The sequence below is a fragment of the Oscillatoria sp. HE19RPO genome (assembly GCF_024220515.1).
In the GTDB taxonomy this organism is placed as follows: Bacteria; Cyanobacteriota; Cyanobacteriia; order Cyanobacteriales; family Laspinemataceae; genus Laspinema.
Genome location: NZ_JAMXOT010000036.1, coordinates 1 through 57,671, shown reverse-complemented (window position 1 = coordinate 57,671; position 57,671 = coordinate 1). Strand labels below are relative to the sequence as shown.

General features: G+C 48.7%; 34 protein-coding genes (1 of these 34 running past the window's edge). 13 read left to right on the top strand and 21 right to left on the bottom strand.

Going from position 1 to position 57,671, the window contains the following annotated elements; translation table 11 throughout:
- The 8 genes from NG833_RS04150 to NG833_RS04115 all read right to left on the bottom strand — a co-directional run.
- Nucleotides 1-3,909: the 5' portion of a non-ribosomal peptide synthetase gene (locus NG833_RS04150; protein WP_254564071.1), read on the bottom strand. 3,786 nt of this gene lie to the left of the window's left edge; the window shows 3,909 of its 7,695 coding nt (coding positions 1-3,909); its start codon is at nt 3,907-3,909; the stop codon falls past the left edge of the window.
- On the bottom strand, nt 3,906-7,316 hold the full coding sequence (locus NG833_RS04145) for an amino acid adenylation domain-containing protein (RefSeq protein ID WP_254564070.1): 3,411 nt from the start codon (nt 7,314-7,316) through the stop codon (nt 3,906-3,908). The genes NG833_RS04150 and NG833_RS04145 overlap by 4 nt, the downstream gene beginning before the upstream one ends.
- 171 nt (nt 7,317-7,487) lie before the next feature.
- The gene (locus NG833_RS04140; RefSeq protein WP_254564069.1) at nt 7,488-7,724 is read right to left on the bottom strand and encodes a hypothetical protein; all 237 of its coding nucleotides are present in this window, start codon (nt 7,722-7,724) and stop codon (nt 7,488-7,490) included.
- A 246-nt stretch (nt 7,725-7,970) separates the two neighbouring features.
- Complete coding sequence (locus NG833_RS04135; RefSeq protein WP_254564068.1) at nt 7,971-9,011, bottom strand: hypothetical protein; 1,041 nt, start codon at nt 9,009-9,011, stop codon at nt 7,971-7,973.
- A 360-nt stretch (nt 9,012-9,371) separates the two neighbouring features.
- Nucleotides 9,372-10,508 carry an RNA polymerase sigma factor gene (locus NG833_RS04130; protein WP_254564067.1) on the bottom strand — a complete coding sequence of 379 codons (1,137 nt, stop codon included), beginning with the start codon at nt 10,506-10,508 and terminating at the stop codon, nt 9,372-9,374.
- Between the two features lie 89 nt (nt 10,509-10,597).
- Nucleotides 10,598-12,817: a transporter substrate-binding domain-containing protein gene (locus NG833_RS04125; protein ID WP_254564066.1), complete on the bottom strand. Its 2,220-nt coding sequence runs from the start codon at nt 12,815-12,817 to the stop codon at nt 10,598-10,600.
- A gap of 626 nt (nt 12,818-13,443) precedes the next feature.
- Nucleotides 13,444-14,814 carry an RNA polymerase sigma factor gene (locus tag NG833_RS04120; protein ID WP_254564065.1) on the bottom strand — a complete coding sequence of 457 codons (1,371 nt, stop codon included), beginning with the start codon at nt 14,812-14,814 and terminating at the stop codon, nt 13,444-13,446.
- A gap of 286 nt (nt 14,815-15,100) precedes the next feature.
- A complete protein-coding gene (locus NG833_RS04115; protein WP_254564064.1) occupies nt 15,101-16,273 on the bottom strand; it encodes a transposase in 1,173 nt (390 codons plus the stop codon).
- A gap of 643 nt (nt 16,274-16,916) precedes the next feature.
- On the opposite strand from NG833_RS04115, the gene NG833_RS04110 reads away from it, so the two are divergent.
- The 5 genes from NG833_RS04110 to NG833_RS04090 all read left to right on the top strand — a co-directional run bounded on the left by NG833_RS04110 (nt 16,917) and on the right by NG833_RS04090 (nt 22,839).
- A complete protein-coding gene (locus NG833_RS04110) occupies nt 16,917-18,446 on the top strand; it encodes a YifB family Mg chelatase-like AAA ATPase (protein ID WP_254564063.1) in 1,530 nt (509 codons plus the stop codon).
- A 39-nt stretch (nt 18,447-18,485) separates the two neighbouring features.
- A complete protein-coding gene (locus NG833_RS04105; RefSeq protein WP_254564062.1) occupies nt 18,486-18,896 on the top strand; it encodes a DUF3887 domain-containing protein in 411 nt (136 codons plus the stop codon).
- A 533-nt stretch (nt 18,897-19,429) separates the two neighbouring features.
- Nucleotides 19,430-19,618: a hypothetical protein gene (locus tag NG833_RS04100; protein WP_254564061.1), complete on the top strand. Its 189-nt coding sequence runs from the start codon at nt 19,430-19,432 to the stop codon at nt 19,616-19,618.
- A 613-nt stretch (nt 19,619-20,231) separates the two neighbouring features.
- Nucleotides 20,232-21,527, top strand: coding sequence for an adenylosuccinate lyase (purB, locus tag NG833_RS04095; RefSeq protein ID WP_254564060.1), 1,296 nt, complete (start codon nt 20,232-20,234; stop codon nt 21,525-21,527).
- 238 nt (nt 21,528-21,765) lie between these two features.
- The gene (locus NG833_RS04090; RefSeq protein WP_254564059.1) at nt 21,766-22,839 is read left to right on the top strand and encodes an endo-1,4-beta-xylanase; all 1,074 of its coding nucleotides are present in this window, start codon (nt 21,766-21,768) and stop codon (nt 22,837-22,839) included.
- Nucleotides 22,840-23,198: 359 nt separating this feature from the next.
- Here NG833_RS04090 and NG833_RS04085 read toward each other — a convergent pair whose 3' ends face one another.
- The gene (locus NG833_RS04085) at nt 23,199-26,015 is read right to left on the bottom strand and encodes a hypothetical protein (protein WP_254564058.1); all 2,817 of its coding nucleotides are present in this window, start codon (nt 26,013-26,015) and stop codon (nt 23,199-23,201) included.
- A 367-nt stretch (nt 26,016-26,382) separates the two neighbouring features.
- On the opposite strand from NG833_RS04085, the gene NG833_RS04080 reads away from it, so the two are divergent.
- Nucleotides 26,383-27,111 carry a M15 family metallopeptidase gene (locus NG833_RS04080; RefSeq protein ID WP_254564057.1) on the top strand — a complete coding sequence of 243 codons (729 nt, stop codon included), beginning with the start codon at nt 26,383-26,385 and terminating at the stop codon, nt 27,109-27,111.
- An 8-nt stretch (nt 27,112-27,119) separates the two neighbouring features.
- On the opposite strand, the gene NG833_RS04075 is transcribed toward NG833_RS04080, so the two are convergent.
- From NG833_RS04075 to infC, 5 genes are all read right to left on the bottom strand, one after another.
- Nucleotides 27,120-27,911, bottom strand: coding sequence for an SH3 domain-containing protein (locus NG833_RS04075; protein ID WP_254564056.1), 792 nt, complete (start codon nt 27,909-27,911; stop codon nt 27,120-27,122).
- Between the two features lie 164 nt (nt 27,912-28,075).
- Nucleotides 28,076-28,564, bottom strand: coding sequence for a Crp/Fnr family transcriptional regulator (locus NG833_RS04070; protein WP_254564055.1), 489 nt, complete (start codon nt 28,562-28,564; stop codon nt 28,076-28,078).
- Nucleotides 28,565-28,662: 98 nt separating this feature from the next.
- Complete coding sequence (locus NG833_RS04065) at nt 28,663-31,707, bottom strand: MFS transporter (RefSeq protein WP_254564054.1); 3,045 nt, start codon at nt 31,705-31,707, stop codon at nt 28,663-28,665.
- 608 nt (nt 31,708-32,315) lie between these two features.
- On the bottom strand, nt 32,316-32,537 hold the full coding sequence (locus NG833_RS04060) for a hypothetical protein (RefSeq protein ID WP_254564053.1): 222 nt from the start codon (nt 32,535-32,537) through the stop codon (nt 32,316-32,318).
- A 47-nt stretch (nt 32,538-32,584) separates the two neighbouring features.
- Entirely contained in the window at nt 32,585-33,118 is a 534-nt protein-coding gene (infC, locus tag NG833_RS04055) for a translation initiation factor IF-3 (RefSeq protein ID WP_254564052.1), read from the bottom strand.
- Nucleotides 33,119-33,585: 467 nt separating this feature from the next.
- Here infC and NG833_RS04050 point away from each other — a divergent pair, with 467 nt between their 5' ends.
- The 4 genes from NG833_RS04050 (at nt 33,586) to NG833_RS04035 (ending at nt 39,471) form a co-directional block, all read left to right on the top strand.
- The gene (locus tag NG833_RS04050; RefSeq protein WP_254564051.1) at nt 33,586-33,816 is read left to right on the top strand and encodes a hypothetical protein; all 231 of its coding nucleotides are present in this window, start codon (nt 33,586-33,588) and stop codon (nt 33,814-33,816) included.
- Nucleotides 33,817-34,436: 620 nt separating this feature from the next.
- Nucleotides 34,437-35,660, top strand: a complete 1,224-nt coding sequence (locus NG833_RS04045; protein WP_254564050.1) for a DUF3747 domain-containing protein — start codon at nt 34,437-34,439, stop codon at nt 35,658-35,660.
- Between the two features lie 489 nt (nt 35,661-36,149).
- On the top strand, nt 36,150-36,941 hold the full coding sequence (locus NG833_RS04040; protein WP_254564049.1) for a hypothetical protein: 792 nt from the start codon (nt 36,150-36,152) through the stop codon (nt 36,939-36,941).
- A gap of 67 nt (nt 36,942-37,008) precedes the next feature.
- Nucleotides 37,009-39,471: a GH116 family glycosyl hydrolase gene (locus NG833_RS04035; RefSeq protein ID WP_254564048.1), complete on the top strand. Its 2,463-nt coding sequence runs from the start codon at nt 37,009-37,011 to the stop codon at nt 39,469-39,471.
- Nucleotides 39,472-39,851: 380 nt separating this feature from the next.
- Here the strand turns inward: NG833_RS04035 and NG833_RS04030 are convergent, their stop codons facing one another.
- The 6 genes from NG833_RS04030 to NG833_RS04005 all read right to left on the bottom strand — a co-directional run bounded on the left by NG833_RS04030 (nt 39,852) and on the right by NG833_RS04005 (nt 55,698).
- Entirely contained in the window at nt 39,852-49,520 is a 9,669-nt protein-coding gene (locus NG833_RS04030) for an SBBP repeat-containing protein (protein WP_254564047.1), read from the bottom strand.
- Between the two features lie 899 nt (nt 49,521-50,419).
- On the bottom strand, nt 50,420-51,595 hold the full coding sequence (locus NG833_RS04025; protein WP_254564046.1) for an ABC transporter ATP-binding protein: 1,176 nt from the start codon (nt 51,593-51,595) through the stop codon (nt 50,420-50,422).
- Nucleotides 51,596-51,811: 216 nt separating this feature from the next.
- Complete coding sequence (locus NG833_RS04020) at nt 51,812-52,738, bottom strand: carbohydrate ABC transporter permease (protein WP_254564045.1); 927 nt, start codon at nt 52,736-52,738, stop codon at nt 51,812-51,814.
- A gap of 68 nt (nt 52,739-52,806) precedes the next feature.
- A complete protein-coding gene (locus NG833_RS04015) occupies nt 52,807-53,715 on the bottom strand; it encodes a carbohydrate ABC transporter permease (RefSeq protein ID WP_254564044.1) in 909 nt (302 codons plus the stop codon).
- A 101-nt stretch (nt 53,716-53,816) separates the two neighbouring features.
- A complete protein-coding gene (locus NG833_RS04010; protein WP_254564043.1) occupies nt 53,817-55,103 on the bottom strand; it encodes a sugar ABC transporter substrate-binding protein in 1,287 nt (428 codons plus the stop codon).
- Nucleotides 55,104-55,449: 346 nt separating this feature from the next.
- Nucleotides 55,450-55,698 carry a peptidoglycan-binding protein gene (locus NG833_RS04005; RefSeq protein ID WP_254564042.1) on the bottom strand — a complete coding sequence of 83 codons (249 nt, stop codon included), beginning with the start codon at nt 55,696-55,698 and terminating at the stop codon, nt 55,450-55,452.
- A gap of 509 nt (nt 55,699-56,207) precedes the next feature.
- Between NG833_RS04005 and NG833_RS04000 the strand changes: the two genes are divergently transcribed.
- The 3 genes from NG833_RS04000 (at nt 56,208) to NG833_RS03990 (ending at nt 56,991) form a co-directional block, all read left to right on the top strand.
- The gene (locus NG833_RS04000) at nt 56,208-56,600 is read left to right on the top strand and encodes a DUF1622 domain-containing protein (protein ID WP_254564041.1); all 393 of its coding nucleotides are present in this window, start codon (nt 56,208-56,210) and stop codon (nt 56,598-56,600) included.
- Between the two features lie 81 nt (nt 56,601-56,681).
- Nucleotides 56,682-56,858 carry a hypothetical protein gene (locus NG833_RS03995; RefSeq protein ID WP_254564040.1) on the top strand — a complete coding sequence of 59 codons (177 nt, stop codon included), beginning with the start codon at nt 56,682-56,684 and terminating at the stop codon, nt 56,856-56,858.
- Nucleotides 56,842-56,991: a hypothetical protein gene (locus NG833_RS03990; protein WP_254564039.1), complete on the top strand. Its 150-nt coding sequence runs from the start codon at nt 56,842-56,844 to the stop codon at nt 56,989-56,991. The genes NG833_RS03995 and NG833_RS03990 overlap by 17 nt, the downstream gene beginning before the upstream one ends.
- Before the next feature lie 105 nt (nt 56,992-57,096).
- Here the strand turns inward: NG833_RS03990 and NG833_RS03985 are convergent.
- On the bottom strand, nt 57,097-57,671 hold a 575-nt coding region (locus NG833_RS03985; protein ID WP_254564038.1), incomplete at its 5' end, for a S1 RNA-binding domain-containing protein.

Genomic DNA, 57,671 nt, shown 5'->3' with positions numbered 1-57,671 from the left:
CTGCCGCTGCCAAACCGCAAAATCGGCATACTGTACTGGCAATGAGGGCAAATTTACAGGTTTTCCAGTGCAAAAGCCTTTGTAAAGTTCTCTTAGTTCTTTCAGTAATATGCCCAATGACCACCCATCAGAAATAATGTGGTGCATGGTAAATAGCAAGACGTATTCGGTTTGGTCTAGCTGTAGCAAAGTGACTCGAAATAAAGGCTCTCGTTCCAGGTTAAAAGGCCGATTTGCTTCAACCGTAGCCAATTGTTGCGCTTCGATTTTTCGCTCGTTTTCAGGCAGGTGCAACAGATTTACAGATTGCACCTGAAAATTGAAAGTTGAGGTAATAACTTGGACGGGTTGACCTTCTACCGCTACGAAGTTGGTGCGTAAGGCTTCATGTCGCTGAATAATTTCGTTGATACTGCTTTCTAAAGCCGCAATATTAAGCTGACCGCTCAGATGTAACGCCAGGGGGATGTTGTAAAAGGAACTGTTGGGCTGTAGCTGGTCGAGAAACCACAACCTTGCTTGAGCGAAGGATAATGGGATGGATTCTGACCTTGAAATTGGTACAAGAGGCAGAGGTTCTACCGATTGCCCGTTTTTAAGCGAATTCTCAACTCGCTCGGCTAATCCAGCAAGAGTGGGTGCCTCAAACAAGGTGCGGAGGGGTAATTCAACCGTCAAGGTATCCCGCACTCTGGAAATTACTTGAGTAGCTAATAAGGAATGTCCGCCCAGTTCAAAGAAATTGTCGTGAATGCCCACTGAGTCAATTGAGAGGATGTTACTCCAAATACTGGCTAACATTTCCTCAATTGGAGTGCTAGGGGCAACAAACGACTCTTCCAGTTCGTTCCGCTTTTCGGGGGCGGGTAGGGCGCGGCGGTCTACTTTCCCATTGGGAGTCAGGGGTAGTGACTCCAGCACAACAAAAGCACTGGGCATCATGTAATCGGGCAGTTGTGGCTTGAGGAAGCCGCGTAGTTCCCCAACAGTGGGTGCAGAATCTTGAACGGGGACAATGTAGGCCACTAAGCTTTTTTGGCCGGGAATATCTTCTCGAAGCACAACTGCCGCAGAGAGCAAGCTAGGATGCTGACTCAATGCTGCCTCGATTTCGCCGAGTTCGATGCGGAAACCGCGAACCTTCACTTGGTCATCTATTCGACCGAGATATTCGATGTTGCCGTCGCTCAGGTAGCGGGCTAAGTCCCCTGTTTTATAGAGGCGCGAATCGGGTTCATTGCTAAAGGGGTTGGGAATAAATTTCTCATCAGTCAACTCGGGACGGTTCAGATAACCTTTGGCGAGTCCCACACCCGCAATGTGGAGTTCTCCGGGAACACCGATGGGAACGGGTTGGTTGTGAGGGTCGAGAATATAGATTTGGGTGTTGGCGATCGGACGCCCGATAGGAGGTTTCCGACTGCCGTCACTGCAAAGGGCAACGGTGGCACAGACGGTGGCTTCTGTTGGCCCATAAGCATTGAAAAACTGACGCCCTAGTGCCCAACGTGCTACGAGGTCTGCACTACAGGCTTCTCCTGCGACGATAATTGTCTGCAATGCTGGAAACTCTTCGGGAGGCAGTACCGCCAGAACTGACGGGGGCAGAGTGGCAGTCGTGATGGCATAGTCTCGCAACAGCTCAATCAAAGCAGGCCCCGGCATTAAAGACTCCCGCAAAGCCAATACCAGTGTTGCTCCCGATATCAAAGCCATAACAACTTCCCAAATCGAAGCATCAAAGCTGAGAGAGGCAAACTGAAGAATTCGACTGTCGGAGTGTACGTCGAATAGCTGAATCTGTGCCGTGACTAGATTGCACAGCCCTTGGTGTGCCAATAACACGCCTTTAGGTTTTCCTGTAGAGCCTGAAGTGTAGATAACGTAAGCCAGGTTATCCGGCGTTACTGTGCTGCTGGCGTTCTCTGAACTGTGGAAAGCAATTTTTTCTATGTCCCCATCCACACAGACAACACGCGCCGAGGAAGGAGGAAGCAATTCAACCAGTTGCGTCTGGGTAAGCAAAACCGACACAGAAGAGTCTTCTAGCATGAAACCTAAACGTTCTTGTGGATAAGTTGGGTCTAGCGGAACGTAGACACCACCCGCTTTGAGGACGCCCAGAATTCCCACAACCATGTCAAAGGATCGCTCTACACAGATGCCCACCAAAACTTCTGGCCCTACACCCAAGTTTTGCAGGTAGTGTGCCAACTGATTCGCTTTTGCATTCAACTCTCGATAGGTGAGTTGCTCCCCTTCAAACACTAAAGCAACAGCATCGGGGGATTGTTCCACTTGCGCTTCAAACAACTGATGGATGCACTTATCCTGGGGATATTCAGCCCAAGTGTTGTTCCACTCCACGTGGATCTGCTGGCGTTCTGTTTCTGTCAGCAGGGGCAATTCTGAAATCTTTTGTTTGGAATTGACGACAATACCTTCGAGCAAGGTCTGGAAATGTCTGCTCATCCGAGCGATGGTAGACTCATCAAACAAGTCGGTATTGTATTCCCATTCTCCAATTAACCCACAGGCTGTTTTCTCCACACATAAAGCTAAATCAGTCCGCGCTATTCCAGTTTCTACTGCTAATGGACTTACCCTTAAGCCTTCTATTTGAATTTCGGGTAATTCATCGAGGATTACCAACATCACCTGTACCAGTGGCGTGTAGATCACAGAGCGTTCTGGCTGCAATATCTCTACTAATTTTTCAAACGGTAGGTCTCGATGAGCGTATGCTCCCAGGGTTACTTTCCGAACTTTAGAGAGTAAGTCCTCAAAGCTGGGGTTTCCTGAGAAACAAGTGCGTAGCACTAGCGTGTTGACAAAAAATCCAATTAACCCCTCAAATTCGGGGCGATCGCGATTCGCAATGGGCAAACCGACTACAACATCATTTTGCCCAGTATAACGGTAAAGTAATGTTTGGAACGCCGATAAGAGCGTCATAAAAATAGTCACTTTTTGCCGCCGACTTAAATCGATTATAGCCTCACTGAGCGGCTTGGAAATGACAAATTTATAATGTTTTCCTCGAAAAGTTTGTGTAGTTCCTCGTGCTCGGTCAGTGGGCAGTTCTAATAGGGGAGGTGCATCTAATAGTTGTTTTTTCCAATAGGTTTGTAGGGAATCTAATACCTCACCCGTCAAGTATTGCCTCTGCCAAACCGCAAATTCGGGATACTGAGCCGGAAGTGGAGGTAGTTCTTGGGATAAGTCATTGTAGAAAGCTGCTAACTCCCGCCACATAACACCTAATGACCAACCATCCCAGACAATGTGATGAGTTCTCAGCAAAAATATATGTTCTGTGTCGGTTAGCTTAAATACAGTCCCTTGAATTAAGGGGTCGCTAACTAAGTTAAAGGGTTTTTGGGCTTGTTCCGTTGCTAATCGTTGGACTTCGTTTTCTCTGTCACAAGCAGGCAGATTGCTTAAGTCTATGACTGGCACTGTCAAAGTCAATCTTTCAGCAATGACCTGAACAGGCTGCCCGTTAACCGTCGCAAAGTTGGTTCGTAAAGCTGCATGGCGAGCCACGATCTTGTTCAGGCTTTGCTCTAGTGCAACGATGTTCAGTACACCCAAAAATCGCAGAGCAAAGAGTTCGTTGTAAGAAACGTTATTTGGATCTAACTCACTCAGAAACCACAGTTGTTCTTGAGGAAAAGATAGAGGTATCTCCCGTTGTTCTGAGGTTGTTACAATTGTTTTTTCAGTATCGTTCGCGCTTGTATTGCTCTGGGACAGCAACGAGATAATTTTTGCTTTATGCAATACCAGCAAGTCCCGCTCTTCTGGTGTCATTACGCCTTTGGGAGCGCGAAAACGCAAGGTATCACCCTCTAACCACAATTTGATACCGCGTTGGGCAAGTTCAGCTAAAAATTGGTTCAGATTCATAGAGCGCCCTCCTCCATTTCATAGGAACGCAGTACACCACGTCTGCGGACATCCAGTGTCGCGCAATGAAAAGAACCCATGAAAGGATAGTAACTTTCAAACTCGCAGGGAATGGGTTTGAAACCCCAGTCTTTTAAGGCTGCAATCATAGATTCCTGTGATTTTTCGACAACTACTCGCTCTTCATCAAGACTGAGTACATTCATATTCACCCACTGACTGATTACTTTCGTGTCATAAAGTGTCATCGGTGTTCGGTTGGGTTTCGGTGCGAGCAAGATATCCCAAGATTTGAAGTAATCAGGCAGATTATCCACATCTATAAACAGGGGATTGACTAACACCTTCCCTGGCGCGAGAGGAACTAGAGTGGTGTCAATATGCAAGGCTTGTGGGCAGAGCGACTGAACCTCGTGAACTCGATATTCATCGCCCAGGTGACGCCGCACCCATTCAATCCCCAGGCTATTAGTGACATGACTCTTCTGGACAAAAATATCCCGTCCAAAGCGCACGAAGTCTGCCGCATCAAACGTCGGCTCGAACTCAGTGATGACATAGCGCATTTCCTCACCATTAGCGGGAGTTTTGTAATCTGGGTCATACTGTGCATCAAGTAGCTGTGGTTTAGGGGCAGCGACCCACTTGGCTCCTCCCTTTAGGTACTCTTTGAGTAGGGAGCGATAAGCCCACGACTCGAAATAACGACTGCGATCGGCCATTGGAGCTTCTATAATTTCATTGCCAATAACTAAGAAAACGTCGCGAGGATTGGCTGAACAAAAGCCATTCATTACTTCCCAATCCGGTGTACGGAAAGAGGCAGAGTAATCAACAACATCGGGGCGACGAACAATAACTCCTTCGGATTGAAGAATATGAGCAAATTCCTCGACGCACTTGCTAGCAGCTTGAACAAGCCACTCTGGATAGGGAAGCGGCTGTTTCTCTGTCCGCTTGCTCAGGCTTTCCATTTGTTTCTCTTGACCGGGAAGCACCGTAGCGCGATGGATGGTATGCCAGGATGGAATCATTGCTCCATCGACAATGCCAACAATCACTTCTTCCAGTGGGTCCCATTCATTGTAAGAACACACTGGACATTCATTGCTAACGGTGTTTATTTGCTCAAATGACTTGGGGGAGGCGAATTCAGAGAAGGTAGTTTTTTCCTGATGCGATCGATCCGTCGAACCCGGTTCTCTCCGTAATATCTCTAGCTGTTGAGACATTAATTGAAGCTGCTGCGAGATAATCTTTTCTACGCTTGTCTGAGGCTCCACATTTTCATTGGGTCTGTTCATCGATTTATTTGTCGGAACTGCTAGTGGTACTTGTAAAGGTTGAGCTAAGTTTTGGCTCGGTTTTACAGGCTTTACATTAGCCATTAAACCGGCAATGGTCTTTGTTGAATCAATCTTCTGATATCTTTTTGGCTCTTCTTCCAAGCGAAAAGTCTGCTCGATGTATGTGGTTAAAGCGTCTATAGTTTCCAGCTCTTCAAAAAACTGTTGAGCTTCCACCTGAACTCCAAAAGTATTTTGAATGCTTCGCATAGCTTCCAAAATAAGTAGCGAATCAATGCCCAGGTCTAAAAAAGTGGCAGATACATCTATTTCATCGACCTCTATGCGTAGCAAATTCGCCACCAAAGAAAGTAGTCTTGGGCCAATGCTATCCGGATGCGGGGGTTTCAATTCTGTCATTTCCTGTTTATTAGTTCCGGCAGTAATGTTTATATTAGATAACTCTACCTCTGATTGGTCCAGCTCCATCCTTTTAGGATATTCATGTAGCGCTCGTCGATCTACCTTACCATTAGGTGTTAATGGCAAGGCATCTAACATAACAAACACTCCTGGAACCATGTAATCGGGCAGCTTCTCTTTGAGAAAAGCGCGCAGGTCGCTGCGAGAAATTGGCTTGGAATTTTGCGAGACAATATAGGCCGCTAAATATTGGTGCTCTGAAACATCTTGCTGCACCACGACCACAGTTTCTACAATTGCTGGGTGTTGAGACAAGACTGCCTCTATTTCGCCCAATTCGATGCGAAAACCGCGAATCTTTACCTGATTATCTATACGCCCCAAAAATTCGATATTGCCGTCTGGAAGATAGCGGGCTAAGTCCCCTGTTTTATATAAGCGAGAACTAGATTCGTCGCTAAAGGGATTAGGGATGAACTTTTGTTCAGTTAAATCGGGGCGGTTGAGGTAGCCTCGTGCCAACCCCGCACCAGCAATATGCAATTCTCCAGGAACACCGATGGAAACGAGTTGGAGATGGTGATCGAGAATATAGATTTTGGTGTTAAAGATCGCCCGACCAATATGAGGGAACCTATTATCTGTACCATCGCAGACAACTAACCCAGAAGTCGTGACTACAGTATTTTCAGTTGGGCCGTAGTTATTGACTACCTTGAAGGGAATTGAAGTTGATGGATAATGATGAAGTTGATCTCCACCTGTTAGCAGAATTCGCAAAGCTACGTCAGAGGGCCATTGCAGAAACAACAGCTTTTCTGCTATGGGGGTAGGGACAAAAGTAATTGTAATCTCTTTTGTCAACAGCCAGTCGCGCAGTTTTTCTGGAGACAGAAGAATCGCTGGCTCGATTAAATAAAGACTCGCTCCCGACGCTAAATAAGGCCATATTTCCCATACCGAAGCATCAAATGCAGTTCCGGCCAGCTGAGTAGCCCGGTCTGATGATTTTACCTCAAAGGCGTGTTGATGCCAGAAAACTAGATTTAGCAAACTAGAGTGGGAAATCAGAACCCCTTTGGGCTTTCCGGTTGAACCAGAAGTGTAAATGACATAAGCCAAGTTCTCTGGTCTCACCCCTGTGAGGGGAGAAAGTTCACTCTCCTTAGAGATTTCTTTCCAATCAGCATCTAAGCAAACAACACGTGCCGAGTGTGGGGCAAGCGTCTCTACGAGCTTTGACTGAGTAAGCAGCACTGGTGCAGAAGAATCTTCCAGCATGAAGGCTAGCCGTTCCAAAGGATAAGCTGGGTCTAGCGGAATGTAGGCACCACCAGCTTTGAGGATGCCAAGTAGTCCGACTATCATTCTGATGGAGCGCTCGACACACATCCCCACCAAAACTTCTGGCCCTACACCCAACCCTTGCAGGTAATGTGCCAATTGGTTTGCCTTAGCGTTTAATTGTTGATACGTCAGTTGCTCCTCTTCAAAAACTACCGCCACAGCGTCAGGTGTCCGCTCTACCTGTTCCTCAAATAGCTGGTGGATGCAGCGATCGTGGGGATATTCTGTTGTGGTGTTATTCCATTCGTGTAATATTTTATGCCGTTCGGCTTCTGTTAAAGGCTGGGGGTCATAAAATTTATCTTTAGGATTAATATCCGAATTTTCATACTTTATAATTTCGTCACTCATAAATTTTTTATGTACGAGTATAGTCAGGAAGTTTATTGACTGATATTTTTTCAGCGAAAACCCACAATCATTAATTAATAGGGACACAAGTATCAAGAGAGCATGGGATTTGATTCGAGTGTCATATTTTCGCTGTTGCGAATCTTTTCAAAATAGTTACCTTCCCTAGTATTATAAATAATGATTTCGGAGAATCCGAGGGTGAGCCACAATCTTTTGCGATGCCCGTTGCCAAGCTGTAATGTCTATAGGTGAACAAATTAGAGCTGTATCAAAAATTTTGTAAGCCATACTTTGGGAGGCCATCTGACAGAGAAACCATACCGATTGCTGACTCAAGCTGAGGGGATGAAAGGATGCTGGTGTTTCTGGCGTCATGGGGGCGATAGTATCATTCAAAATAAGCATATTTTGTTTGCCAGGTATTCTGGGGTTGTAGGTAAGTTTATAAATGTTAGTTTTTGAGTGTTTTTAATTTAGATTGGCGCATTTAGTGTCCGAGCTTTGTCTAAAAGCTCGGACTAAATGTTTGAGGTAAAAGGTTCCAACGCAGGGACGCTTTCAAAGTCTCTTCACTTTCAAGAAAGGTGGAGGTGCGGAGCGACTATCGCTCTCTCTTCCAACACTTTTTAGGTTATAAACTGTTTCCAAAATTTAATTTTTGCTTTGCCATATAGGGTTTTTACTGGTGTCGTAGATGACTAAGTTGCCATCATTCTTAAGAAATAACTTGCTTCCTTTGTATTGAGAGCCATAAACGCCAGACGACCAAATTGGCTTGGCGTGGTCTGTATAAACTACAAAGTTGCCATCATCCTGCATATAGGTTCTCCAGGCATAAGTTCCTTGTGTGTTGGAAGCCCATATGGCCTTTCCATTGGAAGAATCATAAACTACTAAGTTTCCATCTCCCTGATAAATAAGCTGATAGCTCTCGTTTTCGGAAAACAATCGATCTCCCGGTAATAAAAAGTCACCTTCTTGTAAGAAGTATCTGACTTTTCCTGCTAGTGCAAAAAATTCAAACTCTCCTTCCATACATCTTTTATACACAGCAATAGCTTCATTGATATCAAGTGCGTGCGCATTTTTATCAACAAAATCTTCCAGAGTAAGGGCACTTTTATCGCTTAAATTATCTTGAATCCAAAAACTGTATAAATTTGCCGCACCCACTAGGCGATTTTGTAATTGATTTGCCAGCCACGTCCACAGACGTACACATGGAATGTTAGACACTATAAAATAGGCACTTGAGTGACTTTTTAGAATCTCCGATTTGTAGTTGATGTATTTTTGAAGTTCGGGGGACAATTTTATGCTATTAGGATCTTCTATACACCAGTTGTCAAATAAATTTTTCGTATATCGCTCATAGCTTTTTTGACGTTCTTCTGCAAATTCTTTGATGTTTGCGTCCGTTGCAGTTTCAGCCAATATTCTATACTGTTCTGTTGTTTGATAACAGTAAATAGCATCTTGTACTGTATAAAAACCGTAATGGTTGGGATCGAGATCGCCATATTTAATACCTTGAATATGACAAGTTTGCAAGGTTTTTTCCGCAATTGGCTTGGCCGATTCCCACATAAGAGTAGATAAACGCTTGCCGTCTACTTTGAGAAACTCCGTAGTTCCTCCCGCTATTTCAGGAACGAATTGTCGAGGAGAGCGAAAAGACAATTTTTGTAGCATATCATTTCATCCTTTTGCAAAAAGAAATCGGTTTGGTATTCTTGTCCTACTCTATAAGACGATTTATGGCATAAAAAATTGAATTTATTAATATTACAAAATTAAAGATAATACCAAGCCCTAACCTACTTCCTAAACAACGAGGCTTCCTAGTTCATCGACAGCAATCCAGAGGGGGCTGGTAATTCATGGCAGGCTCTGTGTCAATTTATTGAAAATTATACAACTTCTCAGCAGTGCTTCAGGTCGGTTAACAATCAGCAATCTATCAGCGCGTGCGTGGCTAAAGTGTTTGTAACTATTTACGGCCAACCCTAGAATTGCCACCCTTGTTTTGATATGTTTAATGATTCTAAGAGGCTAAGTTATAGCCTGATTCCCGCTCACAGTTAAAAGTCCAATTGTAGAGTGCAACAAATGAATTGAATTGAGGAAAACAATACAAAGGAAGAGAGCAAGACTGTAGCACTTTTTCTCCCGCAACTTTCCCCACCCGCACCCATTGTCGCCCCATATCACTCGCACCCATTGTCGCCCCCACACCACTGGCTCCCTTTCACCCCTTACCTCTAACACCACTTTTCCTAGACCATGAAACAGTTGTGAACCTCGAAAACGTTGCAGCCACAGGGCGACTGCCCCTAATATCTGCTTCCCGATCGCATTAAATCCGTCCAACCTCCCCTCAGAACTCACCACCACAAAATCCGGCTCAGGCTGCTGCTCGGATACCACTACCTCCGGCGATGCCTCAACCACAACACTCTCCACTTCCGCCACTGCAACTGAAAGTACCGGCTCATCCACGATCGCTTCAACTCCCACATTCTCCAGGGGAGTTTCCTCAACTACCGGCTCTATTGCCACTGGTGCGACTGACACTTCTGTGCTTATCTTTTCCTCCTCGATAAAATAACCCCGCAATTCCTCACGCAGAATTTTCCGCGCCTCGGATATGCGCTTGCAGGTATTCGGGTAGGAAATTCCTTGCTTTTCGACTATCTCTTGATGAGACAGTTCTTCATAAAAATGTAGATGATATGTCTCGCGCATTTTGGTCGGTAACTCATCAATAGCGGCGCGAATGACCCGGTTTTTCTCTTCCTCTTCCAAGGCGCTTTCAGGCGTGTCGTCAACCGTAAGCCATCCTAAATTCTCTTGCTCCGCATACACTTCTATATCCTCAACTTGGTTGGCACAAGGGCGACGTTTTAAATCGATCCAGAAATTCCGAGTCAGTCTGGTGACCCAAGATTTGAAGTTTTCGATTGTTTCCGCGTACTTGTGTGCTTTTTTAAACGCTTTGAGCATCGCCTGACTCAGCAAATCTTCCGCTTCGGTTAAGTTGCCGTTTGTCCACTTGAGGCAGCACCGCAACAGGTAGTCTTGGTACGGTTGGAAGAGTTCCCAGAAGGCACGGGTGTCGCCTGCGGCAAGACGGTGTAAAAGTTGTTGTTCTTCGGCTCGGTTGGCAATGGGGTTAGTAGTGGCTTGCACGATGATTTCACCTAGTCAATGGATTGAAAGCTAAGATGCACTGTTTGTTGTTGTCGGGGCGATTTGTACATCACCCCGCTTCAAGCTAATTAAGCAAAGGGAATGGAGAACAGATTACCCCCCTCGGTATAAGGAGCCGCAGTAGCCTCATCAAAAGGAATCCCTGGAAAGTTTCGGTTAGTAATTTCAATCACGTTCCCGACGGCAGAAATCGCATTTAGGGCGAAATCGTTGGATAAACCCAAACTTTCTCCGATATTTCCTTCCCCTCCCAAAAAGCGGCGGATGACTGGATCTGAACTATTGACGGATTCAGCCACATTTTCTGAAGTCAAACCTAGTTCTAACGCTTCATAAACCGCATAAGTCACGCCAGAAACCACATCTTTCCACTGGGATTGATTCTCATCCACCACCATTGCTAAAGGTTCCTCACCCAAGACTTCTGGAAACGGCTGATGCTGGTCTCGTTGCTCTGGGGGTAAGGTCAGAATACTGGAGATAATTAGCCCCCCATCTCCGGTAATGGCATCCAGTTCGCCATTGATATACTGCTGGAAGATGGTCTGGAAATTATCCAAAGCTACGACTTCCGCATTAATGCCTGCTGCACTCAACTTTTCTCGCAATCGGGTCTCAGAAGTCGTCCCTGCAGTAACGCCAATTCGACCTCCAGCAAGCTGTTCCAAAGTGGTAATCCCACTGGCAGTTGGAGTGATTACAAATTGAGCGTCGTAAGAATTAATCGGGGCAAAATCTACGCCCAAAAGTGCATCCCGTCTCAGGTTGTGGGTGGCATTCCGACTGGTAACATCGACAATGCCATTAGCAACATCGCTAAAGCGCTGGGCACCGGATGTCTGAATCACGAATTCTACAGCGTTGGGGTCGCCAAATAGAGAAGCTGCCAATGCTCGACCAAAATCCACATCAAACCCGGTTAAGTTGCCGTTTTCATCAGCAAAACCCAGTCCTTGAGCGTCATTTCTCACCCCGACGCGCACGAACCCTCGGTCTAGGACTTCCTGCAAAACGTTCCGGTCATTGTTATCAATTAAGGGAACAGTCACTCTGTCACTACCGCTAAACGGGGGATAATAAACCAGTCCCCCTGGCTCAACAAACATCAGTTCGTTGAGATTGCGGGGTAGCGCGGTTTCATCGAAGTTGCGATTGTAAATCTCTTCGTAGTTGCCGATTTGTTGGATAATTTTCAGAGCGAAATCATTGGAGACTCCCAGGGATGCTCCTAAATTTCCTTCCACTCCCAAAAAGCGTTTGATGTCGCTATTTCCATCCAGAAATTCATTGACATTCTGGGAGTTGATGCCGAAAAATTCCGCTTGAATGGGAGCGTTGACGGCCCAGCGCACTACATCGGCCCATTCGGACTCATTTTCTGGGACGATGAGTCCTAACGGTTCTTTCCCCAGATTCTCTTCCAGGATGACATGATTCCCCGGATTGGATAGGGTGGGAATTCGATTGCTGAGAACTCCGCGATTGATGGAAACTGCACCCAAGCGCCCTGCATCATAGGCGGCAAATAGGGCATCTTGAGAGGGGTAAATTTGAAAATTGAGGGTAATTCCAGCACGACTGGCGGCATCTTGTAAGTTTTGCCGGGACCTTGTTCCTTCTAATACCCCGATAGTGATTCCTTGCAACTGCTCAAAGGAATTAATCCCACTGTTCCCCCGCACCATTACCCCTTGAGTATCGAAGAAAACTGTGGGGGAATAGTCCACTCCTAATGTGGCATCGCGCAGGACGCTATGAGTTGGCAAGGTGGCAGCGATATCTACGGCACCATTGGCAACACGAGTAAATTCTTGTCCAGGGGCTACTACTACATACTGAACCGCTTCTGGGTCCCCGAATAAGGCAGTGGCGATCGCCCGACTAAAATCAACCCCCATCCCGCTAAAAGAACCATCGGCTTCCCGTTGGCTAAACCCGATCGCATCCTCGTTAACTGCAACCCTTACAAATCCGCGATTAATAATCTCTTGCAACTGAGAACCGGGGCGAGTATCACTGGCAACAGATGCTCGACCTTCCGCCGCACCAAACCGGGCATAATGCTCCAATCCGCTGGAGAATCCCCCATTAGTAATGGCATTGGCAACATCCGGGTTATAGTCCCGATAAAAGTTCTCTGAAAACTTAATTTGCGGCGTTCTGCCTTCCTTAAATCCAAATGTTGTCCAATGATGTAACCCACTGTTAAATGAGCCATTCGCCACAGCGCGGGCCACATCAGCGTTTTGTTGGAGATAGGTGTTTTCGTTAAAGTTAGGCAGAGCCATAATTTCCAGTGAATTAGAGATTTTTGTAGTCAATTGGCGGAGGTGCAGAAAGATGCACCTGTCAGGTAAAAACTTGGTTCCTTTCAGAGCTTAACCCTGGGGTCACTGTTCTACCCTTCGTTTAGATAGACGTTTTAGGTAGGCTAACTGTGAGCAAATTTTTGTAAATACATGAAGGATAGGAAATGAGTAAATTCTCTCAGGACTTACGGAAATTTTGAGAATCTATCTTAAATGTAGAGGCGATTCGCGAATCGCCTCTACATTTTGGGGTTAATCGTAGAGATTGTGTAAGTCATAGCTATGCAGCTAGGTTGAATATTTGCCATATTTTTTATTTTTAGGCAGGGCAAATTTTGCGATGTTTTATCCTGTAAAAATCGCAGTTATGGTGTTCCAACAAATAAATCATCCAAATCCCGATGGTTAAGCACCTAACAAGACTGGATGACGCCGCGCAGGCGGGCTTTGTCCGTGTAGCCCCAGGCTTGAGCCTGCGGGTTTTTTGAAGGTTTTATTTTTTGGATTTCCCTTATAAGGCTTCCGGCAATTATGCGGAGCAGATAGTTAAATCCCTGGGAGCAAAATGTACGGGAATAACGATGGGGAACGCTATAATTCCCGGTTTAATCCCGATAAAAATGGCAATAGCCGCCACTATCCATCCAGACTTGCCACAACAGTTCAAACCGTTTTTGGAAGGAGTTTAGGAGAGAGCGAGTTAAGGTGTGATAATTTATCGCGGGCTGACTCACCGGACTTACGCCGAGGTTGAAAATCGACCCTAAATGGAGAGGCGATTCGCGAATCGCCCCTACATTTAGGACGAGTATGGTTGTGAAACTGAATCCAATGGGTAAAACTGGGTGGGAGCATCTCAAGAACGAACAGTTCACCCCCCTCCCCTTAGCAAGGGGAGGGGGGCAGGGGGGTGGGGTCAGCTCCGGGGGCCAAAATGAGAGGCTCCCAACTGGGTTGGGCTCACTTTTGCTCAGATGCCGATACTGTAGTCCTCCTCCCTTTGTGGAATTAGGGCCAGTCGCATCGGGTAAAACTAAGGAACAGGACTTACCCATCAATCCTAAATCTGTCGGGTTGATTCGCGAATCAACCCTCCATTTAAACCCGGTTTCTGTAGGGTTGATTCGTGAATCAACCTTACATTTAGGCTGGGCTCTTAAATCAGGGGTAAGTTTTAAGGAAATTTGGGGAACTGCCCCTTGCCCTGGGGTGACCGATAAGGGTGGACTGGAGATATTGTCCCCTGCCTCAACTTCTGCTAAAATCGGCTGATGTTGCTCCGTGGGCCCATTTACGGGTGGAGGGGGCTGGTGAACCGGGGGTGCGGGTTCGGATTGAATGGGGGTGGGCGGCGTCTTTTGCGGCGTTGGACTTCGGTTGAGACTGCCGAGACTGGGATTTTCTTCCCCGCCTAGATAATCCTTCCACTGCTGACGCAAAATTTTCCGGGCATCGGAAATCCGTTTGCGGGCAGTTGAGTAAGAAATCTGTAGCGGTTCGAGGATGGCGGGATAGGATTCGTCGTTCTGATAGTAGAGAACAAAGGTTTCGCGTAACTTGGGGGGTAGGCCCTCTATGGAATTTTCAAAAAAATTTTCCAGTTCACGATGCATAGCATCGTGAACTGGATTTTCTCCTTGATTAGCCCATTCCCCTTCCGGGGCGATCGCCTCGATATCCTGAACCTCTATTTTCTTTCTCTGGCGAAGGCGATCGAGGCACAGATTTTTCGTAAGTTGTTTGACCCAGGCCCTGAAGTTCTTAATGGCCGTTGTACAGGTTGTTACCTGTTGCCACGCTTTGAGCATTGCCTGAGAAAGCAAGTCCTCTGCCTCCGTGGGGTTCCGCATATACTGGAGGCAGTCGCGATAAAGCTCATCTTGATAACAAATCCATTGCTGCCAAAACGCTGAATCCTGCTGTATATCAGGATTCGGGCTGCTTGAGTGGGTAAGTCTCTCAACCGCTGAAGTCATAGATTTTCTTGGGTACTCTAGTGGGAGGTATGAATCTGGGATTGATGCCTCTAAAACCAGGAGTGGTGGTTAAACTCCCTGATGTCTGCAATCTCGGTGGTTCAGAAACTCTCGTTGCTTAGGACCTATACTTCTATCCCAAGGGTTTTTTGGCCTTGGTGAACCAAATATTATAGGGTTGTCCTCTACCTGGAGATAGATTTATCCTATCTTGTCAGCGAGAGAAATGGCAAATGCCCAGGGGTGAACTACCGAACGGTGAATCAGAGATTACACCGTCGGCTTCCTACCCAACAGACCGCGAGACAGTAGATTTCTTGCGTCCTCTACGATCTCGACTTACACCTGGGCGATAGGCGATCTCCCCAGTTCCTGAGGATAAAATACGCAGTCCTTCATCTCTGATGTTCTTGGCAGCATTGATATCTCTGTCATGTTTCGTTTGACATTTTTCGCACTGCCAGAACCTAACATCAAGGGTCAGGCTTATTACTTGATTTAGGCAAACATTGCAGGTTTTGGAGCTAGGGAAGAATCGGTCTACTTCGAGGTAGACTTTCCCTTCTTGCTCTGCTTTGTATTTTAGCATGGTGCAAAACTGACCCCATCCCACTTGGCTGATTGCTTTGGCGAGACAGTGGTTTTTCACCATGTTCCTAACTGCTAAATTCTCTACCACTATGACTTGGTTTTCGTCTACCATCCTGCGTGATAGTTTGTGGTGAAAATCTTCCCTGCATCTAGTTATTTTGTTATGTACCCCAGCTACCTGCTTACGGGTTTTGTTACGGTTGTTAGAGTCCTTTTGTCTTCTGGACAACCGCTTTTGCTTGGCTCTTAGATTTTTCTCGTGTTTAGCTAACCAGCGAGGGTTGTCAAATTTAGACCCATCAGAGGTAATAGCAAAATGAGTTAATCCTAAATCAATACCTACCGCTTTACCTTCAGTCGTTTTTTCTGGGAGATCTTTCCCATCATCGACTAGGACCGAGGCGAAGTATTGGCCTTTGGCGTTCATGGATACCGTAACTGTTCTAATTGACCCTTCAATCGGTCTATGTAGTCTGGCATGAACAAGCCCCATTTTAGGGAACTTGATGCCATCTTCTACGATAGAGACATTCTGAGGATAACTAATAGATTGATTACGGTGTTTTGATTTGAAGCGAGGATAAGCCGCCCTCCCTTCAAAAAAGTTGATGAAAGCCTTGGACAAATTTAGGGCAACAACCTGTAAGCACTGGGAATAAGGTTCTTTCATCCATTCATACTCTTTCTTGAGATTAGTTATCTCTTTCTGTATGGCAAAGCGACCCAGACCCTTCCCTGTGGCTTTGTAGGTTTCGTTGGTCAGGTTGAGAGCGTAGTTCCACGCGAATCTACAGCAACCAAAACTTTGAGCAAGGTGTTGTCTTTGCTCGGTGGTTGGATAAATTCTGTACTTGGTCGCTCTCAACATTACCGTGAAAACAATTTGCGATAAGATTATAGCATGACAATCCGTGGGATTGTCAATCTTCAGGGGTCGATCCCCTGAAGATTGACTTGAGGGGTCCATGTATCCCGACGCTCAATCGAAGATTAGAGTGCGGGACTTATCGCCCCTCAAACTCCCCAGAAGTTAAAGTTTTTGTAAAGACCTTGCCTTCCGGTCCCCTCCCCTTGGCAAGGGGAGGGTTAGGGTGGGGTCCTCTTGACGTGGCACAAGCCACGTCACGCACTCTCTGAGGCTTAAGTACCTGTATGGAGGCTGGTCCAACCTCTTTGATTGGGAGGGGCGATCTCGCGTGCGCGTGGACCCTCCGCCCATCCATTCATGGGGAGGGGCGGTAAGCGGAGCTATCCCGTAGGGAATCGCCACCCGTAGGACCCCACCCTAACCCTCCCCTTGGCAAGGGGAGGGGACCGGAGGTGTAGTTCAGAGAAAGAGGACCCCACCCTAACCCTCCCCTTGCCAAGGGGAGGGGACCGGAGGTGTAGTTAATAGAAAGGTGAATCACTATGAATGTAAAAAACCTTCCTTGTAACGATTATTCCCCCCCCTATTCCTTTTTTAACCCGCCTTTCCTATAATGCTTCCAGCAGTCATCAGGAAATTAGCCGTGCTTGCTACAGTTTGGAGTGCATCGTTAGTTGGGATTAATGCGGTCAAGGTCGGAGTCGAAATCGATGTCTCGGGGGGAATGCCGGGAATTGTTGTGGTGGGATTGCCCGATACCGCCGTGCAAGAATCCAAGGAACGGGTGAAAGCGGCCCTCAAAAATTCCAGCTATGCCTTCCCCTTGCGGCGGATTGTGATTAATTTGACTCCGGCGGATTTACGCAAGGAGGGTCCCTGTTTTGACTTACCGATCGCCATCGGAATTCTCGCCGCCTCAGAACAAGTCAGCGCCCAACTCCTAGGAGATTTTCTCTTTTTGGGTGAACTCTCCCTCGATGGCACTTTACGTCCCGTTGCCGGAGTCCTCCCCATTGCTGCTGCTGCCCAAGAAATGGGCATTACTGCCTTAGTTGTCCCGGAAGGCAATGTCGGGGAAGCGGCAGTGGTGAAAGGGTTACAAGTTTATGGATGTGGGCATTTGTGCGATGCGATCGCCTTACTGAACAACCCCAGTCAGTATAAACCCACCCAACTTGATGGCAATGTTCCCTTTGCACCCCATCCCTTCGGGGGTTTAGACTTGCAAGATGTCAAGGGTCAAGCTCATGGACGCCGCGCCTTAGAAATTGCCGCTGCCGGAGGACATAATTTAATCTTTGTCGGTCCCCCAGGTAGCGGAAAAACCATGCTGGCTAAACGGTTACCCGGTATTTTACCCCCTCTGAGTTTTGAAGAAGCTTTAGAAGTCACCCAAATTTATTCCGTAGTGGGGTTACTGAAAAATCGTGGCGCGTTAATTGGCGATCGCCCGTTTCGCAGTCCCCATCACTCCGCCTCCGGTCCTTCTCTCGTCGGCGGTGGCAGCTATCCCAAACCGGGTGAAATTTCCCTCGCTCATCGGGGTATTTTGTTCCTCGATGAACTCACAGAGTTTAAACGCGATGTGCTAGAGTATCTGCGCCAACCCTTAGAAGATGGGCGGGTCACTATTTCTCGCACAAAACAAAGTGTGGAATTCCCCGCCCAATTTACCTTAGTTGCCAGTACCAATCCTTGTCCCTGTGGCTACTTTGGCGACCAGATTCAACCCTGTACCTGTTCCCCCCGTCACCGAGAACAATATTGGGCGAAACTTTCAGGACCGCTGATGGATCGGATTGATTTGCAAGTGGCAGTGAATCGCTTAAAACCGGAAGAAATTACTCGGCAAACCACGGGAGAGCCATCGGAACCTGTGAGAAAGCGGGTTCAGGTAGCCCGCGATCGTGCCCGGGAACGATTTAAAGCCGAACCGAACATTCGCTGCAATGCGGAAATGCAAACCGCCCAACTCCGCAAATGGTGTCCCCTGGATGACGCCACCCGCACTCTCCTGGAAGGGGCCATCCGTAAACTGGGACTCTCGGCAAGGGCCACCGATCGCATTTTAAAGGTCGCCCGCACCATTGGGGACCTAGCTGGGGATGACCAAATCAATCTCTCCCATGTGGCAGAAGCCATTCAATATAGAACAATTGATAGAATGCAGTAAATAGCATTTTTTATTAGCTATTTTCAGGAGCTAACTCTCATGAAAACGATTCTTTCTCTGGTTTTACTAGCCACCGTTGCGGTTGTTGATAGTTTACCGGCTCAAGCTCAAAGTTTCCAACCCCGCCAGGGGGTGGAAGTGATTGCTCAGGGGACGCCAATGGTCTCCCAAGCGCAAGAATTTGTCTCCTTACTTGCCGATGGAGAGTTTAACCAGGCATTGCAGAAATACGATGCCACTGCCCGGGAAAATATTACTCCCGAAACCCTAGAAACAACCTGGCAAGATTTAGTGGAAAAATCGGGGGATTTTCAAGAAGTTGTTTCCAGTGAAACAGTCCAGGGTGAGGATCAAGAAGTTGTCCTCTTAACAACTCGGTTTGAACAGGATACCGTGGTCTTGTTCGTTGTTTTTGATGGAGAGCAACAAATCAACAGTTTTACCTATTAATCCAGGCGCGCTCCTAAGCTGTTGCTGGCGTTAGGGTGTTCCAACAAATAAATCATCCAAATCCCGATGGTTAAGCACCTAACAAGACTGTATGACGCCGCGCAGGCGGGCTTTGTCCGTGTAGCCCCAGGCTTTCTAAGCGGAACGCTCCGCGAACAGCCTGCGGGTTTTTTGGGGATTTTATTTTTTGGAGTTCCCTTAAAGGGTGCAGGATGTCGTGAATACAGTGGCCCATGCTTCCTCAATTCACGGAGCGATCGCTTGACTAGGGTGCATCCCTCATTTTTAGGCGTTGCCTTCGTAAAATCGGAGGAGTAAGCCGTTCCCCAGAGGTGCTTTTAAAAGGGAATGCGCTGATTCCTCAATTAAGGCAAAAACCTCGGGAAATGGCTGGATAAAAATACCCGTAGAACTACGGAGAAAGACGAGCTTTTCTCCCTAGACTTTATAAAACATTAGGTTAAATTTTTCAAAAAATAGTGATAAAATAAAAACAGAAGAATTCAGTGGCTTTTAGAGTAAAGCCAACGGCTATGAGTCGAGTAACAATGCGGTTGCGTTCTGACTTTCATCGCCTAGGGGACAGTTTGATGAAAATCACCCTCTTTCGCTTCGTGGCGAACGGATGGCTGGCTTTCGTCAATGTGTCTCGGGACTTTTATCTGGCGCGGATGATTCTGTTGGGGGATCATCACGTCGCCTCTCCCCACCGAAATCACTAGGATGCCGGTACAGTAGAGGTTAGAAACCCGGTTTCTTAACAAAAATTTGGTTAATTAGCAACAGATTCGGTTAAGAAACCGGGTTTCTTGTCCTAGGATGACTAATACTGTACCGACACCCTAGGCCCTAACCCAGGGAGTCTGACATTCTGAATGGAAAGATGGGGGTCAAGGGCCAGGGAATGGAAGTCCCTTACCCCAGTTCAAAAATATAAACCGGCAAGGGGACAGCCGGGTTCGGTCCGTCAGCCTTTGCGATCGCAGCCCGGGATAGAATGGGCTGGAGGGCTCATACCAAATCAGGTTGTTAAAAGTCGATTTCCTCTTCAGCCCGCGCAGGCGGGCTATAGCCCAAGGGGCATGGCTTCGCTAACGTCTGGTGAGCCTCCACCCTTTAGGGTGCGGGTTTTTGCAGACCTGTGACAACCGGATTCCGTATCAGAAAGCCCGAGGCGATCGCCAAGGCTGCTGTTTTCCCCGAATTGTCATAAATCGTAATGATTTTGGGGTCGAAAATCAGGTAATAAACTGGGCCAAAAAAGATTGAGCGAACTACGGACAGAATATGCAGACAGAGGGGGTAAAATGAGACAGTTGTGTTCTGTGCCAGACCTTGATCGAGCGCTATACCTTGCCCGAAATGGGCGAACTGTGGACTGAGACCTATAAATTTAAAACCTGGCTCGAAGTCGAGCTAGCGGTTTGTGACGCGCAAGCCGAACTGGGTTATATACCCGCCTCGGCAGTGGAAGAGATTAAAGCCAAGGCTAATTTTGACCCCAAACGCATCCTCGAAATTGAGGCGGAAGTTCGCCATGACGTGATTGCCTTTTTGACCAATGTGAATGAGTACGTCGGGGAAGCTGGACGGTACATTCATTTGGGATTAACCAGTTCCGATGTGTTAGACACGGCTTTAGCATTGCAGATGGTGGCGAGTCTGGATTTGTTGCTGTCGGAATTGGAAACGGCGATCGCAGCGATTCGCTATCAAGCGCAGCAACACCGGGATACGGTGCAAGTCGGGCGATCGCATGGGATTCATGCCGAACCGATTACCTTTGGGTTTAAACTGGCTGGATGGTTAGCGGAAATGTTGCGCCATCGCGATCGCCTGGTGCGGGTGCGATCGTCCATTGCCGTGGGGAAAATCTCCGGTGCCGTGGGAACCTACGCCAACATCGAACCCCGCATTGAAGAGATTGCCTGTCAGAAACTCGGACTCGAACCCGATACCGCCTCCACTCAGGTGATCTCGCGCGATCGCCATGCTGAGTTTGTGCAACATCTAGCGCTCCTAGCGGCTTCTATCGAACGCTTTGCCGTCGAAATTCGCAACCTCCAGCGCACCGATGTTCTGGAAGTAGAGGAATTCTTCTCCAAAGGACAAAAAGGCTCGTCGGCTATGCCTCATAAGCGTAACCCGATTCGCTCCGAACGCTTAACCGGGATGGCGAGAATCGTGCGGGGTCATGCCGGAACTGCTTTGGAAAATGTGGCACTGTGGCATGAACGGGATATTTCCCATAGTTCTGTCGAACGAGTGATTCTGCCTGATGCTTGCATTTTAACTCACTTTATGTTAAGGGAAATTTCAGAATTGGTGAAAAATCTCCAAGTCTATCCCGAGAACATGAAGCGGAATATGAACGTTTACGGCGGCGTAATTTTCAGTCAGCGGGTGATGCTGGCCTTAGTGGAAAAAGGCATGAATCGGGAAGCGGCTTATAAAGTCGTGCAGTCCTGCGCGCATCAAGCCTGGAATCAACCCAACGGGGACTTTCATGGGGCGATCGTCAAAGATGCCACCGTCACCGAGAAACTGTCACCGCAGGAAATCGAAGACTGTTTCGACCCGAAATACCAACTCAGACACTTGGATACGGTTTACCAACGCTTAAACATTTAAAACCTGCTAAAAAGAAGCGTAGGGATGAAGGATGAATTGAAGGGTCAAGGGTTCGATTCATCCTTCTGATACGGAATCCGGTTTTTAAAGGTCTATAAAAACCCGCACCCTCAAGGGTGGGGCTATACGGACGAAGCCCGCCTGCGCGGGCTAAAGAGAAAATCCACTTGAGACAACCGGATTTGGTATCATCCTTGATGGCTTGATCCTGTCTCCTTCATTTTTATAGAGGTCGCGCATGAAACTTCGTTCTTTCATCGCATATATTCTGGTGATGCTGGCGATCGTCTTGGCGATCGCCACCACAAGTACGGCGACAAATCCACAACCCCCCCGCACCGATTCGCCAGCAGAGTCTCTGCGATTGCTGGCAGCAAAACGGGACTTTTTAATTGGAACTGCCGTTCAACCGGGCCCCTTACAAAATGAAGTTCCCTATCGAGAGGTACTAGCGCGGGAATTTAACATTCTGATGCCTGAGAATCATACAAAATTTTGGCGATTGCATCCAGAACGGGACCGCTATAATTTTACTCAAGTTGATGCGATCGTTCAGTTTGCTCACGAACATGATATTAAAGTGATCGGTCATGCACTGGCATGGTTTCACGCCGTTCCCCGGTGGGTCGTTGAAGGAAATTTTTCCCGAGATGAACTGATGGAAATCCTTCACGATCACATTCAGACCGTAGTCAGTCATTATCGCGGTCAAATTTATGCTTGGGATGTGGTGAATGAACCCGTAGAAGCCGATGGGAGCTTAAGAGAAACCATCTGGTCTAAAACCATTGGACCAGAATATATTGACCTAGCGCTCCGGTGGACTCGTGAAGCGGATCCAGATACTTTATTATATATTAACGACTATGCGGAAGGACTTAATTCTAAGTCTGATTCGTTTTATAACTTAGCCAAAGAATTACGGGAAAGAGGAACACCCCTCGATGCCGTAGGTTTCCAAACCCACTTGGGATTTTTATCGGCAAAAAACGCCGAAGAAGTCGCTGAAAATATGAAGCGGTATGCCGAATTGGGGTTAGAGGTGATGATTACGGAAATGGATATTCCGATTGATCAGTTTAGCGGCACCCGGGAGGAACAATTAGAGGCACAAGCTAAAATGTACCGGGATTTCCTAAAGGTCTGTTTAGAGGCTTCAAACTGCAACACTTTAATGATGTGGGGATTCACCGATCGCCATACCTGGTTGACTGGGTTTACAGGAGGTAAAGCTCCCTTAATTTTTGACGAGTCCTATCATCCGAAAGCGGCCTATTCGGCCATGTGGGAAGAGTTAAAAGCCACAGAATAGATTCCGAAGAACTCCCCTCAAACAGTCCTAATCGGTTTGCCAAAACCCAACCCTTCAAGGAAGATGGCTGCGGTAGATCTTCCGGGGGGTTTAGAGGATTGCCAAATATAAATCATCCAACTGTTCAACTGAGATGTGTAGGGGCGCAATGCTTGCGCCCCAGGCAGGGCGCAAGCATTGCGCCCCTACATTCACGGGACTACTCCGTTGAGGCGTCACTACGAACGAACGTTTTGGAGATTTGATTTTTTGGAGTTCCCGGAGGGGTTGGCTAGAGATTGAGGTGGGTAGGTCCCCCGGAACCGACCCGATCGCAACCGAGCAATATCAGCGGCTGAAAAGCGAGGTGGGAATTGCTCTTAAACCAAGCTGGGGTCCGTTGCAGCGGTTTCTCGGAGTAACAACTGCCGCCACTGGCGGATAATCTGCTGAAGAATCACCCGTTCCGGCGTGACGAAGGAGGCGATCGCCTCGGACTCCAGAGTATCCAGGGCTACCGTGGCTCTAGCTAGGATGGCCCATCGTTTTACCGGGTCCGGCTGTTCAGAATGGCTAGAGATTAAGGAGCCTATTTCTCCCAGACGAGCGATCGCATTCAGAACCTCCGGTCGAATCACCCCAGCGACTGGCATCCGCGAGTTTGCTTCCCCCTCATAAAAAGCAGCCAGTTCCGATTCTTGGAGAGTCTGTAAGGCAATCCGGAGGTTAGAAAGGTTATCCAAGGATGACAGTGCAGCCAAGATTGTCAAGGATTCGAGAATTTCTACACCCCCCGGATACTCTCGAAGATTGAGGAGGTTTTGCTTGTAGGGAGTCCAATCCCACCCCGACTGATTCACAGACTCGCAATTGAGCAACTGGTACAGCAAGGCCGAGAACCGAGTTAAGGGGGTTTGACGATGCGATCGCCGCAGCCAAGTCAGCACCCCAATGCCATCCTCAGCGAATTGATTCAACCAATCACTCCCACATTTCACCGATTGCAAACCCAATTCCCCCAGTAAGACTTGTCGGCGTTCCGGAATTCCTCGCCAATCTTCAGCACTCACTGGGGACCAGAGATAAGCCCTTAAATTCGGGTCGCGGGCGATCGCATACAGCAGATGTAGGGGGTTTGGGGTGGAATGTAAATATCGAGATAAAGCACTCAAGGCAACGGAACGCTGAAAGGGGTTGCGGCAGACTTCTGCGACTTGGTGTAACCCAGTCTTTTCATCCCGTTGCAACTGCTGGAGTAGAGATTTGCGAGTATTCGGCAGCGGCAACACGACCAACTCATCCCAAAAAACTGGATGTCTCTCACCCCGTCGGTTAGGTTTGAATGCAGCAATTAACTCAATTGGGTAAAACAAGAGGCGTAAGGACCCGATCGTCACCAGCAAATTAAAGTAAATCCCAATTTCAAACCCTCGGGAAACTCCCGCCACAAACCGGATTCGGGAGGCAATGTCTTTATCTTTGATGATATTTGCCTCGAATGCAGCCAAGGCCACCGCGATCGTGAAAATCAACGCAATTCCCGCTAAGGCAGCCACCCCTGGGCGTCCAGCTAAAGCAAAGGCCACAAACCAAATTGTCCCCAGAAAAATTGCAAACCCGACGGTGAGCACCGTCGGATCAATGGCGATCGCTCCGAAGGCCTGTTCATAAGGGGGATTGATGCTCATCAAATCATTTAATATAAACAGACTCGTGAACGCGAAACCCCCAAATAGCGCCAGTACCAAGGCCGCTAACACACTACCGGCCAGTCCAAAGATTATAAAACTACAGGTGAGAAGCAGTGCCGTTGCCAATACAATCCAGATCCACAGGAAAACCACTCCAACTGCAAACCCGAGGGTCGTCCAAAAGAGGGTGCGTTGGACTGCTTTGAGGGGAATTTCTTCACCCGAGGTGAGATTCCAGACTTTTGGGAGGCGATCGCCTGCACCGGAGATCACTCGTTGTCCATCGGGGGTCACCGCCACGGATCTCACCCACTCTTGATGTCCAGCGAGGGTATGTACCAAAGTCCCTTGTTGGAGGTTCCAGACTTTAAGGGTATGGTCCGAAGAGGCCGACACCACTTGCTGTCCGTCCGGGGTAACTGCTAATCCATTAATCCACCCCTGATGTCCGGTTAATTCATACTGGAGAGTTCCCTCATTCAGGTTCCAAACCTTGAGGGTTCCATCCATACCGCCAGAAACCACCTGTTGTCCGTCAGGGGTAACTGCAATGGTATTGACCCCTCCAGGATGTGCGGTCAAATTCTGCACTTGCGTACCCGATGACCGGGCCCACACTTTAACTGAACCATCCAGACTAGCCGAAATCACCTGTTCTCCATTCGGGGTGACGGTGACTGCATTAACCCGGGCGGTATGACCGCTTAAGGTTTGCAGGAGAGTTCCCTGTGCCAGATTCCAAATTTTCACGGTTCCATCTGTCGATCCAGAAATGGCCTGGGTTCCATCTGGGGTGAGGGTTACACTGTTTACAGGTCCCCTATGGCCTTCCAGAGTATGCAGTTTTTTTCCGGACTGGATATCCCAGACGATGAGGGTATTGTCTGCTGAGGCAGAAATGGCTAATTTTTGGTCTGGGGTAACTGCGAGGTCTTCAATCCAGCGCCGGTGGTTTTGGAGAGTCTGGAGGCGATCGCCCCCTTGGATGTCCCAAATATTAACCGTGCGGTCTGCGCCACCTGAAATAACCCGGTCTCCTGAGAGTAACGCCAAGGCATTAATTCCGCCGGTATTACCCGGTAGGGTTTGCAACAATGCACCTCTATCCAAATCCCACACTTTTAAGCTGCTGTTTCCAGTAAAGTCTCTCCCTGAAGCAGAAATCGCTTGAGTATTGGAAAGGGCCAGGACAGAATTAATGGATCCGGTATGACCTTGTTGCACCGCAATCGTATAGAGCAAAAATGTGAATGCCAGGAGGAACAAACATTTCACCACCGAGGCAGTCGCCATCAGATACAGGTTTCGATATCCCGGAACTTTAAAACTCCCCCGGAATTTACTCCATCCGCTTTGTCGATACAAATCCGGGGCAGCTTTGTACAAATAGCTTCGGAGTACACTGGGACGAAAAAACACCCAGTAGGCCAACAGACCATAATGATAAGGATTTAAAGGATTGAGGAATTCGGGTGTTTCACCCCGCTCTTGTGGGAAAATGGCCATGATGATTTTACCGTAGGGGTCAGTTTTAGGCAGAAACTGTCAAGCTATTTATCGGTCTTTTCACAGTATTCCTTTTCCGCTCCTCCTCGGGATCCGGATTTGGTTAAATTTTATGAAGCCACTATCATTTTCATCCCTTGCCCCATCTGGCAGTGTATTGATTTTTTGAAGGAAAATAGAGCCCTTACTGAAGGCTTGCTTGATTTGATGACTTCATGAAACATCCTTCTGAGCTTTATAAAATTACCGCTTATGATTTATAGTCAAGAGGGTTTCAACCTTAAATTAAGGAAAATAAACTAGAAATTTGAATTAACTAAATCCTTATATTCATTAATTGACATTCAACAAAACTGAACGAAAACCCATGAAAATTAATTACATCCTGTTATTTTCGGTGGTTTTAGGGTTAGTCCTCACCATTGGATTCTGGCAACCAGCGGAATCCGTTCGGATTTTAGAGGAATTTAAGGCGGGAGAAGAGGTATTGCAGAGTCCATCAATTGTCGGGGAGAGAACTCCAGATACAGAGCAGTTTGAGGGAGAGAAGTTGGTAGATATCCAAGATATTAATCCCGATATTACCCTTGATATTCGCTATGCCACAGCTAATAATTTTTTGAAGGTCAAACTCTACTCCGTCCCTCGATGTCTTCTGCGAACTAGCGTCGCTCAAAAGTTATCCCGAGTTCAAGAGCAATTGCAACCTCGGGGACTGGGGTTGAAAGTTTTTGATTGTTACAGACCCTTATCGGTAACGAGGAAAATGTGGGAAGCGTTGCCCGATCCTCGTTATGTTGCTAATCCAGCAAGGGGGTCGCGACACAATCGCGGTGCAGCGGTAGATTTAACCCTAATTGATGCAAGGGGTAATGAATTAGAAATGCCTACGGACTTTGATGATTTTACCGATCGCGCCGCCCGAGATTACCCAGGAACCGATGTCAGCAACCAAGCCCGCCAAAATAGCCAATTACTCGAATCGGTGATGACTCAACAGGGCTTTATTCCCCTCATTACCGAATGGTGGCATTTTGATGCAGAAAACTGGCAAGATTATCCCTTGTTGGACATTTCTTTAGAGGCGATCGAGTAGTTTCAGGATTACTTGACTTCAACTAAAAAGTCATAGCTAAACCCTCGGAAATTTGAGTCTAAAACCAGGAGATAGTCCCCGGTTGTGGGGAGAGTCCCACTCCAGTTGTCCAGACCCGTATAGTGACCCCCCCCGGTGAGTTCAGTTTGCCGATTGGGGTCATTGGGGATAAAGACAAACGGCAACGCGCCTTCGGAAACCGAGAGGGTCAAGGTTTGACCGGCAGATGCCTTGAGCAGATATTCATGACTTCCTCCGCCAATAATCCGCCCTTTGACTCGCGCAGAGGTGCCATTGGGGGGGAAATTAATCCGTTCAGTGATTTCAGAACAAGAACTTTCGGTGATACTTTTGGCAATCCAACCGTCTACCGGACTATTGATTTTAAACCAGCCATTTTGTTCTTCTGTAACACTGAGAAAAGTGCCATTACTCAGTGTCCCTAAAAGATTCGTGGCGGTTACTTCTGGACTGGAACGAACGTTAGCTGGGGGGTTGGGATCGGAGACAATGGCAGTGGTAATTTTGCAATTGTCTTGGGAGGGGGTAATCATGATGGGTTCTGGAGTTGGGGTTGGGGAAGGTTGGGGAGATGGAGGAGATTGGGGAGATTGGGGAGATTGGGAAGGTTGGGGAGATGGGGGAGATTGGGGAGATTGGGTGGGGGTTTGAGTGACTGGAGGGGGAGATGGGGGAGATGGGGGTGATTGGGATGATTGGGATGCGAAATAGGCACCTCCGAGTGCGGCGGCGATCGCTCCTGCCGCCAAAGCAATGATAAACGGTATTTTCCCTTGCATAACCTCTATGGCATCTTAGCCAAAATAGAACCACTTACCCAGTCTAAACGGTTCAAGGGTTGGGGCCTTTATAGATAGAGATTGATATGAACCCGGGGAGAATGGCCCATTCTTCCATCAGAAACGAGTGCATCCGGAGGGTTCGCTCTTTCCCCTGGACCCTACTATCCTGGCACATTCGTTCCCGCACTGCGTAAGTCACTTCCCGACTGCTGTGATTGTGCCGCCGTTTGAGCGTTGACCCGATTCAGTTCGCGGATCCGACGAGAGAGCAGACGGATGATATTGATGGCAATTCCGGGAGTTTCATCAATGGCATCGTAGAGTTGCTGCTGAGTCAACACCAGACACTCGCAGGGTTCCAGAGTCGTGACAGAAGCTGAACGGGGTTCAGCATCGAACAAAGACATTTCGCCAAAACAGGTTCCCTGTTCTAGTTTAGCCAGGTCTCGATTGCCAATGTGAACGCGGACCTTACCAGAAACGACGATATAGAGCGATCGCCCCTCCTGACCTTCGGTGAAGATGGTATGCTTTGCCGGGAAAGATAGCTCATCCATCACGGAAGCCAGACGCACGAGAAAGTCATCCCGAAGTTCCTTAAAAATCGGAACGGCCCTGACAAATAATAATCGGTCAACACTGGTGAGCATTACGACAGTAAACCGTAAAAAATAAAGCCTAAAAAGTAATCAGGAGTAAAAAGGCAAAAACAAAAATTTTCCTTTTATCTTTTTACTTTTACCGTACTTTAGGTCGCTTCCAACCCGGGGAGGCCCGGATAATTGGGAAAACCCTGGGGTCCTCCGGCAGTGGATGAGGCGGCACGCGGTGAATCCGCAATGCCCAATTCCGCCATCATTTCCTTGACTTGAGAGGCAACGAGGCGATCGCGATCGTTTTTCATCCGGGGCAACAGTTCGGCGAGGGCGCGAGGAGAGGCCACTTTCAGGTAGGCTAACACAGCTTCGCGCACAAAACTTTTCGGATGGTTCAAACAAGCTAACGTTTGTTCCGCACTCAGGCTCCAGCGAGAAGCCCGAGCCAGGTGAAAACAGCAAGCCAGGGGCCACTCCGAGATAAAGTGACGTAAGTCCACCAACCGTCGGAGGCGATCGCTCGCAGATAGGGGTTCGATCGCAATCAATTCCGAGAGACTCTGGAGTTTTTCCTCATCGGCACGGCGATCGAGAATACTCAACAAAATCCGCTTACTCGGAATATCCAGAGTATTATCCAAAATTTCCAACCCCCGCGCCATATTTGTCCGCACACCGGACTTTAAATTAAAAGCCGCCGCTTGAATCGACCCCAGGGGATAGAGAAACTTCATCAGCAAAAACAAGCGGTCCACCGAATCGGAAATCACATCCCGCAAAGCGCGGCGCAGGAGATTCGCTTCTCGTCCGACGGTTTCTTCTGGATTGAGTCCGATGAGAGCCTGATAAATCTGACCCATCAACATCAATTCTTGGTCGATTAACATTTCCACCCCACTGCGGCCAATTCGATCTAAAACCCCTTCAATGCCGCCTTCCTTGGGGATTTTTAACAGAATACGCAGGATGTTCCGTCGGGTGGTGCCCCAACTGGTGACCAGATGATTCACCAATACATTCAGGGATTCTAGGGTGCCAATCTGACCGATCGCCGTCCAAGCGTGCATCCGGACTAAATCGGGCTTATGAATATCTTCAGCCAGGGCCACGAGGCGATCGAGAATTTCATTCTCCAAGCGCACCAAAGCTCGCATCGCCGATTCCCGGGTTGATTTATAGTAAAGTCCCCGCAACAGGGAGGGATAATACTCTTCTAAATGAGTCGATGCAATCACCTCCAACAGGGCGCAACGGACTCGCAAAGACTCATCCTGGAGTAGATTGGGGATAAACAGTCGTAACCCTTGCAAATAATCCGCTTCTCCCAGGGCGCGACAACCCATGACCCGTTCCCGTTCCTGTTTGTGGGTCAACATATGACGCAGGGCGTTGGTGGCTTCGGCTTTTTGTTCGCGGTTGCCTCGACGCATGATGGAGGAGGCGGCAGTGCCGCGAACTACTGGGTCTACATCGGCACGCAGATAGGGGCGCAATTGTTCGATATCCAGTTCCGGTTCCGTCAGCCAGATATAGCGCAACGCCAACGCTAAGACTTCAGGGGTGACGGTTTGGTTAAGCAGGGTTCGTAAATGGGAGGTGTAGATAGGATTTGGATGGTTGAGCATCACCTCCAGACTTTGACGCTGCAAATTTGGGGTTAGATTGGGCAGGAGGGGGGCAAGGGCTTCGCCAACGTGCTCGGGGTCGATTTGGGTGAGCAATTCGATGCAGGAGCGTTTATCGTCTTCGTTGCCTTTCTGTTCCAGGGTTTCCACCACGGTGCGCTTTAACGCCCGCATATCCACATCGGAAACTCCGAGGCGTCCGCGTTCTGCACTGGAGACTAATAAGCCGAGATAGCGCGATCGCAGGATCCAGACGATAAAAAACCACCCTAACCCCATCAGCACCACGGACACCAAGAAAACGGTGCCTTGATACCCCAGAATCTCTTGGGGGGTAGCTTGAGGAAAGATCATTCGGCACACCCAAATCGCCGCTAAAATGGCCACGCCAGTCACCCCCACTGCCAGAGGTTCGGCAATCCCATTCACCATCGATTGGATGTTACTGCGAATGCTATCGGGGAGGGGTTGGAAAAAGACGGGCCCGGTGCCTTCGATTAGGGTGTATTTGAGGAGTTCTTCAATAAATTTTAGGGAAACCAGCCCCCAAAAGAAGGGCAGGATGGGGGTCAGGGAAAAGGCGCTGAGTAAAACCACCGCAGCAGGTAAGAGGGTGGCAGCGGCAAAGACCCCGAAGCGTTCCACAATCCGACTGGAGGCAAACCACTGCATCACCAGTTCAAAGAGTCCCAGGATGCCGTTAAAGACGCCGAGGAAACTAGCAATTCCGATCGCCAAATCTTGTCCGGCAGGGTTTTGCTGTTCTAATTCACTTAAAAATAGGAAGTCAACGACGAGATGTAAGGCTTCGGCGAGGATAAAAAATCCAAACAGGGGAATCACATAGCCTTTCAGGGGGCCGCCCAGTCGGCGATTGGTGAAATCGGGTTCATTTTCCAGGGAGGTCGTGCGCGGGGCGTCGGGAAAGGCTTGTTTGTAGGTGCGACTCAGGTAAAATAGCAAAAATGCCCCTAACAGCATCATCACGCAGGAGGTCACCAGGACGTTATTCAGTCCGACGACTCTGAGCAGCACGGGTAGGGAAAAGCCACTAATCACATCGGCGAGTAAAATGCCGCTACTGATCAGGGGATAGGTGCGTTTAATCTCGCGAATGTTAAAGAGTTGGTTGGCGGTAATGGAGGTGTTGAGGTCATTGAGGGCAAAGATGGCTTCCAACCACAAGCGCATCAGGAAAATCGTCACGGCAGCGGCGATCGCAATATTTAAGGCGACCCGAAAAAATAGCAAGGGGATCGCCATGAAGATCGCCACGGATACGATGACTTGGCGCAGGGGGAGGAACCGTTGCATCCAGGAGTACATGACTCCGAGGAAGGACCCGAGACCCGCCCCCGCGACATAAATCCAGGGCAAGGATTCCGCCCCATATTCGTTCAAGAACAGACCCACTGTACTTGCTTCTAACCACAACATCCCAATTGAGGTCACGGTATAGAATGCAAACATCAACCAGGTGCGCTCTCCTTCCTCGGGACGGAGATTTAACCACTGTAGCAATGCGGTTGCTAACCTACCCTTAGCGGCAAACCGCTGTTCTTTTAGTTCCATGCAGCGTTAATTTCCCGTGTTGTAGAGTTTCCCTGAATGCCGGTTGAAGTTCATCTCCTCGAATGGTATTGAGAATGCCATACCCTGTTCTGGCATGAAAAGCCCTGTCGATCGCTCATTATCCTCTGCTCTTGTCGCCAACGGGTTCTGGTTAATGGTTGACTCTAAGGGCGCGCTTCGGGCTTCCACGGGTTAATTCGCTTATGCCTAGCTCCGGTACCCTGACCTTTTGCACTCAATCGCTGGCACGATTTGTATGAGTTTTTCTTCCTTCTGATTAACATAATCTCTACTATTTTTCAATTGCTCTGGCTCGGTGATGCCTGAAGGAAGATGACAGGGTTTTGGCGAGGATTGAGAAGGGTTCGGAAGGATGGGGCGTCTGAGGCTCTGAGCCTGGTTTGAGGGCGGCAAACAAGTCTTGCGCCGATCGACGCGATCGGCGCAGATAGCAGATAGAGGATGCCTCAGTTCTCGTCAAGTCCCAGTTAAACCCTCAAGGGGAACCGCACAGTCATTCCCTTTCCAGGGTTTAAGCGCGCTTGAGTTGAGGGGTTAAATCCTAACAGCCAGGGCTTGATGGTTATCTTACCGCTTTATGGGGGTCGTCACCCCCGATCGCCGGATTTCCCCCGCTGATTTTTCTCGGCACGATTTTGGGAGGGAAATCTCTGGGTGCTTAGGTCTGTTCGCGCTCTCGTCAGTCCCGGTGGGTGAAATGCCTGTACTGGCTTCTCTGTTTCAGTCGGGCTTTTCACCCACTCCTTACGACCCGAGAGGCGATCGCCGCTGTTTTCTATCTCCAGGCAAATCATGAGGGCGCTGTGCACTTTGACTTAAGTACCTGCACCCTCACGATTTTTTGGACTATTTTTGCCTATTTTTTGGGAGAGAGCAACATCATCATACTCCGCCCTTCTTTTTTAGGGGCTTGCTGCACTTCGGCAACTTCTTCGAGGTCCGCTGCCATGCGCTTGAGTAATTCCTCAGCCAGGTCCGTATGTTGAATTTCCCGCCCTCGGAAGGTAATCGTCGCTTTTACCTTATCTCCCACTTTCAAAAAGCGCTGGGCTTGATTGAGACGCACGTTATAGTCATGTTCTTCAATCTTGTAGCGCATCTTGACTTCTTTGACTTCAGCGGTATGCTGCTTTTTCTTAGCTTCCCGCGCTTTTTTCTCTTGCTCAAACTTATATTTGCCGTAGTCCATGATTCGGCAAACTGGGGGATCGGCTTTATCGCTGACTAAAACCAAGTCGAGGTCTTTTTCTTCAGCGATTCGCATCGCCTCTTGAGGCGTTAGAATCCCAAGTTGGCTGCCGTCTGTGTCAATGGCTCGAATTTGAGGAAATCGGATTCTTTCATTAATTTGAGGTAAATCCCGATTTCTTCTTTTTTCAGTCACAGGCATTCTGGAAGAAGATGATGGAAGCAAGTCGTTCACAGAGTAAATTTTCTAAAAGTTTAGCTGACACTCTCAGGGGGTCGTCTGAAGACTCTGAGATTCTTTAAGACTAACTTAAAAGGCATTGTCAAATTACCTCTACAGGCTCAAAACAACAACCTAGACGAAAGGTATTGCACTTGAGCTTACTTTTTGATATGGAAATCAGCTTTCAGAATCTATCACTGATGTCAGTTGGGTACGCTCAACAATTCAAAGAGTGTTTGTTCAACCGGCTACTGCAATCATACAGCAGACGAGTTAAAGCAGGAGTTTCACTCTTATTGGATTGTTTCAACGCGCAGATAGTTATTCTTCCGGCTTTCTTGATTATAACTGCATTTTGACGGAGAATAAATGGAATAGCATCGCCTGGGTTCCCGGTTCTTTAAAGAACTCCGGCTTCCAGGCATCCCGTATTTTCAAGTAAATTGATGGAGATTGGCCCTCGGCTTGATGGTCCTGGCTCTGGCATCGAGAAGACACCCCTAGGGGTGGAAGTCAACCCGTTACAGGCTACCCAGCTTGATGTCTTTACCAAAACCTCTGCTGCTGTTGTTGCTTTCTCCAAACACAAGTTATATCCCATTGACGGAGGATGCTATCTTCCTCCAGGGGTTAACACCCTGGAATTAGCTCAAGGATGGCTAATTCTCAGGAGATGATCTTGTACTTTTCATTTTACTCAGTCTCATTCAATTTTTGATGAATCTTCATCTAACTTTAGATAGAACTTGGGCCTTCGCCGGTTTGGATTTTGACAAAACCGGGTGAAAGCGAGTCCCTATCCCTTCTAGCATAACAGGAAATCTGCCATTCGACGGTATCATAGATTGCTTTCACCGGATAAATCCCACGGCCCCGATCGCAAATCAAGGGGCGGGTCTGCCCGGATTTGATGGCCCGGGAATGCCTCGGATCCTCGGGGATTGCAGCAGATCCTGTAATTCTATCCTCCGAGGGAGAATTTTCAGGGGTCGAGGGAACCAATTGCCCCAGGGGACACTTCGGTTATTGTAACAAGGCAGGGCACAATGGCTCCCTAGCTACCGGGGTAAAACGGCTCCCTGGCTTGTGTTGACAGTGGGCGTTAGCTCGGTACGGGAGGATATAGAGTCCTGGGGTGAAGTTCACCTCAAAACTAGGCCCGAACAATGGTGGCGATCTCCCAGGGGACAGTTAACGAACCACAACATCAACTCTGTTTTGCTACGCCTCCCTTGCTTCACAATACAACTATGCCCAGCGGCATTTACCAATCACCCGACGGTTAAAATAGCGCATTATGAAGACTTCACTTCTACTCAAAACGGCGGCGATCGCTACGGCAACTCTCTCGACTTTGACCCTTGGCACTCAAGCGATCGCCTCGCTGTTCGGACAACAAAGCGTCGATCAAAGCCGCTTCATTGCGGTTGCCCAATCTTTTAGCGGAGGCGTGGCTCCCCCCCTGTTAATCATTGAGCAAGTCTCCAATTCTCGTCAATGTTGGAGCGAAAGTGGCAGTAACCCCGTTCGCGTTGATCCCCTCTTAGTCAATTTTGACTTCACTGGGATTTGCGGGCGCAGCACCGATAGTAATGGCTATTCTATCCGGGTCGGTGGTGAAGATGTCGGTCTCCAGTACAGCTTGCGGATCGTTCAGCGCGGTGGAGACTTGGTACTCCTTGGAGTCAATACGTTTGAACGTCGGGAAATGGAAATTGGCCGCACCAACGGCATGGCGAACGGGTTTACTAAAATTAACCTCAATCCCGGATGGCAGTTTGCCAAACGCACCTACAATGGTCAGACTTTGGGTCACGTCTATCTGGCTAATAACCAATCTTTAACCGCCCTGGCTAAACCCATTGGCTCATCTGGGACGACTCCGACTCCTCCTCCGGTGGTGACGAATCCCCCTCCGGTGAATGTCTCCTTTGCAGATACGCGATCGGATATCTATGCTCAGGAAATTGAGCAAGCGGTGGCCCTCGGTTTTGTCTCGGGTTTCCGGGAAGATAATACGTTCCGCCCCCAAGTGGCCCTGACTCGCGAACAATTGGTCTCAATGGTCATTGAGTCGTTGAAAAATGTTCCCGGTGCCAACATCAATATTCCCTCCACGATTTCCTCTCGACCCTATTTTGATGTGGAGGCGTCGCGATGGAGTGCGCCTAAAATTCAATGGGCCCGAGACAATAATATTATTAGTGGCTATCAAGATCAGAGTTTCCGTCCAGCTCAAACCGTGACCCGTGCTGAAATGATGGCGGTGTTACGTCGCGCTGCTGAATATGGGAATACTCTGCGGGGTCGGGGGACTACCCTCACCGCTACCCGCACGCCTACGAATTTCTCGGATACCCAAAATCACTGGGCCGATTCTCTGATTTCTGATATGTCGAGTTATTGTCAGGTTGCTTCTCCGTTAAATGAATCGGGAACTCAGTTTTTCCCCAACTCTCCGACGTTGCGAAATTATGCCGCAGCAGCAACGGTCCGGATGATTAACTGTGTGAGACAGTAAGGTAATGAGTAAACCCCCCGATTATTCTGTTGAGTTGACTGGATGTTTTCCTGGATAAACTTGATCAGGACTTACGGAATCAGGACTTATACGGAATCCGGTTGTCAAAGGTCCGTATAGCCGCAGGCTGAAGCCTGGGGCTATACGGACGAAGCCCGCCTGCGCGGGCTAATACAGAAAACCGACTGTTAACAACCGGATTTTGTATTACGGAGATTTCGAGAATTCACTCCAAATAATGTAGGGATAATGTAGAGGCGATTCGCGAATCGCCTCTACATTATTTAGGGCTTAGTATTAAAGATTGCATAAGTCCTGTTCATAAAAAACTGACAATTCTTGTTGTCAGTTTTTTTGGATCTATTGAGCTAGGGAGCCAGTAGAAACGGGCCATTGGGTCGCGATGAAGAGGGGGCTTAACCCCTGAAGTCTCGAAAATCGCTTACAATCAGTGGCAGGAAACATTTTAAAACTGTTGTTACTAAAGCCATGCAGCACATTAACCGCCACCGGGCTTTTCCAACCTTTCTGTCTCGAATTCGAGAGCGCGATCGCCTCGAACTCGCTGAGTCGGCATCCCTGATTGGTTCGGCTGTGGGATCCGTTGTGGCGGGATTGTCTGGACAGGTTTTATTCGCCGCGACTCCGATTACTTTGGCATTGTGGTTGAATCACCTGAATCGCAGTCGGTTTGGGGAGCAAATGCGGACGGAACACCAAGGGGCGATCGCTGATATGCATCAGGTAGTCACTGCGGTTCACAGTAGTTTACAAACCTTGCCCAAATCAGAACGGATTCAGGATGTGGAAAATACCTTGATGCGTCTTTCCGAGGCGATCGCCACTTTGCAACAACCGGGCGATCGGGTCAATTCCAGTAACCCCAATCCTGAAGACATCCAGCACGAATTTGCGATCGTCCGTCGCGGAGTCATGCGCCTGAGAGATGTCACCGAAACCCGCTTCAGCGAACTCCAAGAAACCCTCAACCACGAAGTCCAAACCCTCCGTCAAGAGTTAGCATCTCCCCCTTCCGTTCCCTCCCCTGAACTGGCAAATCTTAAAGCCGAATTACTCACCCTCGCTCAAAGTTTAGCCGACATTCAAACCCAGTTTCAAGCCTTAACAAGTCCGGTGGCCCCTGACGACATCGCTATTCAAACCCAGCTTGATGAACTGCAAAGCCAAATTGTCAAACTGCAACAGCAAAATCGCGAAGTGGTCAAACCCTATCTGAAACATCTCAACCGTGCCATTCAAAAGTTAGAAGCAGAAGGGTAAGGGGCGGGGGCCCGATGGTAATCATCATAGTTCTGCTTTAATCGAAAGAGTTGATTCAAGCAGAACTATGACCACTCCATCCACTCCCCCTCCAATTCCTCCCCAGACTTGGCAGCGTCCAATTGGTTTAGATTGGGACAAACCCTATACCGTTCGCTATGGCAGTAATCTTGATGATGGTCCCTGGCATGGAATGCCCCTCGGGGGGTTTGGGGCCGGTTGTATAGGCCGATCGCCTCGCGGTGACTTCAATCTCTGGCATCTCGACGGCGGCGAACATACCTTCCAATCCCTCCCCGCCTGTCAGTTTAGCATCTTTGAAGAAACCTCAAGCCAGCGTCACGCCTACGCACTTTGTACCGAACCTCCCGCCGATGGCAGTCTGAATTCCTGGCAATGGTATCCCGCCTCGACTGAGGAGAATCCTACCGGAACTTACCATGCTTTGTATCCTCGGAGTTGGTTTGTCTATCAAAATGTCTTGAAAGCACAACTCACTTGTGAGCAATTTTCCCCAATTTGGCCGGGAAAATACCAAGAATGTAGTTATCCTCTGGCAATTTTTGAATGGACCGCCTACAATCCCACCGATGAACCGATTACCCTGAGTATTCTGCTGACTTGGGAAAATGTGGTGGGTTGGTTTACCAATGCCATCAAATCCCCGACAGTCAAAGTGCGAGATGATGGGTCTCCAGAGTATGAATACCAATCCAAATGGGGGCAGAGTCAGGGGAATTCTAACCGTTATATTGAAGATTTCCATCGGATTGGTTGTGTGATGGCCGGGGGTCAATTGGGAGAAGTTCCCCAGGAAGGGGAGGGAGAACTGGCGATCGCCACCGCCACCAATCCCTTTCTCGATACCTTCAAAAACACCCGATGGAATCCCACCGGCAGCGGCAAAGAACTCTGGGAACAGTTTTCTCACGATGGTTCTTTATTGGATTGTACCGATGAAACCCCTGCCGCCAAAGGAGAACGGATTGGAGTCGCATTAGCGGTTCGCTTCACCATTCGACCGGGAAAAACCCGCAAAATTCCCTTTATCCTTGCTTGGGATTTTCCCGTCACTGAATTCGCTGCCGGAGTCTGGGAATACCGCCGCTATACCGACTTTTTCGGGCGTAATGGCAAAAATTCCTGGTCCATGATTCGCACTGCACTCAAACATTCGGATATGTGGCGTGAGAATATCATCACTTGGCAACAATCGATATTAGACCGGGAGGATTTATCCGACTCGGTGAAAATGGCCTTGTTTAATGAGTTGTATATTTTAACTCAAGGAGGAACATTATGGACCGCCCAGGATGCGGAGGAACCTTGGGGTAAATTTGCGGTGCTTGAATGTCTCGATTATCGTTGGTATGAGAGCTTGGATGTGCGCTTATACGGGTCTTTTGCCCTGTTAATGTTGTGGCCGGAATTGGAAAAATCGGTGATGCGAGGGTTTGCCCGGGCGATTCCTACGGGGGATGATACACCCAGGATTATTGGGTATAATCAAGCGGCAGCAGTTCGCAAAGTGACCGATGCGACGCCTCACGATTTGGGTGCACCGAATGAACATCCTTGGGTGAAAACGAATTATACCAGTTATCAGGATTGTAATTTGTGGAAGGATTTACCCTGTGATTTTGCCTTGCTGGTGTATCGGAATTTTCTGTTGACTGGGGGGGATGATTATGAGTTTTTGTGGGATTGTTGGCCCTCAATGGTGCAGGCGATCGCCTATTTAAAAACCTTCGATACCGATGGGGATGGGATTCCCGAAAATGGCGGCGCACCGGATCAGACGTTCGATGATTGGCCGATGCGGGGGGTGAGTGCCTATTGTGGCGGATTGTGGATAGCGGCATTACAAGCGGCGATCGCCATTGGTGAGGTAATTTTAAACAATCCCCCCCATTCCGGCGTATTCACCGATACGATTTATGAACAGAAGCGATCGCAATTACTAGACCCAGCAACGATTCAAGCAACCCTGAGTACCTATCAAGACTGGTTGGAACAAGCAGGAACCCTGTATCAAGAAAAACTCTGGAATGGCACTTATTATCGCCTGGACAGCGAAAGCGGTTCCGAGGTGGTGATGGCAGATCAGCTTTGTGGTCAATTCTATTCCCGGTTATTAGGGTTAGCCGATATTGTGCCAATAACCTGTGCAGAATCAGCCTTAAAAACCGTCTATGACTCCTGTTTTTTGCAGTTTCATAATGGGAAATTTGGGGCAGCAAATGGCGTATTAATCGATGGTTCTCCCGTGAATCCTGATGCGACGCATCCGTTAGAAGTTTGGACTGGGATTAATTTCGGATTGGCGGCATTTTTGTTGCAAATGGGGATGAAGGAGGAAGGGTTTAAGTTAACGGAAACGGTGATTCAGCAAGTCTATGAAAATGGCTTGCAGTTCCGCACTCCGGAAGCGATTACGGCAGTGGGAACCTTTCGCGCTTCTCATTATTTAAGGGCGATGGCAATTTGGGCGGTTTATGGGATGTTGACTGGGTTTGAAGAGGGGAAATAGGGGGAAAGAGAGACAGGACAAGGGAGTGCCTTGTCCTGTGGAGGTAGACTACCGATTTATGAATGGGGGTTCAGAGGGTGCGTTATAGCGAAAGCCATAACGCACCGTTAACTCAATTAGGGTGTTCTACCAAATCCGGTTGGTAAAAGTCGGTTTTTGCTTATAGCCCGCGCAGGCGGGCTTTGTCCGTATAGCCCCAGGCTTCAGCCTGCGGGTTTTTACAGACCTATTCCAACCGGATTCCGTATTCCAACAAATAAATCATCCAAATCCCGATGGTTAAGCACGTAACTGTATTAGCCCGCGCAGGCGGGCTTTGTCCGTGTAGCCCCAGGCTTTAGCCTGCGGGGTTTTTGGGTATTTTATTTTTTGGAGTTCCCTTAAACGAAACTGAAGTAATTTTCCTGCAAATTCAGGTCAGAAACATCCTGAACGATCGCAATTAAATCCTCGTGATCGCCTTCCTTGCGGTAAATCGCCATTCCTGGGAACATTTCTTCTGGGGAAGCAGCAAGGCGATAGTCAGCAGCCGAACCGTGCAACTGGATCTGATCTTCACCGATCGCAAAATCGGCGATCGCTGCATAATCATTCAGTCCCGTCTCGGCATCCACTCCGCTATTGTAATACGTGCGGGTGGCATCGCCGAGAACAAAGGTATCGCGACCCCGATCCCCAATCAGGCGATCGACCTCACCGACTCCCGGATTAGCAGCATTGACATTCACTCCAATCAGAATATCGTGACCCGCATCGCCAAACAGGATGTCATCTCCTTCCATCCCTGCGATCGTATTGGAGCCCGCCGTCCCCAGAATAATATCCGAGGTTGCAGAACCCACCATCTCACCACCGATGCGACCTTCCGCCATGCCATACATCATATAATGTTCGTAACCGCTGCGGAAGATGCCATTTTTCACCGCTTCATCCACATCGGCGTGGTTGGCGAGATAGTAGCTGTCGCTATAGGCCATACTGGGAGTGCGACCCTCCACCATTCCGAAGCCAATAAAGTGTTCCATCCCACTGCGGAAGATGCCATTTTCCACCGCTTGGGCAACATCGGCATTTTGCATCAGATAATATTGCGAGTCAAAGGTTTGTGCGAGAACCTCGTAAGTCGATAGGGTATTGCCACCGGATGCCAACTCCACAGCCACCAAATGTTCCAGTCCGTTGGCATAACTGCCTTGACTTACCGATGTAGCAGCATCGGGGTTTTTCCACAGATAGAACATCTCCAAGTCTTTAAACACATCGCTGGGGAAGCGACCTTCGGCAAATCCAAACTTGATGAAATGTTCAAACCCGCTGCGGAACGTGCCGTTAGTTACGGCCTCTGCCACGTCGGTATATTGTGAGAGATACTCGGTGTCAAATAGCTCGTTGGGTGCGCGACCTTCCGCGAAGCCAAATGCGCCGAAATGTTCCGCTGCACTGCCGAAGGTGCCATTTCCCACCGCTTCTGCCACATCGGTGTTTTGTGCCAGATAGTATTCGGCATCAAAGAACCGCAGGAACAGATTCATGTTGAAATCGAGAGGGTTTTGTGCCAGAGTGTTGCTGTCTCCACGGTTAACCCCTTCGCTGCTGGCAGCCAACTCCTGGGGAAGAATCGGTCCGCCTGGTGAGTCAGGGAGATTTAGATCCTCAGTAAAATCGATTGGATTGTTGGTAGAATCTGGGAAAATTGGACGCATAGTGGGATCCTTAGCGAAGGCATTCCCCATCTTCTCTAGGATGGCTTCGCGGGTGTTTTGAGCGAGGAACTGTTCTACGCTAACGGTTCCTGCGGCGAGTTCTGGCAAACTCGTGGCGATTTCACCCTGTGCTACTGACTGCAAGCGAGCAATCTCAGTGGCTGCATCGGTTAAAGATTTTCCACTGCTGACAATTTCCCCAACCCGTTGATTGGCTAACGCCATGATTTGCGACGCTGCCGAGGCAACAGTGGCAAGCTGGGAGGAGTTGAGGGTGGGTTCTGCTTCGGCAGCAAATGCGATCGCCGAGTTGACAAGGGCTTCGATTTCCGATGGTTGGGTTAAGTCTACCGGAGTGCCGCTACTGAGGCGATTTGCGATCGCTTTTATTGCTGCATTGCCAAGCTGGGTCAAGGGTATTTCACTCACTCCCTCAATTAACTTTGCCGTCTGCACGATCGTGTTTTGCACCTGAATCATCGAGGCAAACACCGTCAAACCATTGGCATCACCATTCGCCATCGCCTCCAGGGGATCGTAGTTCTGGAGGTCTACCCCTGCAGGCAGTCCTAGGGCGGCTTCCACGTTCGCTTGAGCCTGTGTCGGGTCGATTCCTTGCTCGACTAACTGTGCGATCAAGGTGGTTAACGGCGTCACCACGGTGGCATCAAAGGTAGAAGTCAAAGGCGTCACCAGAGGCAAATAGGTGGAAACATCGATGCCATTTTCCATGACGATCTTGCCTTCGGTGACATCAATTTCGCCATTGCCATTGGTGTCGAATTTTTCCAACTCCACCATCAGATCGAAACTGCCATCGGGATTGGTAATCCCAAAGGGTTCGACTTCTGCATCCCAAACCCCGTTAAAGTTGGCATCGAAGAACACCGTGCCACCACTAATGTAACCGTCAATGGCGCGACTGCGACGAGTCGGACCCGAACCCAGACGAAACTCGGCCAGATTATAAGTACCCAGCCGTTTTGACCAAGCCGTTTCCCATCCGTCCCAGAACGTCCAGTAATCGACTCCCGCATCTAGAAAGGCATCCACTGTGCCATTGATCTCAAACATCGACATCGGATCACTGATGCGGGAGATAATTTCCGAACCTCGCACCTTGCCATCACTGGTGCCATTTTCTTCCCCAACGTCGAGCAGATCGAATTTTGCCGTTCCCTGAACGCCACCCGTGAGATAGGCTTTAACAACTGCTGCACTGATATTCGCCCCAGCCGATAGAGTAGCCGTCAGTTTGAGTTCGTTAACATCTGCACCCGTGCCATCTGCATTCTCGGTATCGCTGACGTAGAAACCATCGAAGATTTGGTAGGAATCTGCCAGGGCAAACCCTGCATTTTTCCACTGATTGAGCCCGTAAGTATCAAAGCCAAATCCAAGGTTTGACTTGACATTAAAGCTGCCTCCCAAATGACCGTTAATTCCGATTCCCAGGATGCTGTAGATTGGGAATTCTTGTTGAAATCCGAAATCTAGGTCCAACTTCGGTGTTTGGTAGGCAAATAAGGTGACATCCGGTTTCCCCAGCAGCAGGTCGATCGCGGTTCCCGGGTCGCTCAAAATCGGGAAACTCAGCCCCTCAATGTTTTGTAAGGCGGAGAGGAACTTGGACGTTGTGCCTGACGCTTTGGATTGAGCTTGTTGAGTCGGCGAACTCGCTTCTTCCGTTGTCGTCGTTTCAGCTTCGGTTAGATCCGCATTCGGATCGGTGGTATCGACACCAACTTCGTAACTCCCTAAATCGATTTTTAGGGTGCCTTCCTGGCCGGATATTTCTTTAACCAAATCGATGACTTGGGGGATCTTATCCATTCCATCCAAGAATCGAGTATCCACCTTTTTCCCAGCGATGGTGGCACCGGCTTCTACTAAGGTAACTTTGCCATCGCTATTTTGGTCAAAGATCTTCTTTAGGGCATCCATTTGCGACAAAAAAGAGATATCCTTGTTTAGGGCATCAATCACTGGACGAGCCGGTTCCACTACATCATTGATAGTAGTGAGAATCGGTTTAGCAAAGTCGGTGACAAACGTCCCCAAGTCAAGCTGCATATTGTTGAAGGCTAGGGTGGGTTTTTGCGGCCCACTCCACTCGCCATCTTCGTACTTCAATACCGGGAATTCGGCTTTCAAATCGAAGTTAAATGAGGGAATCGCCGCACTTCCCTCAATGCTGGTCACGGCTTTCAGACCCAGGTTAGCTTTTGTATCTAAACTGGTGGAAAATAAATCGGTGAGATTGTAGTCGCCTTGGAGTTCTGAGAAGGTCAGTCGTTCGCCATCATCGATCGCGTTGTCGATATCGTTGAGATTGACTTTAAACTCGGCACCAACTTCGGTGGGGTCGTCGGCATTGTTCTCTAGATCGAGTTGCAAGAATCCCGCCGTCCCTGTGGCTTTGAAATCATCGCTCAAACCCAGACCGAGACTAACACCCAGTGCGGTGTTTTCGGTATCGAAATAGAAGCCGTAGTCTTTGTGATACCCAAATCCCAGGGAGAGTTCATACTCGAATGCAGTATCGGCAGATCCTTGAGCGTTTATCCCCAATGCAGGGAAGCCAAGGGTGCCGTCGAGGGGAATTGTTGCCAAGTCAATGGTGTTTGTTCCGCTAATCGTAAATTTGACTTCCTCCTCGGTGATTTCGCGATCAACTTCTACTTCAGAGAAGACGAAGGACAGCTTTTCTTGAAGTTTCCCGGCGAGTTCCTCAGTATCCCCGTCGAGCACGTCATTAACTGCTCCCACGATATCCATGCGAAGTTTCTGGGCAAAGTCGGATGGGAGAATATCTTGGAGAGATTTGTTAACAACGGGCAGTGTAAGTTGGGAAAGTTGAGCGTCAAGGAAGAGTTCCAGCAAACTGAATCCGCTGTTAAGTCCCTCTGTGGTTTGTGCCAGATCCGAATCGCGGATGTAGGCATTGATGTTAGGGAGGGTCATGCCGTTGTACTTAGCATCGCTGCTGCTGACGGTATGAGCGATCGCAATGGTGCGATCGCCTTGGAATTTGGTATCGTCAACGGCACTCACCGAGACCGTTTGGGGAACGTTCCAGTTACTCGCGTTAAAGGTGAGAGACTGAATCGGGTTAAGATTAGCATCCGTGCTAAAGTCGATCCGAACATCGGCAGTCGGTTGGCTGGATAGCACCACTGTATAGGTATCAGCACTCCCGCCTTCGGTGACTTCCGTTCCCGAACCCGACTCCACAATTCGGATCCCCGCCGTATCGTTGTCAATAACGTGGGTTATTCCCGTCCCCGATGAACCGATGTTATGATTCGCTCCCGGATTGAGTGATACTTCCAGGCTTTCGTCATCTTCATCGATAAAATCATCCACGGGCACAATATTGATATTGGCGCTGGTGGCACCTGCCGGAATGAAGACGCTGCCGGATAAAGTGTTGTAGTCAATGCCGCTGGTGGCATTACCTCGGAAGCTATAGCTGACGCGGATGCCTTCTACTGGCGCAGGGTCGCTTAAAGTGAGATTAAAAGTGCCAGTTTTAGGACCCTGTTCTTGGGGACTGATTCCCGGAGCAATTCCGATTGTGGGCCAGTCGTTGTCGGCAATGTTTGCCGTCACCGCAGACAAGCTCATGCCGTTGTAGTTGGCATCGCTGCTGGTGATGCTGTGGGAGATTGTCCCACTGTGAGGATACTCTACCGCTGTATCGTCGATCGCCCCAACGGTGACGGTTTGCGGTACGTTCCAGTTGTTTGACGTGAAGATGAGACTTGTTTCCCCCACTACCCGGGTTTGACTGTCAGGGTTAACGGTGATCCTGACATCCTGAGTGGGTTGACTCAACAGGACAATCTCGTAAGTATCGGTGGTACCGCTTTCGGCAACATTGGTGCTGTTGTTCGACTGGGTAAGCTTTGCGCCTGCGGTGTCGTTGTCTGCCAGGGAAATCGTTGCCTCACTGGTTGTACCCAAGTTGTAACCCGTCCCCGTCGCAACGGTGAGTTGCACCGTTTCGTCCGGTTCGTCGATGGCATCGTCTAGGGGAGTGACGTTAATATTAGCAGTCGTTGCCCCGGCGGGAATGAACACACTCCCGGATAAGGCGGTGTAGTCCGTGCCCGAGGTGGCAGTTCCAGCTACGGAGTAGTTGACCGTCATCCCTCCCGTCGGGGCCCCGTCGCTCAAGGTGAGGGTAAACTGTCCGCTGCTGGTGTTGGTTTCGCTGGCGTTGTTTCCTGCCGCCACATTCACTGTCGGTAAATCGTTGTCCGTCACATTAGCCGTAATATTGCTTACCGCCATGCCGTTGTAGTCGGCATCAGTGGAGGTAACGCTGTGGGAAATCGTGCTGGTGTGGGCATATTCCACTGCCGTATCGTCAGTCGCAGTGACCGTGATGGTTTGGGGGTTATTCCAGTTGGTATTGTTAAAAGTGAGAGTGACTGCCGTTCCCGCACCATTCCCCAAGTCGGTTTGAACGTCCGGTGTAATGGTGATGTTGACGTTGGCGGTGGGGGCAGTGGTTAAGACAAGTTGGTAGGTATCGGTTGTGCCCCCTTCGGTGACGGCTGTGCTACCTCCGCTTTGGGTGACTAAGATATTGGGCGTGTCGTTGTCAATATTGGTGACGCTGACATCATTCGGGTTGATGCTGCTGTAGATACTGTCCGTACTGGTGACGGTAGTTTGAATCGTGTAAGTGATATTGCCATCGGCAACGTTATCATCTACGCCGGTTACGGTGACAGTTTGAGGGACGTTCCAGTTGCCGGGGGTAAAGGTGATGGAGGGGACGGAAACCGTGCCTTCCGCAGTATTGGAACTGACTAAGTTTACGGTGACTTCGCCAGTGGGTTGGGTGTCGAGGACAACTTCAAAGGAAGCTGTACCCGCCGCTTCGCTGGTGTTGCCGTTAATGGCAGAAACCGTGACTCCGGCAGTATCGTTGTCGGTGACAGTTAAACTGGCGGTAGCGCTGGCGGCATTGACGTTGTAATTGGTTCCGGCATTCAGGGTGAGTTGTACGGTTTCGTTCGGATCGGCGATCGCGTCATCTGTCGGCACTACCTGGATCGTGCCGCTGGTGGCTCCCTCAGCAATAAAGAGGCTACCGGATAAGGCGGTATAGTCGATCGCACTGGTAGCCGTTCCGGCAACGCTGTAGGTGAGAGTGATGCCGCCCGATGGAGCGGGATCGCTGAGGGTAATCTGGAAGTTACCGGGAGTGGCACTGGTTTCGCTAGGGTTAGCCCCGGCGGCGATGCTGACTGAAGGCCAGTCGTTATCCGTCAGGCTGACTGTCACATCGGTGACGGTTAACCCATTGTAGTTGGCATCGGTGGAGGTGACGCTGTGGGAAATCGTGCTGGTGTGGTCATACTCGACCGCAGTATCGTCAATGGCAGTTACGGTGACAGTTTGTTCGGTATTCCAGTTGCTGCTATCGAAGGTGAGGGTGACAGCAGTTCCCGCACCACTACCGAGGTCGGTTTGGGTGTCGGGGGTGACGGCGATGTTGACGCTGGTGGTGGGTTCAGTGGCGAGTTTGATAGAGTAGGTATCGGTGATGCCGTCTTCTGAAGCGGCGGTGTTGCTGCCGGTTTCGGCAATAATCACCCCGGCGATGTCGTTGTCGGTGATGGTGAGGGTGGCGGTTTCACTGCCTGATACCAAGTCGTAATCGGTTCCGGCGACGAGGGAGAGTTCGACGGTTTCATCCCCTTCATCGAGGAAATCGTCGGTGGGAACGAGGTCGATGGTAGCGGTGGTATTTCCAGCGGGGATGAAGACGCTGCCGGATAAGGCTGTGTAGTCGCTGCCACTGGTTGCGGTTCCAGCGACGGTGTAGTTCACGGTCATCCCGCCTAAGGGGGCGGGTTCGGTGAGGGTGAGGTTAAAGGTCCCGTTGGTGGGCCCGGTTTCGCTGGCTGGAGTTCCGGCAGCGATGCTGACGCCAGTGCTATGCAAGGTATGGCTGGCGGTTTCACTGCCTGCCACCAAGTCGTAATCGGTTCCGGCGACGAGGGTGATTTCGACGGTTTCATCGGGTTCATATACCCCATCGTCTATGGGAAGGAGGTCGATGGTAGCGGTGGTACTACCTCCGGGAATCAGCACGCTACCGGATAAGGCGGTGTAATCAGTGCCGTTGGTTGCGGTTCCAGCGACGGTGTAGTTCACTGTCATCCCGCCTGCGGGGGCGGGTTCGGTGAGGGTGAGGTTAAAGGTGCCGTTGGTGGGGACGGTTTTGTTGGCTGCTGTTCCGGCGGCGATGCTGACACCAGTGCTATGCAGAGTATGGCTGGCGTTACTGGTGGATGGTTGTACGACATAACCCGTCCCGGGGGTGAGGGTGATTTCGACGGTTTCATCGGGTTCATATACCCCATCGTCTATGGGAACGAGGTCGATGGTGGCGGTGGTACTGCCTGCGGTAATGACTGCGCTGCCGGATAAGGCGGTGTAGTCGGTGCCGGAGGTAGCGGTTCCGGCCACAGTGTAGTTGACTGTGACTCCCCCTACGAGTGCAGGTTCGGTGAGGGTGAGGATAAAAGTGCCTGTTGTGGGGGCGGTTTCGTTGGGGGTGATGCCTGGGGTGATGGTGACGACTGGGGAAAGTTTAGCAATCCAGGCGTCAGAGCCCCCCGCACTGGTGTCGCCCAAGATGCCCACGGTCAATCCAGTAATGTAGGGGTTGCCTGCGCTATCGATTGTAATGCCGTTAGAGGAGTCATTTGAGGTCGTCCCCAACTGCTGAATCCACTGCTGAGTACCACTGCTGTCGTACTTGGCAACCCAGGCGTCGTCGCTCCCGGCATTGATGCCACCCAAGTTGCCTAACGTATATCCAGTAATGTAGAGGTTGCCCGCGCTATCTACGGTAATACCGTTAGAGAAATCCCCAGCAGGACTTCCAAACTGCTGAACCCACTGCTGAGTACCACTGCTGTCGTACTTGGCAACCCAGGCGTCATAGTTCCCGGCATTGGTGCCCCCCAAGTTGCCATAGGTATATCCAGTAATGTAGAGGTTGCCCGCACTATCTACGGTAATGCCGCTAGAGGAGTCAGATGGGAACGACCCAAACTGCTGAACCCACTGCTGAGTACCACTGCTGTCGTACTTGGCAACCCAGGCGTCTCCGGCCCCGGTACCAGCACTGGTGCCGCCCAAGCTGCCATCGGTCCATCCAGTAATATAGATGTTGCCCGCGCTATCTACGGTAATGCCTTTAGAGGCGTCATTTTCGGTCGTCCCCAACTGCTGAACCCACTGCTGAGTACCACTGCTGTCGTACTTGGCAACCCAGGCGTCCCATCTCCCGGCATCGGTGCCACCCAAGTTGCCATCGGTATATCCAGTAATGTAGAGGTTGCCTGCGCTATCTACGGTAATACCGTTAGAGTAGTCAGATAAGGATGACCCCAACTGCTGAACCCACTGCTGAGTACCACTGTTGTCGTACTTGGCAACCCAGGCGTCATAGTTCCCGGCATTGGTGCCACCCAAGTTGCCCACGGTATCTCCAGTAATGTAGAGGTTGCCCGCACTATCTACGGTAATGCCGTTAGAGCGTTCATTTTCGGTCGTCCCCAACTGCTGAACCCACTGCTGAGTCACACTGCTGTCGTACTTGGCAACCCAGGCGTCATTGCTCCCGGCATTGATGCCACCCAAGTTGCCCCCGGTCTCTCCAGTAATGTAGATGTTGCCCGCGCTATCTACGGTAATGCCTTTAGAGGTGTCAAGGAAGGTCGTCCCAAACTGCTTTATCCATTCCGGTTCGCGTGTCAAAACCCCTGGGTATTCTGCAATTGTCTCCTGCACAAACACCAAGGGAGTGTTAATATCCCCGGTGCGGACTTCCAGTTCCCAGTCGCCGCCTAATGCTGCATTCCCCGTGGGGTCATCGGAAGCTGCAATTTCTGCCCCAGTTATTTCACTGAGGCGCTGTACGAAGCTTTCGCCAATTTCTCCGGCTGCTACCTCGCACCCATAGAGCAAAATATCTGCTTTCCCACTCAGGGCATTGCGCCACTGTCCCAGGGTCTGGTTGTAGCTCTCCAGGTTATCGGTATTGAGGAGAACCGAGCCCAGATACAAGCAGCCCGGACTGCCATGAGACACAATATGCAATGCCTCAATATTGCTACAATTTTCCAGGAGTTCGGCGATTTGGGCGACTCCATCTTGTTGCGGATGGAGTATCACAACCTCGGTGCCAGGGATAACACCTGCTGCTAAACTTTCCCAGTTTTCTACACCGGGGTCAAAAATAACAATGTTGCGATTGGGAATAGTGGTGGCGATGGAGGGACTTACCACAAATTGAGTCTTTTCCTGGGGTTTCATGGGTACGGGTTCCTTATGTTTCTAATGAAGTAGACGGGTGGTGTAGATGCAACCCAAGCTAAATCAAGGCGAGATTGGGTGAATAGTTCCCCCAATCTCGCCAATGCGCTGTTGGGCAGTTATACGACCTGAACCGATCGCGGTTCTAGGGGGGCAGGGTGAGCTTTTATCCCAGATCTCTTGGAACGTTTAGGGATGTAAGTCTTGGAAAAGCCGATTTTGCTGAGGAAGTTGCTAGTCTCTTCTTCTTCAAGAGGCAAAAAGTTGTAGTTTCTTGGGAAATATGGGTCCACATTTTATATAAGCCTCAACGCTTTATCATAAGAATAGTTTTTTGTCAACCCCTAAATGAAACATTTTTTAGAGGCTTAAATATAAGCTAACTTGCTGGATTGAAGCTGTCAATAGTCACAGGTATAAATTTTTGATGAAGCTATTCGGTTCCTCAAGGTGTATTTGTCAATACTGAACAAAACCATGCAGCCTAGAGGGGGAGATGCATCTGAATGAATTTTTGTCAATATCAGATTTTGAGGAAATTTGGTGAAGATTCAATGAACCTGGACCCAACAATTCAGTAGGATTACGGAGAAAAGGTTTTCTATGAGTTGGATTGAGCTAGGGTGTGGGTAAAGGATTAACGAAAATAGGACTGTGACAGGGTTTGGGGAGCGAATTGTCTGCTTTATTTCCTGCATTTTTAACCAGAAACCTGGTTATCTTCTCGGTACTGTACTGGGGAAAAACCCGGTTTATCATCTCGGCTGTACCCATCCTTGAGGAGAATAGATAAAAAAGTGAGGAAAGAATAAATGAGTCCGGTGGGGAAAATGGGGTTAGAACAGAGGGGTCAAATATGAGGAAAGGACAAGGGAGGGCCTTGTCCTGGTAAAATATACTTAGAGGATGGCGTTGCCGTGGCGATCGAAGAGGTAAAGTTGGCGGGTATCGACGGCGAGGGTGAGGCAGTCGGCATGGTGCAGTTTTTGGGCGGAACCGACTCGGGCAACTGCAATAGATTGACTCTCTCCTGTGGGTTTTTCTAGCACTTTGGCTAGGTCATCTTTATCTTGGATTTCAATTTTGGCAATGGGAGAATTGAAATAAATAATGGTTTCATGACCCAGGGATTCAATGGTGGTGACTTCCACTTCAATTTTCTGAGTTTCTGGCGTATTGCTATGTGCGATTAAAAAGGCTTCGGGACGCAATCCGGCAAAAATGGGTTTGTTGATATAATGTTCAATTTCCCGGTAGCGATCGCAGGTTTCGGGGGCGATCGCCAGGTGTTGGGTTCCGTAGGTAATGGCAAATTGACCGCTTTCGGTTTTGCGTAACTCACTATGAAAGATATTCATCGCTGGAGACCCCATAAATCCTGCCACAAAGACATTCCTGGGGCAGTCGTATAACTCTTGAGGCGGTGCTACTTGTTGGAGTTCCCCCAAGCGCATTACTGCCACGCGATCGCCCATTGTCATCGCCTCCACCTGATCGTGCGTCACATATACCGTTGTCGTTCCCATTTTGCGCTGCAAATCCGCAATTTCTGTACGAATTTGCACCCGCATTTTGGCATCCAAATTCGACAGCGGTTCATCCATTAAAAATACCGCTGGGTCTCGCACAATGGCCCGTCCCATTGCCACCCGTTGCCGTTGTCCCCCAGACATTTGTTTGGGTTTATTATCCAACAAATGAGTCAATCCCAACTTTTCCGCCGCCTCCATGACTCGCTGTTGTCGTTCCCCTTTCGCCACTTTCATCATTCGCAGGGGAAATTCCATATTCTGCCTTACCGTCATGTGCGGATACAGGGCATAATTTTGAAACACCATCGCAATATTCCGGTCCTGGGGGCTTTTATTATTCACCACATCCTGACCGATGATTAATTTACCCGCACTAATATCTTCCAACCCCGCTAACATCCGCAGGGCGGTCGATTTGCCACAGCCGGAAGGTCCAACAAAAACCATAAATTCCCCATCTTCAATGGTCAAACAGAGGTCTTTCATAGCGGTGAAGCCATTGGCATAAACTTTGTAAATGTGGTCAAATTCTACTTTTGCCATTGTTTTAATTTGTGGATAGTTTCAACAACCGGCGAGGGGTTAAAACCCCCGCCTGTAGGGGCGCTTCGCGAAGCGCCCCTACGTCGTCTTAAGACGACTGCAATTCTGATGCGGTGGTGTTTTTAGTGGTGTTTTTAGTCGGGTTTAAGCGACTGTAGGGGCGCTTCGCGAAGCGCCTCTACAAGGCCGCCAATCGTTTTAACCCCCGCCGTTGTTTTACCCCTTAATACCCGAAGAAGCAACCCCCTGAACAAACCATTTTTGGAAGATTAAGAAAATCACTAACATCGGTGCAACCATCATCACCCCAAAGGCCATAATATCCCCCCATTGGATGGGAGGTAAGGTTTGAAATTGCGCGATCGCCACAGGTAAAGGACGCACTCTTTCCCCCACAGCAATCATCGTCGGCCACAAAAATGACCCCCATTGGGTTAAAAAAGTCAGAATCGCTACGGAAGCAAACACAGGTTTAGAAACTGGGACGATAATTTCAAAAAAGGTCCGGATTGGACCCGCCCCATCTACTCTGGCTGCTTCTTCCAATTCCTTGGGCAAGACGATAAAAAAGGTGTAAAATAAATAGATGGAAAAGGCATTGGCAATAAAGGGAATGATTTGGGCGGTGTAAGTATTGCGTAATCCTAACCAAGTCATTTGAAAGAACAGGGGAACAGCAATAGCTTCAAAAGGGATAATCATTAACGCGATAATCACCGGGAAAATTATATCCCGTCCCCGCCACTGCAAGCGCGAAAAGGCATAAGCTGCCATTGAATTGACCAGGAGTCCCACTAGGACGATCGCCCCAGTAATAAAAATCGAATTCCAGAAAAATCGGGTAAAATTAACTCGTGCAAATACATCCTCATAGTTCTGCAACGACGGATTATCAGGGACAAACGCTTTTAATGAACCCGCCTCGACTAACACCAGATTATCCGGCTTAAAACTGCCGATAATCATAAATAAAATCGGCGCAATAAACAGCAACGCCAAAATCGTCAAAACCACATAGCTGAGAATGATACTAACCCGTTGCTGGTTTTTGCGCTTGGCCATTAATTCCTGATGATTAGGTTGATTGGCAACTCGCTCACCGAGATTGGGTTTTTCTTTGGGTAGTCCGGAAATTGGTTTCATAGAACTCTATGCTGAACAACATTTAAAATGGGGAAACTATCGTGAAATTCCCATAACTCTTGTTTGAATTAATCAATTGCCCGTTCTTCTTTAATCAAAGTCCGTTGGATGAGGGTAATCATCAAAACGACTAGGAAAAAGACCACTGTCATGGCCGCCCCTTTGGCCATTTTTTGCTGTTGATAGGCAGCGCTTACCGCTTCATACATAACAGTAGTGGTGGCATCTAAAGGTCCGCCATTGGTCATGATTTCGATTTGGTCGTACAGGCGAAATGACAGAATCGAAGTCACCAACATGACGAAAATCAAAGTATTTCGCAATTGGGGTAAGGTGACGTGCCGAAACTGGTTCCATTTATTGCTGCCATCAATAGCGGCAGCTTCGTATAAATCACTGGGAATTGACTGTAAACCCGCTAGGATAATCACCATTTGAAATCCCACCCCCTGCCACATAGAAAGCAGCATAATTGAGGGCAAAGCTAGATAGGGGTCACGGAGGAAATCTCGCGGTTCCCATAATCCAAAGGTAATTAAGTCGAGAAAGGAATTCATCATACCATTGGCACCGGGGGCGTAAATCAAAATCCAAATCACGGATACCAATGCCATTGGAAAAACCACCGGCATGAAAAACAGGGTGCGAAAGATTGCCATGCCGCGCAGGGGACGGTTGAGTAAGAGGGCTAATCCGAGGGCGATCGCAGTTTGCAATGGCACGACTACCAGGGCAAAAATCGCATTATTAAGTAAGGCGCGACGAAAAGAGGGTTCGCTAAAAATTCGGGCATATTGTTCTAATCCAATAAACCGGGTAGGTAACGGCGAACCGAGTCGTAAATTCGTAAACGACAAAATGGCCGCTAAGGTAAAAGGCAAGGCCACAAATAGGAATAATCCAATCAAGGCGGGGGCTGCCATCCCTAGGGCGCTGCGCGCATCATTTTGAGCAGTTAGAGGGGTTTGATTGGCCATAAGTTTAGATTAAAATTCATCTTGAAAATCTCTGAATTGACTCAAATACCCGGTCACTGCTAGGAAAGAGTTCGCGGATATTTGGGGATATTCTGGGAGTGCTAACTGACGTTAGGATAGCCTTCATTATCCCGGATGTCTAGGTCAATCTCTGTGGCAGCCCGTTCTAAGGCTTGTTGCACTTCCAGACCATTGCGAATGTTATTAAAGGCTTCTTGAAAGGCTGAAGTAATCACCGGATAACCGGGAGTTTGGGGACGGGGAACGGTTTTGTTATTCAACAATTGGGATGAGAATAAGCGCAACGGTCCGCCTTCGCGGTATAAAGGAGATTGCGCGATCGCACTTTGGGTCGCGGGGACGGCCCCATTCGCATTGGACATAGCCAGCACTTCATTTGGCTGTAACAGAAACTCTAAAAATGCCATTGCCGCTTGGGGGTTGTTACTTCTTTTTGTGATTCCCCAATTCCAAGAACCCTGGGCAGTTTTCGAGCCATTGCCTAAATTGGGCAGAGGCAACACCACTAAATCATCCCCAAACGCTTCTGCATAACTCGGATAGACCCAATGTCCCACCCAGGAAAGCGCCACCCGTCCGGTGGTAAAGGCGGCGTCATCTACATTGGGATCAACGTAGCCATTTTGCATCCAAGACTGCACCTGTTCCATTGCGGCGACGGATTCGGGACTATCCATGACGCCGGAAGCGGTTTGGTAATTTGTGCGATCGATGGTTGCACCGCCAGCGGAATATAATAGCGGCATAAAGGCATAAGTAAACCACTCTCCCGAATAGTTCAATTTGAGGTCCAGCACTTGTCCGTCCGGGTCATTTTCAGCTAAGGTGGCTAAAGCGCGATTAAATTCCTCTGCGGTCCAGGCGTCGGCATTGCCTTGGGGGATACGAATTCCAGCAGATTCTAGCACACTGCGGCGTCCGTAAATTCCCAGTCCGGAATCAAAAGTACCGACGGAATAGAGGCGATCGTTATAGGTTCCCTGGGTGATAATCGACGGCAACAAATCCATGCGAACTTCTGGAGAAATCAAGTCATCAATGGGTCGGAGGTTTTGCTGCCAGACATAATTATAGATAAATGGCCCATCAAATTCTAGCACATCGGGCAAATCCCGTGAGATTGCTGCCGCTTGGACTTGGGCATTATAGGAGCCTTCTGGGAGAAATGTGAGCCTAACGGTGACATCATCGTGAGCAGCATTAAACCGATTCACTTGTTCTTCGAGAGTGATTCGTTCTGAATCTTGGCCCGCGTGTGCCCAAACTTCCAGGGTACCGCTGTCCCTAGCATTCCTGGCACATCCCACAATGATGCTCAGGAGGAAGACGGTAAAAGCAAGCATTCGATATAAACGTTTAAATTTCATGGCGGGTTGATTGTGATTCCCAAACATAATTGGTTCCCGTTTGATCTCTATCTTCACAACAAATTGGATCTTTGTGTTCGTTTAGGGAAGAAAAAACAAATAATTTTAAGTTTCTTAACCAAACTTCATCAAAGAGTTAACTTTTTTTAAGTTAACGGGTGAGACTATTTTGTATTTAATTCGGAGGTAGTGAGAGCGGACAGAGTGAGTCTGACTGGAGGCGATCGCCGACTGCCTGAGTATCTCCTCGAATTTCAGACTCGTTCGCCTTCCCCTCTGTTACCCGGATGAACAAATGCCAGTTCAACCGCTTGTTAGGTGGGTTAAGGATGAACCTGTCTCTGATTTAGGAACGGATTTTTTTCAAAAAAAACCAAGTTTGGCGATCGACTTGTCCATCGATAATCACCGTGGCTTCCGGATATTGCAGATTAATATCTCCTTGAAAAATTTTTACCGCTGCTTCGGTTTCAGGACCAAATTTTCCATCAACCCCCGCCTTGCCCAAATCGTATCCCATATTTAATAAAATCTGTTGAAGTTCTTGAACATCTTCCCCTTGACTTCCCCGTGCTAATATGCGTTGATATAACATAATTGTGCCTCCAACTTTTTCTAAAAATTTGATAAAATTCCCACAGGTTCTCCTCTGGGTCTGATTCAGCCCAGAACTCGAACTCTGACCGATTCAGAGCCAGTTTAGCCCCGTCTCGGGTGGGTCTCCCACTATCCCAGGATATATTTTGGTGATGAAATCCTCGGGTGTTGCTACAGTCGGGAAAAGATAAAGAGGGTTTTTCTCAAAGCTTTTACTCATTCGTACCCAATTAGGGCCATTAACCGGGCTTGTTAGGATCGGGTTCTCATCCCTCGGGAAATGTCCAAAACCAGGGCAAATCTAGGGTTTCCAGCGGGCCTCGGATGCTCGACCCTGGGGCGATCGCCGGTCAGATTTCCTGGAGGTCCAAGGGAAATGGCTTCACCTTTGTATTAAACTAGAGTTACCACCACCTCTCTCCTGATGAGTTAGGCCCGTGAAAATCCCTCTTCCGATGAACATCGATTTAGGGTAAACAATCAGCAAAAATTATTAATCAAAAAACGATGAATTTGCAAGGAATTGAAACTGGAATGACAACTCTCGTTATATCGGGAAATATCATTCTAACCAGTTTATGCCAACTTTTAGCGATATTAGTGATTGGCCTGGGAGTCACCCGAGCTTTAATTATTTTTGTCAAAGATGCTCTGTTAAAACCTCAGACAATGGAGGCATTTCAACGCAGCCGCTTAGTGATGGGATATTCGTTTTCTTTAGGGTTAAGTTTCCTGATTGGGGCGACGATTTTAAAAACCATGATTTCCAGTCAGTGGGATGATATCGCCCGGTTAGTTGCGATTATTGCGGTGAGAACAGTCCTGAATTATTTATTATTGCAGGCGATCGCCAAAGCGACCCCGGAAGTCGCGCAATTAAACAGTCCGGCTCAAGCCTAAACTGCCGTCCCTGGCGGTCTCACATTGGCCCAGGGAACTGCGGTTTGTTGAACAAATTCTGAATCGCTTAGAGGGACTACGATGAAAGAGCTACCCGATGAAACAACCCTGCTTGAACTGTTGGAAATGACAAAACTCGCCGAACAAAAGGCCCGAACAACCAGCGAACTGGCAACAGACATCGCCTTAAAATATCAAAACCGGATGCGGGAAATTCGAGAAGCCAGGAAAGGTGAAGTGAGTGGGATCCAGCAATAAAGACAGGTGGCGATCGCCGCTTCACTTAAGAAGGATTGCGGATGGCAGCAATTTTAGGAGGCGATCGGCACTTCCCCGCGAAGGATTGCTGATTGACTCTTGCATCCTTCGCGGGACTCTCACTGCTCAATAGAATTTGTTAGCCCAGCAGAAAACAAAGCGCCACTAATCTTTTCAAAATAAAATATAGATTCTCCCTATGCAGTTTAACACCTAGGAAGAGATTCTCTGCCTAGCATCAGAAAATCTGGCTTCTATTCATAACTTCAGACATATTTGTCAACATTTCTCCTGGATATTTTTCTAGGGCTTTTGTTGAAAGATCAATTCTAGTTCCCGAGGTATTTACTCTGATAATAAATGCCTTTAGGGTTTGATTTATTTGAAACATATTATCTATGAATTCCACATAGTTTTTGCTGATTTCACTTATATGTAAACATCCTTTTAACCCATTATTAAATTCAATAATTACCCTCCTATTTTCTATTGTAATTATTTTGCCCTCAACCAGTTGTCCCACTTGTAAATACGAGACTCTAAGCAGTCTTTCTGAAAATTTTAATTGCCGAGTTGCTTTTTCTATCTCTAAAATTAAAACTTCTAATGATTGACCAACAAGGCCACCGTATGTATGCTGTGGTAGCACAAGATGGCTTTTAGGTATAAAGCCACTAAGATTGAATACTTTAACAAGGATGCCACCATCATTGACACTTGTTATCTGAACCTCAATCATTTCCTTTTTGTCATACTTTTCTTGCAAGATTTTCCAAGGGTTGGAGCTTTGCAGTCTTGGTGGGGGTGGTGGTG

What these genes read in the sequence shown, in the direction of transcription:
- NG833_RS04125 (WP_254564066.1), bottom strand. Translation starts at nt 12,817, where the DNA reads ATGGCTCTGCCTAACTTTAACGAAAACACCTATCTCCAACAAAACGCT.
- NG833_RS04070 (WP_254564055.1), bottom strand. Translation starts at nt 28,564, where the DNA reads ATGCTCACCAGTGTTGACCGATTATTATTTGTCAGGGCCGTTCCGATT.
- NG833_RS04050 (WP_254564051.1), top strand. Translation starts at nt 33,586, where the DNA reads ATGGAGATTGGCCCTCGGCTTGATGGTCCTGGCTCTGGCATCGAGAAG.
- NG833_RS04040 (WP_254564049.1), top strand. Translation starts at nt 36,150, where the DNA reads ATGCAGCACATTAACCGCCACCGGGCTTTTCCAACCTTTCTGTCTCGA.
- NG833_RS04090 (WP_254564059.1), top strand. Translation starts at nt 21,766, where the DNA reads ATGAAACTTCGTTCTTTCATCGCATATATTCTGGTGATGCTGGCGATC.
- NG833_RS04030 (WP_254564047.1), bottom strand. Translation starts at nt 49,520, where the DNA reads ATGAAACCCCAGGAAAAGACTCAATTTGTGGTAAGTCCCTCCATCGCC.
- NG833_RS04080 (WP_254564057.1), top strand. Translation starts at nt 26,383, where the DNA reads ATGAAAATTAATTACATCCTGTTATTTTCGGTGGTTTTAGGGTTAGTC.
- NG833_RS04135 (WP_254564068.1), bottom strand. Translation starts at nt 9,011, where the DNA reads ATGCTACAAAAATTGTCTTTTCGCTCTCCTCGACAATTCGTTCCTGAA.
- NG833_RS04065 (WP_254564054.1), bottom strand. Translation starts at nt 31,707, where the DNA reads ATGGAACTAAAAGAACAGCGGTTTGCCGCTAAGGGTAGGTTAGCAACC.
- NG833_RS04010 (WP_254564043.1), bottom strand. Translation starts at nt 55,103, where the DNA reads ATGAAATTTAAACGTTTATATCGAATGCTTGCTTTTACCGTCTTCCTC.
- NG833_RS04120 (WP_254564065.1), bottom strand. Translation starts at nt 14,814, where the DNA reads ATGACTTCAGCGGTTGAGAGACTTACCCACTCAAGCAGCCCGAATCCT.
- NG833_RS04075 (WP_254564056.1), bottom strand. Translation starts at nt 27,911, where the DNA reads ATGCAAGGGAAAATACCGTTTATCATTGCTTTGGCGGCAGGAGCGATC.
- NG833_RS04085 (WP_254564058.1), bottom strand. Translation starts at nt 26,015, where the DNA reads ATGGCCATTTTCCCACAAGAGCGGGGTGAAACACCCGAATTCCTCAAT.
- NG833_RS04115 (WP_254564064.1), bottom strand. Translation starts at nt 16,273, where the DNA reads ATGTTGAGAGCGACCAAGTACAGAATTTATCCAACCACCGAGCAAAGA.
- infC (WP_254564052.1), bottom strand. Translation starts at nt 33,118, where the DNA reads ATGCCTGTGACTGAAAAAAGAAGAAATCGGGATTTACCTCAAATTAAT.
- NG833_RS04015 (WP_254564044.1), bottom strand. Translation starts at nt 53,715, where the DNA reads ATGGCCAATCAAACCCCTCTAACTGCTCAAAATGATGCGCGCAGCGCC.
- NG833_RS04045 (WP_254564050.1), top strand. Translation starts at nt 34,437, where the DNA reads ATGAAGACTTCACTTCTACTCAAAACGGCGGCGATCGCTACGGCAACT.
- NG833_RS03995 (WP_254564040.1), top strand. Translation starts at nt 56,682, where the DNA reads ATGAAAGAGCTACCCGATGAAACAACCCTGCTTGAACTGTTGGAAATG.
- NG833_RS04020 (WP_254564045.1), bottom strand. Translation starts at nt 52,738, where the DNA reads ATGAAACCAATTTCCGGACTACCCAAAGAAAAACCCAATCTCGGTGAG.
- NG833_RS04005 (WP_254564042.1), bottom strand. Translation starts at nt 55,698, where the DNA reads ATGTTATATCAACGCATATTAGCACGGGGAAGTCAAGGGGAAGATGTT.
- NG833_RS04105 (WP_254564062.1), top strand. Translation starts at nt 18,486, where the DNA reads ATGAAAACGATTCTTTCTCTGGTTTTACTAGCCACCGTTGCGGTTGTT.
- NG833_RS04100 (WP_254564061.1), top strand. Translation starts at nt 19,430, where the DNA reads ATGAGTCGAGTAACAATGCGGTTGCGTTCTGACTTTCATCGCCTAGGG.
- NG833_RS04000 (WP_254564041.1), top strand. Translation starts at nt 56,208, where the DNA reads ATGAATTTGCAAGGAATTGAAACTGGAATGACAACTCTCGTTATATCG.
- NG833_RS04140 (WP_254564069.1), bottom strand. Translation starts at nt 7,724, where the DNA reads ATGCTTATTTTGAATGATACTATCGCCCCCATGACGCCAGAAACACCA.
- NG833_RS04145 (WP_254564070.1), bottom strand. Translation starts at nt 7,316, where the DNA reads ATGAGTGACGAAATTATAAAGTATGAAAATTCGGATATTAATCCTAAA.
- NG833_RS04025 (WP_254564046.1), bottom strand. Translation starts at nt 51,595, where the DNA reads ATGGCAAAAGTAGAATTTGACCACATTTACAAAGTTTATGCCAATGGC.
- NG833_RS04035 (WP_254564048.1), top strand. Translation starts at nt 37,009, where the DNA reads ATGACCACTCCATCCACTCCCCCTCCAATTCCTCCCCAGACTTGGCAG.